Origin of the sequence: Halocynthiibacter sp. C4, assembly GCF_028823805.1 — a bacterium.
GTDB lineage: Bacteria > Pseudomonadota > Alphaproteobacteria > Rhodobacterales > Rhodobacteraceae > Falsihalocynthiibacter > Falsihalocynthiibacter halioticoli.
Map to the genome: position 1 here is coordinate 1190218 of NZ_JAPEIE010000001.1, position 57671 is coordinate 1247888.

52 protein-coding genes (2 of these 52 only partly in view) are annotated in these 57671 nt (G+C 53.2%); 17 read left to right on the forward strand and 35 right to left on the reverse strand.

The features are described from left to right. The 4 genes from bhcD to bhcA form a co-directional block, all read right to left on the reverse strand. Positions 1 to 173: the beginning of an iminosuccinate reductase BhcD gene (gene bhcD / locus OU789_RS05820; RefSeq protein ID WP_274654054.1), read on the reverse strand. 793 nt of this gene lie to the left of the window's left edge; only the first 173 of its 966 coding nucleotides appear in the window; its start codon is at positions 171 to 173; its stop codon lies off the left edge, out of view. 84 nt (positions 174 to 257) lie between these two features. Further along, positions 258 to 1421 carry a 3-hydroxy-D-aspartate aldolase BhcC gene (gene bhcC / locus OU789_RS05825; protein ID WP_274654056.1) on the reverse strand — a complete coding sequence of 388 codons (1164 nt, stop codon included), beginning with the start codon at positions 1419 to 1421 and terminating at the stop codon, positions 258 to 260. A gap of 21 nt (positions 1422 to 1442) precedes the next feature. Then, positions 1443 to 2411, reverse strand: coding sequence for a beta-hydroxyaspartate dehydratase BhcB (bhcB, locus tag OU789_RS05830; protein WP_274654058.1), 969 nt, complete (start codon positions 2409 to 2411; stop codon positions 1443 to 1445). Next, complete coding sequence (gene bhcA, locus OU789_RS05835; protein ID WP_274654059.1) at positions 2411 to 3601, reverse strand: L-aspartate--glyoxylate aminotransferase BhcA; 1191 nt, start codon at positions 3599 to 3601, stop codon at positions 2411 to 2413. The genes bhcB and bhcA overlap by 1 nt, the downstream gene beginning before the upstream one ends. Positions 3602 to 3769: 168 nt before the next feature. Between bhcA and bhcR the strand changes: the two genes are divergently transcribed. Continuing rightward, entirely contained in the window at positions 3770 to 4600 is an 831-nt protein-coding gene (gene bhcR, locus OU789_RS05840) for an HTH-type transcriptional regulator BhcR (protein ID WP_274654061.1), read from the forward strand. Between the two features lie 13 nt (positions 4601 to 4613). On the opposite strand, the gene OU789_RS05845 is transcribed toward bhcR, so the two are convergent. Both OU789_RS05845 and OU789_RS05850 read right to left on the reverse strand, forming a co-directional pair. Then, positions 4614 to 5432, reverse strand: a complete 819-nt coding sequence (locus OU789_RS05845; protein ID WP_263953386.1) for a bifunctional allantoicase/(S)-ureidoglycine aminohydrolase — start codon at positions 5430 to 5432, stop codon at positions 4614 to 4616. 157 nt (positions 5433 to 5589) lie between these two features. Then, a complete protein-coding gene (locus OU789_RS05850; protein WP_274654064.1) occupies positions 5590 to 7254 on the reverse strand; it encodes a BCCT family transporter in 1665 nt (554 codons plus the stop codon). Positions 7255 to 7793: 539 nt separating this feature from the next. Between OU789_RS05850 and OU789_RS05855 the strand changes: the two genes are divergently transcribed. From OU789_RS05855 to fahA, 9 genes are all read left to right on the forward strand, one after another. Then, positions 7794 to 9386, forward strand: a complete 1593-nt coding sequence (locus OU789_RS05855) for an arylsulfatase (RefSeq protein ID WP_446719158.1) — start codon at positions 7794 to 7796, stop codon at positions 9384 to 9386. 216 nt (positions 9387 to 9602) lie between these two features. Then, the gene (locus OU789_RS05860) at positions 9603 to 10592 is read left to right on the forward strand and encodes an AAA family ATPase (RefSeq protein WP_274654066.1); all 990 of its coding nucleotides are present in this window, start codon (positions 9603 to 9605) and stop codon (positions 10590 to 10592) included. Between the two features lie 9 nt (positions 10593 to 10601). Next, a complete protein-coding gene (locus OU789_RS05865) occupies positions 10602 to 11585 on the forward strand; it encodes a DUF58 domain-containing protein (protein ID WP_274654068.1) in 984 nt (327 codons plus the stop codon). Next, complete coding sequence (locus OU789_RS05870) at positions 11582 to 12094, forward strand: DUF4381 domain-containing protein (RefSeq protein WP_274654070.1); 513 nt, start codon at positions 11582 to 11584, stop codon at positions 12092 to 12094. The genes OU789_RS05865 and OU789_RS05870 overlap by 4 nt, the downstream gene beginning before the upstream one ends. Continuing rightward, complete coding sequence (locus OU789_RS05875; protein WP_274654072.1) at positions 12091 to 13089, forward strand: VWA domain-containing protein; 999 nt, start codon at positions 12091 to 12093, stop codon at positions 13087 to 13089. Before OU789_RS05870 ends, OU789_RS05875 begins: the two co-directional genes overlap by 4 nt. Further along, on the forward strand, positions 13086 to 14717 hold the full coding sequence (locus tag OU789_RS05880; RefSeq protein ID WP_274654074.1) for a VWA domain-containing protein: 1632 nt from the start codon (positions 13086 to 13088) through the stop codon (positions 14715 to 14717). Before OU789_RS05875 ends, OU789_RS05880 begins: the two co-directional genes overlap by 4 nt. Continuing rightward, a complete protein-coding gene (locus OU789_RS05885) occupies positions 14714 to 16201 on the forward strand; it encodes a hypothetical protein (RefSeq protein WP_274654076.1) in 1488 nt (495 codons plus the stop codon). Before OU789_RS05880 ends, OU789_RS05885 begins: the two co-directional genes overlap by 4 nt. Positions 16202 to 16317: 116 nt before the next feature. Next, entirely contained in the window at positions 16318 to 17673 is a 1356-nt protein-coding gene (gene hmgA, locus OU789_RS05890) for a homogentisate 1,2-dioxygenase (RefSeq protein WP_274654078.1), read from the forward strand. A 6-nt stretch (positions 17674 to 17679) separates the two neighbouring features. Next, the gene (fahA, locus tag OU789_RS05895; protein WP_274654080.1) at positions 17680 to 18921 is read left to right on the forward strand and encodes a fumarylacetoacetase; all 1242 of its coding nucleotides are present in this window, start codon (positions 17680 to 17682) and stop codon (positions 18919 to 18921) included. Here the strand turns inward: fahA and OU789_RS05900 are convergent. The 6 genes from OU789_RS05900 to OU789_RS05925 all read right to left on the reverse strand — a co-directional run bounded on the left by OU789_RS05900 (position 18904) and on the right by OU789_RS05925 (position 24568). Beyond that, entirely contained in the window at positions 18904 to 19701 is a 798-nt protein-coding gene (locus OU789_RS05900) for a glutathione S-transferase family protein (RefSeq protein ID WP_274654082.1), read from the reverse strand. The genes fahA and OU789_RS05900 overlap by 18 nt on opposite strands. Positions 19702 to 19727: 26 nt before the next feature. After that, positions 19728 to 20021: a putative quinol monooxygenase gene (locus OU789_RS05905; RefSeq protein ID WP_274654084.1), complete on the reverse strand. Its 294-nt coding sequence runs from the start codon at positions 20019 to 20021 to the stop codon at positions 19728 to 19730. Positions 20022 to 20090: 69 nt separating this feature from the next. Further along, entirely contained in the window at positions 20091 to 21365 is a 1275-nt protein-coding gene (gene arsJ / locus OU789_RS05910) for an organoarsenical effux MFS transporter ArsJ (RefSeq protein ID WP_274654086.1), read from the reverse strand. Beyond that, complete coding sequence (locus tag OU789_RS05915; protein WP_274654088.1) at positions 21362 to 22360, reverse strand: ArsJ-associated glyceraldehyde-3-phosphate dehydrogenase; 999 nt, start codon at positions 22358 to 22360, stop codon at positions 21362 to 21364. Before OU789_RS05915 ends, arsJ begins: the two co-directional genes overlap by 4 nt. Further along, positions 22357 to 23187 carry an arsenate reductase/protein-tyrosine-phosphatase family protein gene (locus tag OU789_RS05920; RefSeq protein ID WP_274654090.1) on the reverse strand — a complete coding sequence of 277 codons (831 nt, stop codon included), beginning with the start codon at positions 23185 to 23187 and terminating at the stop codon, positions 22357 to 22359. Before OU789_RS05920 ends, OU789_RS05915 begins: the two co-directional genes overlap by 4 nt. 166 nt (positions 23188 to 23353) lie before the next feature. After that, the gene (locus OU789_RS05925; protein WP_274654092.1) at positions 23354 to 24568 is read right to left on the reverse strand and encodes a glycosyltransferase family 4 protein; all 1215 of its coding nucleotides are present in this window, start codon (positions 24566 to 24568) and stop codon (positions 23354 to 23356) included. A 264-nt stretch (positions 24569 to 24832) separates the two neighbouring features. Here OU789_RS05925 and OU789_RS05930 point away from each other — a divergent pair, with 264 nt between their 5' ends. After that, the gene (locus tag OU789_RS05930) at positions 24833 to 26008 is read left to right on the forward strand and encodes a glycosyltransferase family 4 protein (RefSeq protein WP_274654094.1); all 1176 of its coding nucleotides are present in this window, start codon (positions 24833 to 24835) and stop codon (positions 26006 to 26008) included. Positions 26009 to 26108: 100 nt separating this feature from the next. On the opposite strand, the gene OU789_RS05935 is transcribed toward OU789_RS05930, so the two are convergent. Both OU789_RS05935 and OU789_RS05940 read right to left on the reverse strand, forming a co-directional pair. Further along, positions 26109 to 27443 (reverse strand): lipopolysaccharide biosynthesis protein, encoded by a 1335-nt coding sequence (locus OU789_RS05935; protein ID WP_274654096.1) that lies wholly within the window; start codon positions 27441 to 27443, stop codon positions 26109 to 26111. A gap of 36 nt (positions 27444 to 27479) precedes the next feature. After that, positions 27480 to 29561, reverse strand: a complete 2082-nt coding sequence (locus OU789_RS05940; protein WP_274654098.1) for a polysaccharide biosynthesis tyrosine autokinase — start codon at positions 29559 to 29561, stop codon at positions 27480 to 27482. A gap of 223 nt (positions 29562 to 29784) precedes the next feature. On the opposite strand from OU789_RS05940, the gene OU789_RS05945 reads away from it, so the two are divergent. Beyond that, a complete protein-coding gene (locus OU789_RS05945; RefSeq protein ID WP_274654100.1) occupies positions 29785 to 31038 on the forward strand; it encodes an O-antigen ligase family protein in 1254 nt (417 codons plus the stop codon). 58 nt (positions 31039 to 31096) lie between these two features. Here OU789_RS05945 and OU789_RS05950 read toward each other — a convergent pair whose 3' ends face one another. The 6 genes from OU789_RS05950 to OU789_RS05975 all read right to left on the reverse strand — a co-directional run bounded on the left by OU789_RS05950 (position 31097) and on the right by OU789_RS05975 (position 37426). Next, positions 31097 to 32005, reverse strand: coding sequence for a methionyl-tRNA formyltransferase (locus tag OU789_RS05950; protein WP_274654102.1), 909 nt, complete (start codon positions 32003 to 32005; stop codon positions 31097 to 31099). 297 nt (positions 32006 to 32302) lie between these two features. After that, complete coding sequence (locus OU789_RS05955; protein ID WP_274654104.1) at positions 32303 to 33382, reverse strand: glycosyltransferase family 4 protein; 1080 nt, start codon at positions 33380 to 33382, stop codon at positions 32303 to 32305. Continuing rightward, complete coding sequence (locus tag OU789_RS05960; RefSeq protein ID WP_274654106.1) at positions 33379 to 34539, reverse strand: DegT/DnrJ/EryC1/StrS family aminotransferase; 1161 nt, start codon at positions 34537 to 34539, stop codon at positions 33379 to 33381. The genes OU789_RS05955 and OU789_RS05960 overlap by 4 nt, the downstream gene beginning before the upstream one ends. A gap of 1 nt (position 34540) precedes the next feature. Then, the gene (locus tag OU789_RS05965; RefSeq protein ID WP_274654108.1) at positions 34541 to 35236 is read right to left on the reverse strand and encodes a PIG-L deacetylase family protein; all 696 of its coding nucleotides are present in this window, start codon (positions 35234 to 35236) and stop codon (positions 34541 to 34543) included. Between the two features lie 3 nt (positions 35237 to 35239). Next, positions 35240 to 35866: a sugar transferase gene (locus OU789_RS05970; RefSeq protein WP_274654110.1), complete on the reverse strand. Its 627-nt coding sequence runs from the start codon at positions 35864 to 35866 to the stop codon at positions 35240 to 35242. A gap of 135 nt (positions 35867 to 36001) precedes the next feature. After that, positions 36002 to 37426 (reverse strand): pectate lyase family protein, encoded by a 1425-nt coding sequence (locus OU789_RS05975; RefSeq protein ID WP_274654112.1) that lies wholly within the window; start codon positions 37424 to 37426, stop codon positions 36002 to 36004. An 89-nt stretch (positions 37427 to 37515) separates the two neighbouring features. On the opposite strand from OU789_RS05975, the gene OU789_RS05980 reads away from it, so the two are divergent. Both OU789_RS05980 and OU789_RS05985 read left to right on the forward strand, forming a co-directional pair. Then, positions 37516 to 38781: a polysaccharide biosynthesis/export family protein gene (locus tag OU789_RS05980; RefSeq protein ID WP_274654114.1), complete on the forward strand. Its 1266-nt coding sequence runs from the start codon at positions 37516 to 37518 to the stop codon at positions 38779 to 38781. 497 nt (positions 38782 to 39278) lie between these two features. Continuing rightward, positions 39279 to 39455 (forward strand): hypothetical protein, encoded by a 177-nt coding sequence (locus OU789_RS05985; RefSeq protein WP_274654116.1) that lies wholly within the window; start codon positions 39279 to 39281, stop codon positions 39453 to 39455. Positions 39456 to 39606: 151 nt separating this feature from the next. On the opposite strand, the gene OU789_RS05990 is transcribed toward OU789_RS05985, so the two are convergent. Further along, a complete protein-coding gene (locus OU789_RS05990; protein ID WP_274654118.1) occupies positions 39607 to 40908 on the reverse strand; it encodes a UDP-glucose dehydrogenase family protein in 1302 nt (433 codons plus the stop codon). 137 nt (positions 40909 to 41045) lie between these two features. Next, positions 41046 to 42917 carry a polysaccharide biosynthesis protein gene (locus OU789_RS05995; RefSeq protein WP_274654120.1) on the reverse strand — a complete coding sequence of 624 codons (1872 nt, stop codon included), beginning with the start codon at positions 42915 to 42917 and terminating at the stop codon, positions 41046 to 41048. Positions 42918 to 43374: 457 nt separating this feature from the next. Here OU789_RS05995 and OU789_RS06000 point away from each other — a divergent pair, with 457 nt between their 5' ends. After that, a complete protein-coding gene (locus tag OU789_RS06000) occupies positions 43375 to 44508 on the forward strand; it encodes a glycosyltransferase (RefSeq protein ID WP_274654122.1) in 1134 nt (377 codons plus the stop codon). A gap of 753 nt (positions 44509 to 45261) precedes the next feature. Here the strand turns inward: OU789_RS06000 and larB are convergent. From larB to OU789_RS06025, 5 genes are read right to left on the reverse strand one after another with little or no spacing between them, the layout of a single operon-like run. After that, complete coding sequence (larB, locus tag OU789_RS06005; protein ID WP_274654124.1) at positions 45262 to 45918, reverse strand: nickel pincer cofactor biosynthesis protein LarB; 657 nt, start codon at positions 45916 to 45918, stop codon at positions 45262 to 45264. Then, a complete protein-coding gene (locus OU789_RS06010; RefSeq protein WP_274654126.1) occupies positions 45915 to 46691 on the reverse strand; it encodes an adenine nucleotide alpha hydrolase in 777 nt (258 codons plus the stop codon). Before OU789_RS06010 ends, larB begins: the two co-directional genes overlap by 4 nt. Next, positions 46684 to 47847 (reverse strand): nickel pincer cofactor biosynthesis protein LarC, encoded by a 1164-nt coding sequence (larC, locus tag OU789_RS06015; RefSeq protein WP_274654128.1) that lies wholly within the window; start codon positions 47845 to 47847, stop codon positions 46684 to 46686. The genes OU789_RS06010 and larC overlap by 8 nt, the downstream gene beginning before the upstream one ends. Next, complete coding sequence (gene larA, locus OU789_RS06020) at positions 47844 to 49133, reverse strand: nickel-dependent lactate racemase (protein ID WP_274654130.1); 1290 nt, start codon at positions 49131 to 49133, stop codon at positions 47844 to 47846. The genes larC and larA overlap by 4 nt, the downstream gene beginning before the upstream one ends. Then, positions 49123 to 50388 (reverse strand): glycerate kinase type-2 family protein, encoded by a 1266-nt coding sequence (locus tag OU789_RS06025; RefSeq protein ID WP_274654132.1) that lies wholly within the window; start codon positions 50386 to 50388, stop codon positions 49123 to 49125. Before OU789_RS06025 ends, larA begins: the two co-directional genes overlap by 11 nt. Before the next feature lie 91 nt (positions 50389 to 50479). Between OU789_RS06025 and OU789_RS06030 the strand changes: the two genes are divergently transcribed. Together OU789_RS06030 and OU789_RS06035 are read left to right on the forward strand one after the other, a co-directional pair. Continuing rightward, positions 50480 to 51253, forward strand: coding sequence for a FadR/GntR family transcriptional regulator (locus OU789_RS06030; RefSeq protein WP_274654134.1), 774 nt, complete (start codon positions 50480 to 50482; stop codon positions 51251 to 51253). A gap of 289 nt (positions 51254 to 51542) precedes the next feature. Continuing rightward, the gene (locus OU789_RS06035; protein WP_274654136.1) at positions 51543 to 51917 is read left to right on the forward strand and encodes a chemotaxis protein CheD; all 375 of its coding nucleotides are present in this window, start codon (positions 51543 to 51545) and stop codon (positions 51915 to 51917) included. Positions 51918 to 51954: 37 nt separating this feature from the next. Here the strand turns inward: OU789_RS06035 and OU789_RS06040 are convergent, their stop codons facing one another. The 8 genes from OU789_RS06040 to OU789_RS06075 form a co-directional block, all read right to left on the reverse strand. Further along, positions 51955 to 52317, reverse strand: a complete 363-nt coding sequence (locus tag OU789_RS06040; RefSeq protein ID WP_274654138.1) for a hypothetical protein — start codon at positions 52315 to 52317, stop codon at positions 51955 to 51957. Between the two features lie 9 nt (positions 52318 to 52326). After that, entirely contained in the window at positions 52327 to 52713 is a 387-nt protein-coding gene (locus OU789_RS06045; protein WP_263953346.1) for a response regulator, read from the reverse strand. Then, the gene (locus OU789_RS06050) at positions 52704 to 53618 is read right to left on the reverse strand and encodes a CheR family methyltransferase (protein WP_274654141.1); all 915 of its coding nucleotides are present in this window, start codon (positions 53616 to 53618) and stop codon (positions 52704 to 52706) included. The genes OU789_RS06045 and OU789_RS06050 overlap by 10 nt, the downstream gene beginning before the upstream one ends. Then, positions 53615 to 54082, reverse strand: a complete 468-nt coding sequence (locus OU789_RS06055) for a chemotaxis protein CheW (protein WP_274654143.1) — start codon at positions 54080 to 54082, stop codon at positions 53615 to 53617. The genes OU789_RS06050 and OU789_RS06055 overlap by 4 nt, the downstream gene beginning before the upstream one ends. A 3-nt stretch (positions 54083 to 54085) precedes the next feature. Further along, on the reverse strand, positions 54086 to 56341 hold the full coding sequence (locus OU789_RS06060) for a chemotaxis protein CheA (protein ID WP_274654145.1): 2256 nt from the start codon (positions 56339 to 56341) through the stop codon (positions 54086 to 54088). 8 nt (positions 56342 to 56349) lie between these two features. Then, positions 56350 to 56715: a response regulator gene (locus OU789_RS06065; protein ID WP_263953342.1), complete on the reverse strand. Its 366-nt coding sequence runs from the start codon at positions 56713 to 56715 to the stop codon at positions 56350 to 56352. Further along, entirely contained in the window at positions 56712 to 56987 is a 276-nt protein-coding gene (locus OU789_RS06070; protein WP_263953341.1) for an STAS domain-containing protein, read from the reverse strand. Before OU789_RS06070 ends, OU789_RS06065 begins: the two co-directional genes overlap by 4 nt. Positions 56988 to 57100: 113 nt before the next feature. Continuing rightward, positions 57101 to 57671: the 3' portion of a glucokinase gene (locus OU789_RS06075; RefSeq protein ID WP_274654148.1), read on the reverse strand. 413 nt of this gene lie beyond the right edge of the window; 571 of the gene's 984 nt are visible here — the last part of the coding sequence; its start codon lies off the right edge, out of view; the stop codon is at positions 57101 to 57103.

Here is a 57671-nt window from a genome sequence, read left to right on the forward strand (position 1 = left end):
TCAAACCCGCCCTTGAACCCGTAAAGCGCATCTTCATGGCCGATTGCTTCGCGCACAACGGGAAAGTTATATGCGTCGCCCGTGGCCATGGCGGCAAAGACCTTTTCAACCGCGTCAAAGGCGGCTTCGCGGGTCATGAGATTGGCGATTTCGCGCTCTGGAACAATATACATCAACGTGCCTCGTTTCGTGAGTTTTAAACCGCCTCGCGCAATTGGGTGGGCCAGCAAGCGCGGGGCGGGGTGGTTGTGTTGGGATTAGTATGCGCGACCGCGGGCCGATACCGGCCAAACGACCTCGACCTTTCCGTTGCGCACACCTACGTACCAGTCATGAACGTTCGCAGTCGGATCACAGTGGCCCGGCACGAGGCGAAGCTTGTCGTTCACCTTAAGGGCGCCGTTCGGATCAGCAACAACGCCGTGCTCATCGGAGCATTTGACATATTCCACGTCATCGCGGCCATAGATCACAGGCAACCCGCTATCGACGGATTGCGCCTTAAGGCCGGCATCAACGATGGCTTTGTCTGCCTTCGCATGGGACATGACCGAGGTGAGAATGAAGAATGCGTTCTCCCATTCGCCTTGGTCGATCCGCTTGCCGTCTTTATCGAGGATGCGGCCATAATCGGCGTCCATGAAGGCATAGGAGCCGCATTGTAGCTCGTTATATACGCCGGAGTTGGACTCGAAATAATAGGAACCAGTGCCGCCGCCGGATACGAGATCACATTCGATACCCTCGGCCTTGAGCCCGTCCACGGCGTCTTGAACCATCGCAATTGCGGCGTCGAGTTTTTCCTTGCGGGCCTCATAGCTATCTAGATGCTGCATCGCGCCCTGGTAGGCCTGAATCCCGGAGAACTTGAGGTTGTCGGCGGCTACAACAGCTTTGGCAATTTCGACAACCGCGTGCGTTGTTGTGACGCCGCAGCGGCCCGCGCCACAGTCGATTTCAACAAATACCTCAAGCTCGGTGCCGTGCTGCTTTGCTGCCGCTGAAAGATCGGCAACGTTCTCGATATCATCGACACAAACAATCGTGCGTGCGCCCAAAAGTGGCAGGCGGGCGAGGCGGTCGATCTTGGCGGGGTCGCGGACTTGGTTAGACACAAGAATATCCTTGATGCCACCACGGGCGAACACCTCGGCCTCTGATACCTTTTGACAGCATACACCAACTGCGCCGCCCAACTCTTCCTGAAGCTTTGCCACATCTACGGATTTGTGCATTTTCCCGTGAACGCGGTGGCGCATGCCGTGGGCCTTCGCGTAGTCGCCCATCTTCTTGATGTTGCGCTCCAGAGCGTCGAGGTCCAGTACAAGCGCGGGTGTCTGGATGTCACTTTCGGCCATTCCCGGTTTCGCCGGAATGTCATAGCCAACTTCATATGCGTCCAAAGTGTTCATATCTTTCATTCCCATTGTCCTCTTGTGGGTCTAGCCGTTTACCCATGGCAGGCGGTCGAGATCGACATTGCCGCCGGTGATGATAATGCCAACGCGCTTGCCTTTAAACGCATCGGGGTTCTTCAGGATGGTAGCAAGCGGAACGGCGCTTGACGGTTCCATCACGATCCGCAGGTGCTTCCAGATGAGCTTCATCGCGTCGATGATCTCTTGCTCGCTCGCGGTGTAAATCTCACTGACGTGGTTTGAAACGAAATGCCACGTTAAATCCTTGAGCGGCACAAGCAGCCCGTCGGCAATGGTTTTGGGCGCGTCATCAGCGATGATGTGCCCTGCCTTGAAGCTGCGATAGGCGTCGTCAGCCTGTTCCGGCTCTGCGGCGATGACCTGTGTTTCTGGAGCCAATGTTGCCAGCGTCAGGCATGTGCCGGAGATCATGCCGCCACCGCCGATCGGCGCGACGACTGCATCTAGCCCGTCTGTTTGCTCCATGAATTCACGTGCACAGGTGCCTTGCCCTGCGATCACTCGGGGATCGTTGTAGGGGTGGACGAAATCACCGCCAGTTTTGGCCTGCACCTCGGCAAATGTCGCCTCTCGCGAGGATGTCGACGGTTCGCATTCGGTAATCACACCACCATAGCGGCGCACGGTGTCTTTCTTTGCCTGTGGGGCGGTGCGCGGCATTACAACGTTGCAGGGAATGCCGCGTTTCATGGCCGCATAGCTCAGGCAAGACGCGTGGTTGCCCGACGAGTGGGTCGCTACACCTTTTTCAGCCTGTGCATCACTAAGCCCGAACACAGCATTGCTCGCGCCACGGACCTTAAAGGCACCCGGTTCCTGAAAGTTCTCGCACTTAAAGAATAGATCTGCGCCACTCAATTCGTTGAGGTAATCCGATGTCCGCACAGGTGTGCGGCGGATATAGGGCGCGATCCGTTCATGCGCAGCGAGCATATCCTCATAGGTTGGGATCATGGTTGCTGTGTCCTTCATCACGCGGCATCTTTTTGAGAAGCGAGCGCGTGACCACGGTAATAGTCCTGCGCGGCCGCAACGCCAGAGCCAAGTTGGATATCAAGGCCGAGGTCGGCCATGCACATTTCGGCGGTCGCGATACCAGAAAGTGCCATCACATCTGTTAGGCTGCCAAGGTGGCCAATGCGGAACACTTTGCCCGCAACTTCACCCAGACCAACGCCAAAGGCGACACCGTATTTGTCGGCAGCATGGGTAACGATATCTGTGGCATTGAAGCCTTCGGGCGTGCGGATGGCGCTTACAGTGTCGGAGTAAACATCAGTGCTTGTGGCGCAGAGGTCCAGCCCCCAAGCGCCCACAGCGGCGCGAACACCCTCGGCAATACGTGTGTGGCGGGCAAAGACGTTTTCAAGCCCCTCATCCAACAGCATTTTGCAAGATTCATTCAGGCCATTGAGCAAACCAACTGCAGGCGTATAGGGGTAGGCATTGTTCGCGTAGCCCTTTGCCATGTCATGCACATCAAAGAATGTACGGGGCAGGGAGCCGGTTTGGGTTGCTTCCATTGCCTTGGCGCTAAAGCCGACAATTGCGAGCCCAGCAGAGAGCATGAACCCTTTTTGCGAGCCGGTAACCGCAACGTCCACGCCCCATTCGTCAAAGCGGAAGTCCATCGAGGCAATCGAGGATACCCCGTCGACAAAAAGCAGCGCCGGATGACCCGCCGCATCAAGCGCGCGACGTACGGCGGCAATGTCGGATTTTACGCCAGTTGCGGTTTCATTGTGGGTGGCAAGAACAGCCTTGATCTCATGGCTTTTGTCCGCTGTCAGGATTTCTTCGTAGCGATCAGCGGGCAGCCCGTCGCCCCACGGGGTTTCGACAATCTCAACGTTCAACTCATGGCGCTGGCACATGTCGATCCAGCGATGGCTGAACATGCCGTTGCGTGCCGCGAGTATTTTGTCGCCCGCAGAAAGCGTGTTGGTAAGAGCGGTTTCCCAACCACCCGTTCCAGTGGCCGGAAAGATAAAAACTTCCGCGCTATCGCTTTTCAAAATCTTGCGCACACCTTCGCGCGCCGGATGCAATATTTGCCCGAATAATGGTGAACGGTGGTCGATTGTCGGCATATCGCAGGCTTTGCGTAGATGCTCGGGGATATTGGTTGGCCCCGGAATGAAAACAGGATTTTGAAAGCTCATGGCGTATCTCCTTCGGTCGTTGGGTCCACCTTAAGGGCAGGGCCGCGCGGATGAAATTTTTTTGAAAAATGATTTCAAAATCTTCGAAGGGAGAAAAATTGAATATTGTTAATGGGTTATATTTTTCATATAGTGAATTAGGATTTCACATCAAATTTGAGGCTTCTTATGGAAAATCATGAAAATGAGCCTTCTGGCCGAAAATCCAGAGGACGCCCACGCGATTGGAACGACAAAACCGCTCAGAACACGATCAAGTCTCTGGATCGCGCCATGGCGGTGTTTGAGTATCTGAGTGAAACACAGGGCGAGCCTCTTTCAGTGATCGCCAGTGAGACGGATCAATCCCCTGCAACGGTTTATCGTATTCTTGTTACGCTGGAGGGGCGGGGCCTTGTGGAATTTGATGCAGGAGAGCAAATCTGGCGGATCGGAGCGCGCGCCTTTGTGATCGGTGCGCGGTTTCTGCGGCAAACCAGCCTTGTGGAACGGGCGCGCCCGATCTTGCGGCGTTTGATGGAAGCTACGGGCGAGACGGCCAACCTCGGGGCAGAGAAAAACGGCGCGGTTCTATTCCTCAGTCAGATAGAGACGCATGCAAGTATTCGTGCATTCTTTCCGCCAGGGACGTTATCGCCGATGCATTCGTCGGGTATTGGCAAGGTTCTGCTCGCGCAGATGGATGAGGAGCGCCTTGCGCGGTTCTTGTCCCGAGAAGAGCTCACTGCATTCACCAAGCATTCAATCACAGAAGAAGCCGCCCTTCGCCAAAACCTCGAGCGAATTCGTGCACGGGGATTTTCCTTTGATAACGAAGAGAAAAACATCGGAATGCGCTGTATCGCAGCGCCCGTTTTCGACGCCAATGAGGAAGCAATCGCGGGCGTTTCGGTGTCGGGGCCGACCAGCCGGATAACCCTTAATGATATTGAAGAGTTGTCGGTCGCGGTTACGGGTGCAGCGCGCGACCTAACCAAGGCTATTGGTGGAACAGTTTAAGGGGAGCGTGCTCTTAGCCAAGCTTCATATGGCGGTTCACATCTTTGTAGAGCAGATAGCGGAACTTACCCGGACCGCCCGCGTAGCACGCTTGAGGGCAAAATGCGCGTAGCCACATGTAATCCCCAGCCTCGACCTCGACCCAATCGTTGTTGAGGCGGTAGACAGCCTTGCCCTCAAGTACATAAAGCCCGTGCTCCATAACATGGGTCTCAAGGAAGGGGATCACCGCGCCCGGCTCAAAAGTTACGACGGTCACGTGCATGTCGTGGCGCAGGTCGTTTGGATCAACGAAGCGGGTCGTGGCCCATTTCCCGTCTGTTCCGGGCATCGGGGTTGGCGCGATGTCGTTTTCGTTGAGAATTAGCGGCTCAGGCGCATCAAGGCCCGGTACCGCTTCATAGGCCTTGCGGATCCAGTGAAAGCGCAAGGTTTCCTTGCTTGTGTTAAACAGAGTCCAATCCGTTGACGGCGGGAGATACGCATAACCACCCGGCACTAGGGTGTGAACCTCCCCGTCAATTGTCAGCGTCGCTTCGCCCTCGACCACAAACAGAACGCCCTCGGCTTTGGCATCAGTTTCCGGTGTTTTGGAGCCGCCACCGGGCTGCACTTCCATGATATATTGCGAGAAAGTTTCGGCAAAGCCACTAAGCGGACGGGACAGAACCCAAAGCCGCGTGTCTTCCCAGAACGGCAGGAAGCTTGTCACGATATCGCGCATGGTCCCTTTGGGAATAACCGCATAGGCCTCGGTAAATACGGCTCGGTCCGTCAGAAGCTGATCCTGACCGGGATGACCGCCGGTTGGGGCGAAATACGTGCTGCTCATGAAATGCTCCTGACGCGAAAATTTGTTCTGAAATAATGCGATGTGTCGATTGTGGGGACCACCCAAAAAGATCGAACAGCACTATTTTGGAGAATTTGATAATTTCACATGGGAAGCGTTGATGCGGCAGGCCTGTGACGGCCTGCCACTTTTGTTCTTAACCGCGTTTCATAGCGCGGCGTTCGTTGTTGAGGCCTTTCATAATCGCGATGCACATGAGGAGCAGCACAATCGTGAACGGCAGTCCGGTCGAGATCACCATCGATTGCAGCGATTGCAATCCGCCGACACTCAGCAACAACACAATCGCAACGGCACCCTCAAACACACACCAGAACGCACGCTGTGGTACTGGGGCGTCGATCTTGCCGCCTGCTGTGATGGTATCGATCACCAGTGAGCCGGAGTCCGAGGAAGTCACGAAGAACACCACAACCAGAACAATGCCGATGAGGGAGGTGATGCCTGCAAGAGGTAGCACATCCAGCATCTTGAACAGCTTGAGTTCAAGTGGAGCTTCCTGAGCGGTGGTGTAGCCGTCGTTCACGACCTGGTACAAGGCTGTGCCGCCAAACACCGTCATCCAAAGCACACAGACAAGCGATGGGATCAGCAATACGCAGATCACAAATTCCCGTACCGTCCGACCGCGGCTAACGCGCGCGATAAACATGCCCACGAAAGGTGACCAGCTGATCCACCATGCCCAATAGAAGGATGTCCAGCCTTGGCTGAAGTTCACATCTTCACGCCCGATAGGATTAGCTAGGGCAGGGAGATATGTAAGATAGGCGCCAAGCGAGCTGAAGAAGAGTTTGATCAGGTAGATTGTTGGCCCAACCAACAGCACAAAGCCAAGAAGCAGGAACGCAAGCCCCATGTTCCATTCCGACAGAACCTTAACACCGCCATCAAGCCCACGAAGCACTGATATCAGCGCAATCGCAGTAATGAGCGAAATCAACATAACTTCGGTGGTTGGTCCGATGGGAAGCCCGAACAGATCGTTCAAGCCAGCGTTGGCCTGTGTCGCGCCGAATCCGAGCGAGGTAGCAAGGCCAAACAGCGTTGCAAACACCGCAAGGATATCAATGCAGTGTCCGACCCAGCCCCAAACAGCATCACCGAAAATCGGATAGAACGCAGAGCGAATAGTAAGCGGTAAGCCCTTGTTATAAGAAAACAAAGCCAGCGCGAGCGCCACAACTGCATAGATCGCCCATGGGTGTAGGCCCCAGTGAAAGATCGTTGCCGCCATGCCAAGACGAATGGACTCTGCGGAATCGCCCGCTGCGGCACCAAGCGGTGCCCAATCGGTGCGCACACCGTTTTCGACCGTTGTGCCCCCCATAGAAGAGGAATAATGGCTCATCGGCTCAGATACGCCATAGAACATCAGCCCGATGCCCATACCCGCGGCAAACAGCATCGCGAACCAGCCGATATAGCTATAATCAGGCGTTGCATCCACGCCGCCAAGTCGCACGCTGCCCCACGGGGTTACGATGAGGACAAAGCAGAAGATGACAAACAGGTTTGCCGATCCGATAAAGAACCAGTCGAACCCTTTTGTAACTGTACTGAAGAGCCAACTGAACAGCGCTCCAGACTGTTCGGGCAGCGCCAGCGTGTAGAATACAAACGCAACAACGGCGATGCCGGAGATCAGGAAAACCGGATTGTGAATGTCAAATCCAAATGGCCCTACGGCCCCTTCGACATTGTCCTGTCCGATTTCATATTCCGTCTCGATAATATGGGTCGCACCTTCAGGGCTCGGGATGCCCTCGGGTGATACACCTTCTGGTGTTTCCTCTGTCATATCGCCTCCTTTTGTTTCTGTCGTTTCTGTTGGGTCGAAGCCCTTTGGTCAGGCTTTTCGTATTTTAACCGCCGGAAAATACGGCCAAAAATCGTAAGTTGTGCGCACCTTAATGTGGTGCTTTATCGTGGCGTAGCGCTTGACGCGCGACGTCTACCGAAGGGGCCCTAAAATTGTCTGGCCACGTGTTTCCCTAATTGTCAGCTTTACACTTTTAAGGGCTTCGCGCAAATCCGGTCTCGTATCTCATGGTCCTGTGCCGCGCGCGAAAAGGTCTTGTCCGTTTACGCCGCTTTATATCCTTCAGCGTCAGAGGTAGGTCAGCTTTCCTGATGTACCGGTCTTGCTGGGGAGGCGAGGCTCATGCGCACACTCAGAGCAAGCTATACAATGGGCGTTCTGGCCGAATATCCTTATTTATATGGTTTTTTCGCGCTTCGGAGCGCTGACAAAACTTTGATAATACAACGTTTGACATGGGGTCGCCTAAAGTTACGATGGAGGCATTCGTACCGACCATTTTATAAAAGGAGAAATGTATGGACCCGCGAAATCTTTATAGAAAGAGGGTCGTGCAGGTGGCTGCCACGATGCTCTACGCATCGGTCGCATTTGGCCCCGCATACGCCCAAGACACGGCCTCCGACGACACAAAGCCGAATATTCTCGTCATCTGGGGTGACGATATCGGCCAGGCTAATATTTCCGCATATACGAAAGGGTTGATGGGCTATACCACGCCGAACATCGACAGTATCGCCAACGAAGGTGTGATTTTCACAGATTACTATGCAGAGCAATCGTGTACAGCGGGCCGCTCGACCTTCATTACGGGTCAGTCAACACTCCGCACCGGCCTTTCCAAGGTTGGTCTTCCGGGTGCGAAAGCAGGGATGCAAGACGTTGACGTAACCATCGCGTCGGCGCTCAAGGATCACGGCTATGCCACAGGCCAGTTCGGCAAGAACCACCTTGGTGACCGCGACGAACACCTGCCAACGGCACATGGTTTCGACGAATTCTTTGGCAACCTCTACCATCTGAATGCAGAGGAAGAACCAGAGAACTTCAACTATCCAAAGGACCCCGAATTCCGCGAAAAATTCGGCCCACGCGGGGTAATCCGCGCCACGGCTGACGGCGAAATCGAAGACACTGGCCCGCTGACCAAAAAGCGCATGGAAACAGTTGACGAAGAAACGTCCGCTGCGGCTATCGACTTCATGCAGCGTCAAGTGGAGCAAGGCAAACCGTTTTTCGTTTGGCTTAACACCACGCGCATGCACTTCCGTACACACGTCAAAGACGAGAACCGTTCAGAGCCTGGTCTGACGGCGCTGACCGAATATGCCGACGGCATGATCGAGCATGACAAAATCGTTGGACAGGTTCTTGACGCCGTTGACGAGATGGGCGTCGCAGACAACACAATCGTGATGTACACGACCGATAACGGGCCGCACCAGAACTCATGGCCTGATGCCGGTACAACACCGTTCCGCAGCGAGAAAAACACCAACTGGGAAGGTGCGTTCCGCGTTCCTGCCATGCTCAAGTGGCCTGGTCACATTGAGCCGGGCTCCATCGCGAACGAAATGTTCTCGGGTCTCGATTGGTTCCCGACACTGATGGCCGCCGTTGGCGACACCGACATCAAGGAACGTCTGCTTGAGGGTACAACCATCAATGGCAAGGAATACAAGAATCACCTCGATGGTTATAACCAGCTTCCTTACCTGACTGGTGAAACAGATGAAGGCGCACGTGATCGCTTCTTCTACTTCAACGATGACGGTGAAGTTGTTGCTCTGCGCTACGAAAACTGGAAGTTCGTTTTCAAAGAGCAGCGCCAGAACGGAACACTTCAAATCTGGGCAGAGCCGTTTACATCACTGCGTCTTCCAAAGATCTTCGACCTGCGGGCCGACCCTTACGAGCGGGCTGACGTGACATCCAACACCTATTGGGATTGGATGCTGGACCGCGCATATCTTCTTGCTCCGGCACAGGCCGTTGTTGGTGAGTTCCTCGCAACATTTGAGGAATACCCGCCTGCGCAGCGTCCGGACAGCTTCTCGATTGATCAGATTCAGGAAGAGTTGAACAATACACTCAACGGTATCGTTCAATAAAAGCGCCAAGACAGTGCGCCGCATTTCGCGGTGGCGCACTATCGCGCTCTCCCGAACAGGGTAAAAGACATTCCGGTGGGCCATTGGCCCGCCGGAGCTTTGTTTGACAGATATTTGTTGGTTTGGCGCAAATACGCGCGTGGCTGAGATTTTCGATAGCCATGAGCGTGCCGCCAGTAACCGACCCGAACATACTCAATTCATGAGGTTTTCCAGATGGATACAGCGCAGGTCCGATCCGAAATTCTAGAGCTTGTCGCACGGATGGAGCAAACGATCATTGGTCAGAAAGACGTGATCGAACGGTTGGTCATCGGGCTTTTGGCCAACGGCAACCTCTTGGTCGAGGGTTTGCCCGGACTTGCCAAGACCCGCGCGATCAAGGGGCTTGCCAAAAACCTCGAATGCGATTTCTCGCGTATCCAGTTCACGCCCGATCTCCTCCCGTCCGATGTGACAGGGACGGAAGTTTACTATCAAAGCGATAAGGGCTCTGAATTCCGTTTCGAAGCGGGGCCAATCTTTGCGAATATCGTGTTGGCCGACGAGATCAACCGCGCGCCCGCCAAAGTACAGGCTGCCTTGCTTGAGGCGATGGAGGAGCGGCAGGTGACTGTCGCGGGCAAAACCCACAAAATGCCGCCGCTCTTTATGGTCATGGCCACACAGAACCCGATCGAGCAAGAAGGGACATATCCGCTGCCTGAAGCGCAGATGGACCGTTTTCTCATGCATGTGTTGATCACCTATCCGCCTGTTGAAGACGAGGTAAAGGTAATCCGCCTTGTGCGCGATGAGGAGGCCAGTGCCAATGAGGCAAAGCCAGCCAAAGACGCGCTTCCGGCGATCCCGCAAGCGGCCGTGTTCGCCGCGCGACGCGAAATTGTGAATATCCATGTCTCTGATGCGATCGAACGTTATTTCGCGGATCTCGTGCAAGCCACCCGCACGCCAGAGGCTTTTGGCGATGATCTGAAGCGGTGGATCGAGGTTGGCGCTAGCCCGCGTGCATCGCTTGCGCTGGATAAATGCAGCCGCACTCATGCTTGGCTTAAGGGGCGCGACTATGTGGACCCGCAAGATGTTCACGCCATTGCGGCGAATGTCTTCCGCCACCGTCTTGGGCTAAGCTATGAAGCCATGGGCGAGGGGATTACCCCTGATGCAGTCGTGGCAGAGATTTTGGCTCAAGTTGCCCTGACTTAAGGGGGACATATGTTCGACAAAGCCGCCCTCATACGCACGGGATTGGCCCCCCAAAAGCCTGCGCCGGATAAATCACTTGATCCGCGCGTGTCGGTTGATCTTGCCCATTTGCGAAAGCTTGAACCCCGCGCAAAAACGCTGAGTTTCCTTCCGCGTCAGCCCGCCAATAGTGCGCTCAATGGTCGGCATGCCTCGCGGATGCGGGGGCGGGGGCTCAACTTCGAGGAGTTGCGTGATTACCTGCCGAACGACGATATCCGCGCGATTGACTGGAAAGTTACCGCGCGAACCGGCAAGCCCCATGTGCGCGTCTTTACCGAAGAACGCGACCGTCCGACGCTTATTGTTGTCGATCAGCGGATGTCGATGTTTTTCGGTTCTGTCCTTAATATGAAATCGGTCACAGCAGCAGAATGCGCGGCCCTTGCGGCCTTTCGTATTCTTGATCAGGGAGACCGCGTGGGCGGCATAGTCTTTGGCGACGAGACTATTGCAGAAATTCGCCCGCAGCGCAGCCGCCGCGCTCTTGACCGCTTCCTCGCAAGCCTTGCGGCCGCAAATGCCCAGCTTCACGCCGAAGCGCCGAATGTAACACCTGTTTCGCTGGATGACGTTTTGACCGCGGTCGCGCGGATCGCGCCGCGTAACCACCTCATTCTGATCTTCTCGGATTTCGACGTCATCAGCGAAACAACCCGCAAGCGTATCCGCGGTATCTCGCAGCATAATGATTTGGTGTTGGGGCTGGTGTCTGATCCGATGGCCGATGACATGCCACCAGACCTTCGTCTTGCGATCTCAGACGGTCGTTTGCAGGCCGAAATCGATACGGGCGATCAAACCGTTCAGCGCAGCCTGCGCGACATGGCGAAGGGACGGCTCGCTGATGTTCTTGATTGGAAGCGAAGCCTTGGTGTTCCCATACTACCGCTAAGCGCAGGCGAGGATAGCCTTAGTCAAATGCGTCGATTGATGGGGCTTGGACCACGATGAACGAAGAGGCCACATCCCTCATAGAATTGCTGGATCAGCTTGTGCCACCGCAAGAGCCACCGCCCATTTCAATGGCGCCGCAAACAGCGGGCTGGGCTGTTTTGGCGGCGGCTATTTTGCTTGGTGTGGCCGTCGCGCTTTGGCGCTGGTTCAAGCATTATCGCGCCAATGCCTATCGCCGCGCAGCCATTGCGGCCATTGAACAGGCTAATGGTGATGCCGCAGAAATTGCCTTGGTTGTTCGTAGATGTGCTCTTGCGGCGTTCCCACGTACCGATGTGGCGCAGCTTACGGGCGAGAGCTGGGTTCTTTTCCTCGAGGCAACGGGCAAAGGTGTTGAATTTGATGCCGCAACCGCTGCGACCCTAACCGAGGCGCCGTACCGGCAAGAGAGCGCGGCGTCGCCCGCGTTTGTGAATACGGTAAAGCGTTGGATCAAAACGCATAAAGCAGATCGCGCGACAGAAGCGCGCCATCCGATTTCTGAAGGAACGGAGGCCCGCGCATGATCTCGCTTGCCTTCCCATGGGCTTTATTGGCCTTACCGCTGCCGTTTCTTGTTGTGAAACTGTCTCCACCCCACCGCGAAAAAACGCCGGCCCTGCGCGTTCCATTCTTTCGGCGGGTGGTTTCTGCTGCCGACAGCGAGGCCGCCGCTGGCGCCGTGATCTTGCGCCGCACACGGGTTCAAATGGTTGCGGCTGTTCTAGTTTGGGGCCTGCTTGTTCTTGCGATTGCGCAGCCCGAACGCCTGGGGGCGCCCGTTATCGTTGAAAAATCGGCACGGGATGTTGTGCTTGCGCTCGATATTTCCGGTTCCATGGACGAGGTCGATTTTGAAACGCCAGACGGGGAGAAGGTACAGCGTCTGGCGGCTGTTCAGGATGTTGTGGAGGAGTTCATCGCCGCCCGAGAGGGCGACCGGATCGGACTGATCGTCTTTGGCTCGCGGGCTTTCCTTCAAGCACCATTGACCGATGACCTTAAAACAATCTCTGATCTCGTGGCACAAACCGAGGTTGGCATGGCAGGGCCGCATACAGTAATCGGCGACGCCATTGGCCTTGCGATCCGCACGTTTGAAACAAGTGATGTGGAGCAGCGCCTGTTGATCCTTCTCTCCGATGGCTCCGACACAGCCAGCAGTATGAGTCCGATCAATGCTGCCGAAATTGCCAATTCGCGCGGCGTAGAAATCCACACCATCGGTGTAGGTGACCCTGATGCCCAAGGCGAAAACCGCGTCGACCTTGCCACATTGGACGAGATCGCGACCCGCACAGGCGGCAACAGCTATTTTGCGTCGGACCAAGAAGCACTGACCGAAGTCTATGCGCGGATTGATGAATTGGCCCCACGCCTTGTGGAGCGCCAGACCCACCGTCCGCGACAGGCGCTCGCCGGTTATGCTCTTGCGCTTGCAGCACTCATCGGCCTTGCGACCTTGCTTTATCTGATCGTTGCTCAGACGAATGGACGCCGAAAAGCGAGGGCAAGCGCATGATAAGTTTGATCCTTGATGAATTCGCACTAGCGCTTGAGGCCTTCCATTTTCTGCGGCCCATGGTGTTGTTGGCGTTGCTACCGGTTTTGGCCGTTTGGTGGATCATCCGCCGCCGTGCAACACGCCCACAGATGCCGCGCGAAGGGTTGGCGCCGCATCTTCGGGATGCGCTGACGGTCGGAGCCGAACGGCGCGGGCGCGTGTTGCCGATCGACACCTCGGCACTTGTTATTGCCTTTGCGATCCTTGGCGCATCGGGGCCAAGCTGGACACGGCAGGTTGATCCGTTCTTTACCCAAACTGGGCCGCTTGTTGTCGTTCTCAAAGTCACGCCGTCGATGGAGCAAAAAGATGTCGCGCCAACGCGCCTTGACCGCGCCAAATTCAAAATTCGCGATTTGCTTGATTTGCGGGCTGGGGCGCGGACGGCGCTCGTTGCTTATGCGGGGTCGGCTCACCGCGTTATGCCCTTTACCGAGGATCCGTCGGTTATGCTGCCCTATCTTGAGGGGCTTTCTCCCGATGTGATGCCCCAAGAGGGCGCAGACCTCGGCGCGGCGCTTGAAATCGCAAGTTCAATCCTTGGAGACGAAGAAGCACCGGGAAGTATCCTTGTTGTCTCGGATGAGATGAACGCTGGAGAGGCGAGCGCAGTTTCTGATTTTGACACCGCTCCAATCACCGTTTTGTCGGTGTTGCCGGACGGGCAGTCAGCCTTTTCAGGAAGCACTCCCTCTGGTGTACAATCGGTCACGCTGACCGCCGACAACGCCGATGTTGCCCAGATTGATCGTATAACAGCCATTGCCTATCGGCGCGCCCTGTTGGAAGACACAAGCCAACCATGGGAAGATCGCGGTTGGTGGTTTGCCATACCTGCCGCTTTGGTTGCGCTGTTCTGGTTTCGATTGGGCTGGACCATGCGCTGGACGGCTGTGGTGCTGGCGATTGCGGCGATTGCGCCGCCACAAACCGCGCGTGCGGATGGAATTGCGGATTGGTTCTTTACGCCGGATCAACAAGGATACCGCGCTTACCAGAACAAAGATTTTGCCGCCGCCGCCGAGGCTTTCGCTGATCCTTATTGGCAGGGATATGCGCTCTTTCGATCCGGCCAATATCCAGAAGCCATTGCGGTTTTGGAAACTCTCGATACACCAGAAGCGGCGTTTACACTTGGTCATGCCTATATCCGCAATCGCCAGTATCGCGATGGCGTGCGCGCGTTTGAAACGGTCTTGGAGCGTGATCCAGATTTTCCAGACGCGCAGCATAACCTTGATGTTTCAAAACAGATTGTCACCTATGTCGAGGAAACTCGCGCGGCCTCTGATACGGGCGAAGAAACTGGTATCGGCGCGGATGAGGTTGTTTTCGATAACGAAGCGAACGTTGGCACCGACACAGAGATCGACGCCCAACCCGAAGGTGATGGCGCTCCGATGACGGCGGATCAATGGATGAATACCGTCGACACAAACACCGCCGATTTCCTCAGAACCCGCTTCCAGATGGACCTTGTGAGCGCGGAGAATTCTTCGTCAAATGGCGCAGACGGGCCAAGCGCGACTGAAGAAAGCGATGAGGCCTCGGAGCCACCCGCAGAGACAGAGGAGGCGGCGGAATGATCCGGTTTCTCGCCATACTCACTACGCTTACGGTGGTGCTCTCTGCGCAAGTTCTTGCGCAGGAGTCGTCAGACTTTACCGATCCCCCAAACGAAAATGGGCAGGCGACAGAGAATTCGACTGACGCGGTTCAATCGGATACCGCATCCGACACAACGAGCGCGCAGCAGACCGATGCGCAACCTGATGCGGCCGATCCCGAGCCACGGCAAAGCGAACCCTCTTCAGAAACGGAATCGGCCGATCAAACTTCGGCCGAGCAGAGTGACGCGGAACAAGAGCCAGCCTCGATCTCACCTGAGCTGAGGGTCGAGTTTGAAGAAACACTGGCAATTGTTGGGCAGCCACTGAGCCTGCGCGTCACTATTCTGGTGCCAACTTGGATGGTGGACCCTGTGGTCTTTCCATCACTGGAAATGCCCGATGTGATGGTGCGTTTGCCAGAGCGTTCGACCTCGCCGGTGAGCGAGCGGGTTGACGGTGAAACATGGTCTGGCGTGACCCGCCATTATCGGATCATACCGCTTGCTCCGGGTACATTTACGCTGCCGCCACAGGAGCTTGTTATCTCATGGGCCGACCCCGATACCAATGCGCCGCGCGAGGATCGCATCACGATGGAGGGTGTTGAGTTTGCCGGAACAATACCTCAAGGCGCTGAAGGGCTGTCTCCCTTCATTGCAGCAGAGAGCCTCGAGCTAACACAAGAGTATACCGGTCCAGATGCACCGCTTGCAGCAGGAGACAGCGTTGAGCGCAAAGTGACTGCCAAGGTAACAGGAACGCCACCGATGGTCTTGCCGACGCTCATTCCAGACGAGCAAATCGTTGGGATCGCACAGTATCCGAATGAGCCTGTACTGACTGAACATGAAGACCGCGGCGAGCTTTCGGGCACGCGCGTTGAAACAACAACCTATCTTGCGCAAAGTGGTGGCGAGGGCGGCGCTCCTGAGATTTCGATATCTTGGTACAACCTCTCGACCGAGGCTGTGGAAACCGCAACGCTTGAGGGGCGTTCCCTTGCTGTGGATGCTCCAATTGCCAGCACAGAGCCCGCGAGAACGCCCCAACAGACGATCGGCCTTGTGGCGATGATCGGTGCGGCTTTGGTCCTTGTGGTGATGACTGTCGTTGTTGGTTGGCAAAGATACAAACGGCACCGCACGGCACGACGAGCGCGTTATCTTGCGTCGGAAGATTACGCCAAAGATCAAGTGTTGCAGGCGATCAAACATCGCAACTATTCCGAGGTGTCAAAGGCACTTTGGCTCTGGTCCGAGCGAAGCGATGGCCAGTCAGTGATGCGTGATCCGCAAATCAACAGCGCGCTCATAACACTTGGGAATGCGCGTTATGGCGGCGGCCAGGAAAGTGATGCTGCGGCATGGCAATCTTTACAGAAGGCGGTACAGCACCATGCAAAACAGCACGGGCGCGTTGAAAAAACTGATGCATTGCCTCCGCTTAATCCGGTTGGATAGGTCGTTGGTTTCGGCTTGATTGACAATCGTTTCATTTGCAACGATATTTGGGGGAAGTTGTAGACACCGCTGATTGCGGGGCAAATCCGCTGTCATCACCCAAGAGGAGCCGTGCAATGTCAAAAGCCGCGCAACGCGAATACACCCAAGAAAAGAACGGCGGCACAACGCCCGGATATATGCCCGGTTTTGGCAATGATTATGAAACAGAAGCGCTCAAGGGCGCATTGCCGCAAGGGATGAATAGCCCGCAAAAATGCGCTTATGGTCTCTATGCAGAGCAGCTTTCCGGAACAGCGTTCACCGCGCCAAGCCATCAAAACGAGCGCACGTGGTGCTATCGTATCCGCCCGTCGGTCAAACATTCCGCGCGCTACTCTAAGATTGATGTGCCGCATTGGAAAACAGCGCCGCACATCAAAGAAGACGTGGTCTCTCTTGGCCAATACCGCTGGAATCCGGTGCCCCATACAGAGCGCGACCTCACGTGGATTACCGGCATGCACACGATGACGACTGCGGGGGATGTGAACACGCAGGTCGGTATGGCGAGCCACATTTACCTTGTGACCAAATCCATGGAAGACGCGTATTTTTACTCGGCTGACAGCGAATTGCTTGTCGTTCCACAGGAGGGGCGACTTCGGTTCTATACGGAGCTCGGCATCATTGATCTTGAACCGATGGAGATCGCAATTTTACCGCGCGGTTTGGTCTATCGGGTTGAAGTGGTCGAAGGGCCAGCGCGAGGATTTGTCTGCGAGAACTATGGCCAGAAATTCGAGCTTCCGGGGCGGGGGCCAATTGGCGCGAACTGCATGGCAAACCGTCGCGATTTCAAAGCCCCCGTTGCCGCTTTTGAAGATCGTGAAACTCCGTCAACACTGACCGTTAAATGGTGCGGCCAATTCCACAAAACTGCGATTAACCAGTCGCCGCTTGATGTGGTTGCGTGGCACGGGAATTACGCGCCGGTCAAATACGATCTTCGGACGTATTGTCCCGTTGGCGCGGTGTTGTTTGATCACCCCGATCCCTCGATCTTTACCGTGCTTACCGCGCCCTCTGGTCAGGCGGGAACCGCGAATATCGATTTCGTGCTGTTCCGCGAGCGCTGGATGGTCGCCGAAGATACCTTCCGCCCGCCGTGGTATCATAAGAATGTTATGTCCGAACTGATGGGGAATATTTACGGCATCTACGACGCCAAGCCCGAGGGTTTCATTCCTGGCGGGATGAGCCTGCACAACATGATGCTCCCACATGGCCCTGATAAGCAAGCGTTTGAAGGCGCGAGTAACGCGGACCTAAAGGCCGAGAAGCTCGACAACACCATGTCGTTCATGTTCGAAACCCGTTTCCCCCAGCACCTTACCGAATTCGCCGCCAAAGAGGCGCCGCTTCAGGAGGATTACATCGATTGCTGGAGCGACCTTGAGAAGCACTTTGACGGTACAATCGAAGGGAAATAGGCATCGATGAGCGGGCTTCTTAGATCATGGGTTGAGAGCGCAAATGCGCCAGATGCGGACTTTCCGCTTAACAATCTGCCCTATGGGGTGTTTTCGCTCGAAGACGAGACGCATCGATGCGGCGTAGCACTTGGCGCGTTTGTGATTGATGTTGCGGGCTTGGAACGGGCAGGGCATTTGGCGTTCCAAGGAACGTTGCAGACCGGTGTTTGGAACGACTTTATTGCGCTTGGTTGCGATGCGTGGCATGACCTGCGCGTGGCGCTGACCGCTTTGTTTGCCGAAGGCGCAGAAGAGGGCACGCTCCAGAGTTTCCTCATTCCATTGGCCGACGTACGCTTGCATTTGCCATTTCGCGTATCCGAATTCACCGATTTCTACGCCAGCCGCCATCACGCAACCAACGTCGGCACTATGTTTCGGGGCGCAGAGAACGCGCTACCGCCCAACTGGCTGCACATTCCAATCGGCTACAATGGTCGTGCCTCTTCTGTTGTTGTAAGCGGCACGGATGTGCGCCGCCCTTGGGGGCAGGTGAAAAGTCTAGAGGATGATGCGCCGCGATTTGCGCCGTCCGCTAAGTTCGACATTGAGCTTGAACTGGGTGCGGTGGTTGGCCAGCCTTCGGACGGGCCGCTTTCAGTAACCGAAGCTTTCGCGAATATTTTCGGCTATGTGCTGCTCAACGATTGGTCCGCGCGCGATATTCAAGCATGGGAATACCAACCCCTCGGACCATTTCAGAGCAAAGCCACCGCGACCAGCATCAGCCCGTGGATCATCCCGTCGGCTGCATTGGAGCCATTCCGCTGCGCTCCTCCCGCACGAGAGGTGCCGCTCTTGCCGCATCTTCAGGATGATGGACCAATGACCTACGACATCGCGCTTGAAGTTGCGCTGCAGGCTGAAGGGGGCACAGAGACGATCATCGCAAACACCAACGCCTGCGAGCTTTACTATTCCGCCGCACAGCAGCTCGCGCACCATAGTGCCTGTGGATGTCCGATGCGTGCGGGGGATTTGCTTGGATCGGGGACGATCTCGGGGCCGACGAAAAGCGCGCGCGGCTCAATGCTCGAACTCAGTTGGAACGGGGCCGAACCCTTTTCGATCAATGGCGGTACCCGTAGTTTTATCGAAGATGGCGATACGCTCACGCTGCGCGGGCATGCAAAAGGGCGGGGGTATCGGATCGGCTTTGGCGAATGTCGGGGAAAAGTGCTTCCCGCGTTACCCCAAAAGGCCTAGCTCCGCATCGCTTGGTCGGGCGGTGTATTTATCTTGTGGCGGCCATGGGCGCTCCGGCCAATCCGGCTCAAAAACAAAACTCGAAACTGTCCGTCCTTCTGGCAGCGCCCCGTTGCCATAGCCAAGTGCATAATCAAAATAGAGCTTTACGATTTCTTCTTTGCTGACCTGCTGTGCGGCCGGATGCGCAAGGCAGGCGTTACGCCACGCAGCCACGCGGGCAAAGTCCGGCCCATCGGGCAGCGCAAAATCCTCATAATACTCAAGAAACCAAAACCGCATAAACATCGGGGTAAATACCGCTTCGGCCAATCCGAAGTCCTCAAACAGGAACGGCCCTTCAGGCGCGTGCCGGTTGAGGAAGGTGTTGATATCGCGATAGAGGCCAAGAAGTTTGTCGAGATGCGCTTGCCGCTCCGATTTGTTTTGGTTCATCACAAAGAGGTAACCTGCCATTGTGAACGGCCCTTCTTTTGCAATGAGCATGTTCTCGACGGCGTGGGCGAGCGGATCTTTCTGGCGAATGGACGCACCAAACATTTCGTCGATATACTGAAGGATAACGAGGCTTTCCTTGAGTATATCGCCATCAGTTGTTTCCAACACCGGCAGCGCGGTTGTGCCATCGGTTTTGGCAAGGAGGCTTGCGTCGCGTGGCTTGGTGATATCGACCACGTGAAAGTTTACAGCGTCCTTCTGCCCTTTGAGTGAGAGCAGGATTTCAAGCCGTTGCGAAAACGGGCAAACAGGAATGTGGTAAACGTCAATTGGGGCGGACATTAAATGAGCCTTTCAGAAACGGAACATCACCCGTTGTGCGGAACCTTGGACAATTCAAAAACCGAAACTTCGCGCACTAGGCCTTCTGTTGCTGCTTTAAACGCGGCGATATGCGCCGAATTCATGTGATCCTGCCATAGATCGCGCGTTTCCCATGTTTCATAGAAAAAGAAATGTGTCGGATCGTCGTTATTTTGGTGCAGATCGTAAGCGATACAGCCCTTTTCCGCGAGCGTCGGTGCGACCATTTTCTGAAGCTCTGACTTCACTTGATCAACCGCATCCGTGTTGGCGTGAATGTGGGCGATGATTGTTAACATGACTATCCTGCTGTTTTAATTGGCGTCGTGGAAATACCCGTTTGGCCACAGCCTAGGGGGGCGATCCGGCTATGTAAATTCTTCTATTCCATTCTCGCTTGGCTCTGGCCGGAGTCGACCCGCCATTATCGCACTTAGCCCAACCATAGCCGCTGCAGTTCCTAGGCAAAGTGCAAGTCCGCCAAATTGATAAGATAGCCCCGACAGAATTGTTCCTGTCAGCCGTCCTGCTGCGTTCGCCATGTAGTAAAACCCGATATCAAGGCTCACGCGGTCTGACTTTGTGAATGCAAGGATCAAGTAGGAATGCAGCGAAGAATTCACCGCAAATATTGCGCCAAAAACCAAGAGCCCAATGACCAAAAGCATGGTGAGCCACGGTGCAGGTGTTGGCGATAGATAGGCCGCAATCGCCAGAACCAAAGGCACGAAAAAGAGCCGCGTGGCCCAAACGCGCGCTTCTGGAACAAGCTCTTCGGGAGGGCGGGTTCTGGCGCGGAGCAATTTGGGGGCAAAGGCCTGAACACCGCCATAAAGGATGATCCAAAGCGCCATAAAGCTGCCAATCAGGAAGAATGTCGCACGATTGCCGTCTTCGGTTCCGTCTGAAAGCACAGCGTAAAAATAGATCGGTATACCCACCACAAACCAGACATCCCGCGCACCGAACAGAAAAAGCCGTGCGCCGGAAAGCCAGTTAACATTCGGGTTACGCGAAAAGACCTCGGAGAACTTCGCGCTCTTGCGCCCTCTGGGGAGCCCCGAAGGCATAAAGAGCAGAACCGCCAAGAGGATCACGCCAAGAACCGCCGCCATAAACCAGACAGAGGCCGTAAAGCCGATCAGCCCCAAGAGGCTCGCGCCGAGCAGAAACCCAAGCCCCTTCACCGCGTTTTTTGACCCCGTGAGGTAAGCCACCCAGCGGAACAAGCCGCCATCCGCTTCTGGTGCAAGGAGTTTGACCGCCGATTTCGACGACATCTTGGAAAGGTCTTTGGCGACACCCGATAGCCCTTGAACCGCAACCACATAGGCAACGGAGAACCCCGCGCTCCAACTTGGATCAAGCTGCGCAAGGGCAATCAATGCAATGATCTGAAATGAAAGCCCCGCATAGAGCGTTGACGTTAACCCGAAGCGTGCCGCAATCCAGCCCGCCGAAAGGTTGGTGATGATCCCTGCAATTTCATAGAGAACAAAGAGCCACGCGAGCTGGATCGGCGAGAAGCCGAGCGTATGGAAATGCAATAATACCAGCATCCGCAGGGCGCCATCCGTCAGCATAAACGCCCAGTAAGAGGCGGTTACAGCGACATAGGCCTTGGCTCCATTCGGCGTGCTCATAGCGATTTACCAACCATCTCGGCCACATCCACGAAGCGATGCGCATAGCCCATTTCGTTGTCGTACCAGACGTAGACCTTAACCTGTGTGCCATTAACCACCATCGTCGAGGGCGCATCCACGATACCGGACCGACGATCATTGGTGAAATCCGCAGACACAAGCGGGCGGGTCTCATATCCCAAGATCCCTTCGAGCGGACCATGTGCGGCCTTTTCAAATAGGGCGTTCACTTCCTCGGTTGTGGTTTCTCGTTTGAGCTCAAACACACAATCGGTGAGGGATGCGTTGAGCAACGGAACCCGCACCGCGTGGCCGTTGAGCTTCCCCTTGAGGTCTGGGTAGATCAGCGTGATTGCAGTGGCGCTGCCGGTCGTGGTCGGGATGAGCGAGTTAAGGGCCGAGCGCGCGCGGCGCAGGTCTTTGGCTGGGCGGTCTACAATGGTTTGCGTGTTGGTCACATCATGGATGGTTGTGATGGAACCGTGATTGATGCCGATTGACTCATGCAGAACCTTAACCACAGGCGCGATGCAATTCGTAGTACAGCTTGCGGCTGTGATGATGTTGTGCTGCTGCGGATCATAGACATCGTTATTCACACCAAAGACAATATTGGCCGTTGGGCCATCTTTGACCGGGGCAGAGACAACGACCTTCTTCACGCCCGCATCAAAGTACGGGGCGAGCTTGCCCTCGGTTTTAAAGACGCCCGTGCAATCCAGAACAACATCAACCCCGTCAAGCGGCAGATCAGCAAGCTCTTTGGTGTTGTGTAGCGGAATTTCTTTGCTGTTGATCGATATGGCGCCGTCGCGCGCACCAATATTCGCGCCCCAGCGGCCATGTACCGTATCAAATTCAAGCAAGTGCGCATGCATCTCGGCATCACCAACCGCGTCGTTGATCCAAAGGGGCGTGATGCCCCGTTCGATGAGCGCCTGAAGTGCGAGTTTTCCGATGCGGCCAAGGCCATTTAGGGCGTATGTTGTCATTCGTCTTTGTCCGTTGAAATATCTGCAATCCGATCGACCGCATTCTGAAGCGAGATGCGATCAAGCGAGGTGAGCGGGAGTTGTGTGAAGGCTCGGAGTCGGTTGAGAATTCGGTTGTAAGCGGTTTGAAACGCGAGCGTTTTTTCTGCGTCTGTACCATCCGTGTGAACCGGATCAGGAATGCCCCAATGCGCGCTGATGGGTTGCCCTTCCCAAACCGGACACTCTTCGTTTGCGGCTTTGTCACAGACGGTAAACACGAAATCCATTACGGGTGCATCGTTGGTTTGAAACTCGGCGAGGGACTTTGAACGATGGCTTGCAACGCTATGGCCGTTGTGAACAAGGGTTTGGATGGATTCACGTGGGAGATCGCCGCTCGGTTGCGTGCCGGCTGAATAGACGTTGAACCTGTCGGCGGCGAGTTTTGTTAGAATCGCCTCGGCAAAGATCGAGCGCGCGGAATTGCGGGTGCAGAGAAACAGAACGTTAAATTTATCTTTTTGTTCAGTATGTTCACTGCCGAAATTTATGCAAATATCCGGCCGCCCACGGCAACAATCCAATGCCAGAAAATCGATCATCGCGCGTGCCCGATCTATCGCAACCGTATAGCGCAGCGAAGTTCCTGCGCGACGCTGGCTCACTAGCCCGCAAGCGTGAAGGCTGGCAAGATAGGTTGAGAGCGTGCTTGGCTTTAGCTCGAGCGCGTCACCGATCTCTCCTGCCGGAACCCGATCAGGATACCGCCGCATGAGGAGCCTAAAGATCGACAGGCGTTGCGGATGACCAAGCGTTGTAAGCTGTTGTGCAATATCTATTTCCATATTTCATGAATATAGGAAATAGTATGATACTCAAGTGAAGTTTTTGTAAATCATCTATGACAGTCAAAGCTCGGGCGCAGAAATACCGCAGCATATAGAGTTCGAAGACCGTCGTAGCGCGCCTAACTGCCCCATAGACGCCAGCAGATGTTTCGAATGAAACCCCTCAGGGCTGTAGTTTCTTACCTGCCTTCGGCAATCGTTTGTAAGCGGCGAGGACGCCATTTAAGTGCGTTTCCATCGTATATTCGCGAAGCGCCCGTTCGCGGGCGGCTTCGGTAATGCGCGTGAACTTTGCGTTGTTTGTCAGAAGCTTGCGGATCGGCTCTACAAATGCCTCGGGCTTGAAAGGATCAACAAGATAACCGGTTTCGCCGTGCGTAATTGCCTCGGGGTTACCACCATGGTCGGTTGCCACAACGGCAGTGCCGAGATGCATGGACTCGCAAAGCGTTCGTCCAAAGGGTTCGTTTAAGGCCGAGACAATGAGGATATCTGTAGCGGCCATGATGGGCTCAATAGGGCTACGGAAGCCAAGTTCGATGATCTTGTCGGAGATCCCCAATTCTTCAGCCCGCGCTCGCATTTCTTGATCTAGCTTGCGTGCGCCCGTTGGTACGGCCCCGGCAACGATGCCAACCACCGGATCATCAGGATAGGCTTTGGCGTATTCTGCAACGATTTCAACAAAGTAAACGGGGCGCTTGCGTTCGATTAACTCGCCGAAATAGCCCAAAATACGCGTGCCAGCGGGAAGGCCGAGTTCGCTTAAAAGAGCGGCCTTTGCGGCGTCGCGATCCACGGTTTCGGGAATGGAAAAGGGCGAGTGTACCACGCTCCATTTGTGATCGATGTTGCGAATTGGACGGCTTGGCTTGGCAAATTGCGAGACCGTGATGATCTCGTTGGCAAAGAGCGGGGCAAGGAGGTTGGTGGCTTTCGCTGTTGGATCTCCACGATGATGCCAAACAAACTCGGCGCGCGACAATTTGGTCGGAATGCACCAATTCAGGTGCATCCGGCCGTCATTCGTGTGAACGATATCGATTGAATTATTATTTATGTATTTTCGCATCTTAGATGCGGATTTTAATGTGAAATCCGCAACATTTCGAGGTTTTGATTTACTGGTTTTTGCTTGTGGTTCAATCAGATCGGGAAAAGGCAATTCGGTGAACGGAACACCTTGATCTGCGAGAAAATCGGGGAACTTCCCCGTTGGGCGATGTAGACCGACAATAGCGTTGAATGTGCCGCTGTCATTGAGCATCTCCACAAGTTTCAATGAGGAAATATGGCTGCCCCCAAAATCGTCGCCTCCCACATAGGGAAACAAAACGTTGATCTTGTTAGGGTCGGAAATTGGCGGTCCCACGGGCATACAATAATCCTGGCTGGTCGCGAAACGCGGGCAAAAACAATAACGTTACAAATATGAACCGGAGCTTAAAATGCCGCCGATTGCTTGGGCAGATTGTGCGAACTCGGGCGACAAATCAAGCTAAGGCTTTGTCATAAAAATCTTTTGCGTGCATCGTGGTTTTGCTAATACAGATCAAGTTGGTCGGGCCGTATTGGGGGCTGGTCATAGTTTTGATGTATTCGCGCAGTAACCAGTTGGCAGAGATGCCAGACGAAAGAATTTATGAAACAAGATTATTCAGGTCGGAAAATCGCAGTAATTGCGAGTTTGGGGACATCGCTGGTTAATTTCCGGCTTGAGCTTTTGAAGCGCATGGTGGCCAACGGCCACGAAGTGCTCGCTCTCGCGCCGGAATTTGAACCCGAGACAATAGAGACACTCGCGGCATATGGAATTCAGACGAAGCGTTTTGCGATGGATCGCGCAGGGCTGAACCCTGTGAAGGACTTGCAGACGATTCACGAATTGCGGAGTATTTTCAAAGCGTTCAAGCCAGATGTTATTGTTCCATATACCGCGAAGCCCATCGTTTACGCGAACTTGGCGGCACGCATGGCAGGTGTTCCACGCCGGTTCGGGCTGTTTACCGGGTTGGGCTATGCGTTCTTGAACGAACAGCCGCGCGGCAAGCAATGGCTGGTGCGCCAGATCGCGATTTACCTCTATCGTTTGTCATCCAAGGGAATGATACGCGCCTTCACCTACAATCCAAAAGAAACCGAGGATTTGCGAGATTTCCGATTGGTTCCGCCCTCTACGCCAGTGCAAGAGGTACCTGGGTCGGGCGTTGATGTAGCGCTTTACAAGGATACGGTGCCATCTGTCGCGCCGATCAAGTTTTTGATGATTGCGCGTTTGCTTAAGAGCAAAGGCGTGCGTGTGTTCGTTGCTGCCGCGGCGCGGCTCAAGGCGAAGGGGCTGGAATTTGAAGCGAACCTGCTTGGCCCGATGGACCCCAACCCTGACGGGATTACTCAAGAACAGCTAGACGGTTGGATCAGGGAAGGGACGATCAACTACCTTGGTGCAACGAAGGATGTCAAGCCATATCTTGCGGATTGTTCCGTGATGGTGCTGCCTTCGATGTATCGAGAGGGAATCCCGCGGTCGATATTGGAGGCAATGTCCTCTGGGAGGGCTGTGATTACGTCGGATATGCCTGGGTGCGCTCATAGCATCACCGATCAAGAAGACGGTTTTATCGTTCCGACAGGAGATGATGCAGCTTTAGCAGATGCAATGGAGAAATTCATCAGCGCGCCGGATCTAGCAATTCAAATGGGCGCTTCGGGACGTGCGCATGCAGAGAGAACCTTTGACGTTCACAAGGTGAACCGAATTTTGCTGACAGAGATGGGCCTTGAGGATCCGGACAATCCCCCAACGTTGTTGGAGTAGATCTGGCGGATAGGCGTATAGGTCGAATTGCTTTTGCCTCTTTTCACAAAGCGTCAAAAGCAATGCGGGGCGCTTTGCCTTCAGCAACAACACTTCAGAGCTATAAGGCGCGTGTGCTATCTCGCATTCTTTTGATGAAGAAGAAGTAGCACCCCGCAGACCAGATCACGTTCATAACCAACGTAAGCCAGCTTGCAGCAATTATTCCGAAGCTCGGAACAAAGAGAAACAGCCCACCGAGGAATACCAGTGAGGATGTAAGTGTGACCATGAGTAGCTGCCTGTCTTGATCGATACCTAGGAGGGCTGAGTTAAAGACGGACGATGCCATGAATACGGTTGATGCGGCGAGTTGGATTGTCAGGAGCGGTGTTGCGTCGGAGAATTCTGCACCAAATATCGTTGGAATGATCTTCTCGCCCCAGAAAAAGAACACAAGAACAACGGGCGCACCAAGGCATAAGAGCAGCGTATGAAAGCGAAACACAAGCCGCTGAAGGCGGGTACGTTCGCCTTGTTCCCATAACTGTGCCAACTTGGGGAAAATCACGGTTTGTATCGGCTTTGAGACCCGCAGCGCGGATAGCGCAACGCGTTTTGCTATCTGGTAAAGGCCGATATCTCGCGGACTAACCAGACCACCCAATATGATGATATCAAGTTGTTTCGTCGAATTGCGGGACAGCACGTTGGCATTTGCGTTGAAGATATATCGCAGAATACCGGGGTTTTCAGCTAGGACTCCGCTCATGCTCACGCTGTGTACGGGACGATCGATCCGCTTTTTGATGAGAGACCATCCGATGATCAAGGGCAAGATATGCTGCAAAAGTGCATCGACGACGACCAGCCAGAAAAACGCAATAAACGGGGCGTCTAGGAGCCAAAGCACGACAGCCAAGAGAAAGCGGGCGAAGGCGGTTATTACGAGAACCTTGGCATAGAGATCAAAGCGCGAGAATAGCCGTAGCACCGCAACACTTGTTGTCGACGCATAACCAAAAAGCGTTGCAGCGAAGATATAGGCCAACATGAGTTGATCTTGCGGGAGGTCGATCCAGTGATTTGCGATTGAGAGGGTCGAAAGGGCGATAACAGCTGCAAACGCTGCGCCACAAAAATCAAGCAGGGTTCCCCATTTGATTAGCCTGAGCAGGGCTGTTTCGTCGTTCCTCTCTAACGCCTTGGTGCCATAGCGGATCACGGCTTGCAGCGGCTCAAAACGGAAGATCAGGTCAACGGCACGGGGATAGGCTTCGATCAAGGCGAGAAGGCCAAGGCCAACAACTCCGAGCGAGCGTGTCATAACCACAAGCGTACAAAGCCCGAGCAATGCAACAATCGCATTGGCCGAAATCAGGATTCCAATGTGCTTAAGAACCCCCTCAAAGCTGCCCGAGCGGGAATGGATAAATTTACGGATCGAAAATTCCAAAGGGATCAGCCTTGTCTGAAGAGGGGGGCAATGGGATCAGGTATAGCCGTCCGGCCCTTTGTAGTATTGCATATACTCACCCAAGCCATAGAGCTTCTGTTTGCTTGGGTCGATACCGTTAAGGATCGAGCCAATGACTTTGACCTTGGCCATATCCAGAGCCCGTTTAAGGTCGAGCAGAACGCGGTCTGTGACCTTTTCCCACGCCACAATAACGATAAACCCGTCGAGCTCGCTCGTGATTACGGTGGTCTCGCTGACCAAAAGGAAAGGCGCGGTATCAACAAGGATCAAGTCATATTCCGCGCGCAGGCGGCGGAACAGGTTCTTCACCTTGGCCTCATCTATATCAACAAACCCTTCTTCATGACGCACCACCCATGGATAGATATCCACGTTTTCGAATTGAGAGGCGCTAATGCGGATTTCATCAAGCGCCGCGCCCTTTGTGAACCAATCTTCGAGCGAGGCGGGTTCAATCGCCGACGCGTCTTCGATTGGGCCTCGAATATCAAAGCTCTCGCGTGGTTTGCTCGGTTGCTTGTCTGTTCCAGTGAGGGATTCAACACCGTGGTGCCACATATCGAAATCGACAATCGCAATGCGCTGTTTTTTCACCGTAGCGGCGAAGGCCAAGCATGTTGAGACAGTTGATTTACCTTCGTTTGGCAAACACGAAGTTATGCCAAGCGTAGAGGTCTTGTTCCGCGGAAGCTGCGTGTGGAGGTTGAAATAGATTTTGCGGATTGCCGTTGCAAATATTGAACGATGACCGTGCTGCATTTGGCTTAGGAGGAAATGCTTGTCCATCGCCTTGTCGACTTCGGATTTCTCACCGCGCCGCAGAGCGCGGGCTTTCGCCTTTAGCTCTTTAACCGTTTGCCTTCCTTTTTCCTTGGCCGATTTCAGCGACTGGTAAAGCGTAATTGCATCACCTTCTTTCTGAAGCGGAACAGTTCCGAAACAGGGGGCCTGAAGAATGGACTCGACCTGTTCGGTGGTGCGGATGCGGCGGTCAAAAGCCGCGAGGAAGACGGTTACCAAAATAGAGAAGAAACTGGTGGATACAAATCCAAGAGCCGCAGCAGTTTTCGGGCTAAGTCCCGTCGGCGACGTTGGCGGATGAGCGGCGGATACCATAATCGCACCAGGGCTCATGATGATGTTTTCCGCTTCTACACGAAGCAACTGCTCGAATAGCTGGTCGTGATGCTGTCGATTGCTGTCGATTTCTCGTGTCAGTTCTTCTTGCTGGATCGTCGCAATGGTGCGCTCGATCAACTGATTTTCGAGGGTATCGATTTCGGTGTTTATCTGGTCAAGACGGGTCTGGTCTGCGTCGCTGCGTACATTGAAGTTATCACGCTGCGCCGTTAGCTGGGCAACCCGCGCCCGCAATTTGCGCTCAAGCTCCGTATCATTCAGTCGCTTACTATGTACAAGTTCAGCAAGCTCTTTTTCGTTTTCGGCGAGTTGCTGTCCTGTCTCTGTCGTCCGTTTCCGCAGAATATCAGTAGCCATCGATATTTCGCTGGTTTTCTGGTCAATGCGGCGGTCGATATATGTTTGGCCAATTTCATTTGCCAAATCCGCAGCAAGTACGGGATCGGGCGCGCGAACTTCAATGCGCAACGCAAGGCTCTCACCTTTGCGGCCAACGCTCATGGCATTGGCCAACCACTTAACCTGCTCACCGCGCGGTACGTCGGGAATAGGCGGTACACCGGCGCTTCCATCTGCGAGGGCGGCGGAGTATTTCGTTAGTGTCCGATCCACAACCTCGCCAAGCAATTCGGTAGAGCGAAACACATCAAGTTGGGTCTCGACGGTGGAGCGGTTGGTGCTCAAACCTTCGGAGATGTCTAAAATATCCAGTGCGGAATTGTCTGGCTGTAGAACCACAACAGCTTCGGCCTCATAGGAAGGCCCGCGCTCTTCGACGAAAACATAGCCGAGAATCGCGCCTACTAAACTGAGAAACAGAATATATTTCAGATTTCGGTGGAGCGCTGCAACGACATTGGAAAGTCCGAGGCCGGAACTCTGTTCATCGTTCTGTAGAAAGTAAGGTGAAGAGAATGCGTCATCACCGTTAGCGTCCGACCTTTTGTTGGGCACTTTCTTTCCGAATGAATGTTTCAAGGTACGTCCAGTCAATAATTACGAGTACAAGCTTTTGGATCAATTCACTTAACAAACTGGTTTTATTATTTCGAAGTCTATTGAATCCATGTTTAATTTGAAACAAACATTAAAATATTGTTCAAAAGTTGGCCAAAAGTTAAGTTTTTTTATCTAAATTCTCGTTTTGGTATCACAGTTCTCAGAGGAAAGGCAATTTGTGCAGCAGAACCGATCTTCGCGGCTAGACAAGATCGAGCTGTTTCTGGCGGCTTGTACAGCGTTTTTCGCGCCCATAAATGCGGCGCGCGTGCCAGGTGTTTATTTTACACTCGCAGATTTTTGCGCTCTTCTTTGCTTGGTTGTGATGCTCGCAAACCACGGCATCCCGCGGAGATTGTTCGGATCATTGTCCGAATTATATTACATTGCACTTGCCATGTTTTGCGGTGCGCTGCTGTTCAGTTCTGTCATCAATGGTGACAGTATAAGCGGGCTGATTGGCGTGGGGCAGTATGTCTTTTCGTTTGTGATTTTCCCTATTGTTCTTTTGAGACGGAACCATCGCGAGGCCTGGATTGTCGGGCTGTCATTTCTTGCGGCGATCGTCGTTATTTGCCTTCACGGAATATCTCTCATCGTTTTCGAAATCGAAGTAAGCGAACGCTTTGTTGCCGTGAATGGGCGGCTTCGCGGTCTTGTTGAGCGGACTAATGAACTCGGGGCCTTGTTGGCAATGACGGTGCCGCTTGTGGTTGTTTTGACTCGTGTTGGATGGTTTCCCAAATGGTTGGCTTGGAGCATCCTTGCGATCATCTTTTACACCGTGATGTTAACTGGCTCCAACACGGGTATGGGGAGCTACATGTTTGCTTTTCTGGGCATGATGGTTATCGGCAAAGATGCCCCGCGCAACTTCCTCATTCTAGCTGTGTTGGTCGCTATTATGGTCGGGGTTGTTATGGTGTTTGGCACTGAAATCCTGCCTGAAATCTTCCAAAAACGTGTGGTTGCTGGCTTTACTGCCGGCGACATTCGCGAATTTGGGACGCTGGATGGGCGCTTGGTGCTGACATACGAGGCCTTTGATTTGGCGGAAGAGTACCTCTTTATCGGAATGGGATTTGATCAGTTCCGCGAGTTGAGCTCTCACAACGCGCCGGTTCACAACGCCTATCTGTTGTTTTTGACCGAAGGTGGAATTGTTGCTCTATTCGGGTTCTTACTGTTGCTTGTTGTGATCTTTGCGCGGTCTAGCTCGGTGATCCTTAACACGGGCAGCCTGAACGGCGGTCTGTATCTGATGGTAACGATTTTGACCTATTGCATCGTTCTTACGGCACTGCCGCATGTTTATGGTCGTTTCCTGATAATGCCTTGGGTCGTCGCGATGGGGATCACAACGACCATCCCTACAGATCCAAATCGCCAGGCTTCAAAATATGGAAAGCTTCGCTTTGCGAAAGCCAACTGAAGCGGATTTCGGGTAACTTCAAAGCGTGCCATGTAAGCGTGGCTGGTCGTAGCGAACTCTAACGCCCCAAGACCTCATGCTGGCGTGGTGGTTTTCCGCTTTTGCTGCGCCACTCCAGAACCTCAATACATTTGCGGTCTCCGCAGAGGATCAGAAACCCTCCGTCGGTTTTAGCCTGAATTTGCCCAGTAATCCCAATGTACTCAGGTGTCGGTGCTGCAAGGCGCGCGCTGTCGATCCAAAGTCGGTCGTCTTCGCCAAAATCACAAAAAGCGCCGGGGTAGGGTGCGCCAACAGCGCGAATAAAGCGCTCGATGTTCGCGGCGGTATCGGTCCAATCAATGCGCCCGTCTTCCGGCGTACGCTTGGCGCAGTAGCTTGCTTGGCTGTGGTCCTGTGGTTGGGGCTTGAGCGTGCCGTCCAAGGAGGATTTTACTACTTCGGGTAGCATTTCGGCGAGCGCGCTTGTCTGTTTGTCATAAAGGCTACGGGCCGTTTCATCAGGTGACAAACGGACAATTCGTTGTCCGATAATATCGCCTGAATCCATCCCTGCGTCGATCCAGAACAGCGTCGCGGCGGTTTCTTTCACATCTTCAAGTATGGTCCAGGGTATGACTGCTCGTCCGCGCATTTTCGGTAGCGGGGCAGGGTGAAAACCGATGGAGCCGAGGCGGGGAATGCTGCGGAACTCTTCGCGACAGATCTGTGACCAGCCCAGAACGAGGCAGAGATCAGGCTCGATTGCCTTTAGGTCCGCAAGGGTTTCAGCATCGTTAATATTGTTGCAATGGATCACCTCTGTGCCCGCAGATGCCGCAAGCGCATTCAGATCGACAAAATCAGAATGCCGCGAAGCCAACCTTGGATGTAGCGTCACGAGATGTGATGGTGTGAGGCCAGCGTCAACCAGTGCTTCAAAGGACAACTTGGTTGATTCAACTGCTCCGATCAGAATGATTTTCATGTGAACGTGTATACCCTGCTACTTAAACAAATCGTTTTTGGAATGTTGCCAATTTCCAGTTGGTTATAGGCTTTCATAGCCGCAATTTCAAAGCAAGCGCTACAGGAAATGCGTTCGGCAAGCCAATGGTCCTTCCGACGTCATATTAACCAACGAGTTTCTTTTCGATGGCCCTGAAATTCAGCATTTTGGCTTCAATATTCGTAATTTCTTTCGATTAAGGGGCGGCTTCATACCGCGACCGGCATGGATTTTGCAGGTTCGAAAATGACGGCTCTTTTAAAGACAGTTTCATGTTCAGGGGCGGTCTAAAACTTGGTCCCATTGGTTTAAAATTGTCTCTAGCTCGAATTTCGACGCAGTTTTCGCGGCTTCTCTGCCGAAACTGGTTTGCAATTCGGGTTTATCTAGTAAGCGCGTGATTGCACGGCTCAGGGCGGCGCTATCTCCGACGGGAACGAGCAGGCCATTTACGCTGTCAGATACCAGATCAGATGGCCCCCATGGACAGTCCGTGGCAATAACCGCCATTCCCGCGCTCATCGCCTCGGCCAGTACATTTGGAAAACCCTCGTAGTGCGAGGACAGAACCAACGTCGGCGCGGTTTTCACCCATTCCATTGGAGCTTCGGTGTTTCCCGGAAGCGAAACAACCGCCGAAAGGCCGAGTTCTTCAATTTGTTTCGTCAAGTTCTCGCGCTCTTCGCCTTCGCCCCAGATTGTAAGTTTGGCGTCGGGATGGTGTGTGTTAACTTTGGCAAAAGCCTTTATCAGAACTTCAAACCCTTTTTGCGCGGTAAGTCTGCCAACGGCGACAATATGCTTTTTGTCGCGCTTCTTCGAGGTCCGGTGGCCCGCAATGAAACACGGGTTTGGGATAACCGTCGCTTTTGCATATTGGTTTTGCTCGAGGAGTTCGAACGATCCTTTTGTTTGCAAGACGATGTGGTCGGCACGGGCGAACATACGTTTGATCAGGGTGCGCCAAACTCTTCCGTTGCGTTGTTTGTTGGGGTTGTTCCGTTCTGAAACCGTCAGCGGAATCGACATACCCTGCATCGCGAGCGATGAAATAACATTAACGCGCGTCAGGAACGATAGAACGGCATCGGGTGCTATTGATTTGATTTGTTTCCGTAGCCAGAGCGCCTGCGTGAGCGCGCCGCGAATGCCTGGTTTTGCGCGTTGTCCATCGCCTTCCATCGTCTTGAGCGTAATTCCGGGCGGGTAGGGGAAATAGCTTTCCTCCGGTGAGCCATAGAGCGCCAGAACAGTGACCTCGTCGCCGCGCTCATGTCGGTGCCGTGCGATGAGGTTGATGATTTTTTCGGCTCCGCCTGCGCCAAACCCCGCTTGAACAAAAACCAGTTTTTTCATGCGGTTGCCTTGGTGCATACGTCGGTCAGGCACTCAGCGAGGGCGTCGGCGGCGTCTTCGGTAACAGTCGGATCGACGAGGAACGCAAGGCTCGTTTCGCCAAGTTCGCGCGCCACAGGGAGCGGCTCTTTCGGCGCAAAACCTCGGTCGCGGAACATTTTTTCGCGATAGATTTCAGAGCAACTGCCAGAAAAGATCGGGAAGCCTTTGTCAGATACTTCTTTGATGATCCTGTCACGCGACCAACCTGTTGCCAGTGCTTCAGGGCGCACGAATGTATAGAAGCGGTAGAACGCGTGCGTCATGGATTTGGTTGGCAGAGGTGTTCGAAGGACGTCGAGGTTTTGTGTGGCATCGGCAAGGATCATGGAAATTTTGGTCCGATGCGCGACCCAATCACCGAGCTTCTTCAACTGTGCTGAACCGATGGCCGCCGCAATGCCGGGCATCCGGTAGTTGGTGCCGAGGTTTTCGTGCAGCCAGCGGAATCCCGGCGGATGGTTGGTATTGAATACCGTATCGTAATTCTTGCCGTGGTCTTTGTAGCTCCACGCCGATTTCCAGAGCTTTTCATCCTGACAGACAAGCATCCCGCCTTCGCCGCCTGTTGTCATGATCTTGTCCTGACAGAAGGAAAACGACCCGAAATTGCCAAAGCTTCCCACATGAGCATCACCGATCTGAGCGCCATGCGCTTGTGCGCAGTCCTCGATCACCCAAAGGTTGTGCTCTTTGGCCAATTCCATGAAGCCAGCCATATCGCAAGGCCATCCGGCGAGGTGAACAGGGATGATGCCTTTGGTTTTGTCGGTTATGAGCGGCGCAACAGTTTCGGGGGTGATGTTTTGACTGTCGGCATCTACATCAGCAAACACAGGTACTGCACCAAAAAGCAGGAGGCAGGAGGCCGAAGCTACGAAACTGCGCGGTGTCACGATCACTTCGTCACCGGGCTGGATGCCGAGCGTACGCAACGCGAGGTTGAGCGTTACCGATCCGTTCATCGCGGCAATCGCGTGGTTCACGCCGAAATGAGCGGCAAAGGCGTTTTCGAAATCCTTCACATAAGGGCCGGTCCAGGCGTTAACCTTGCCGGAGGCCAGCACCTTGGTCACTGCGTCGATTTCGTCTTGGGCAAAATGAGGCCATTTCTGCATATTAGCCTCCAACGTGACGGATCAGGATGAAAGCTTCTGCGGCGTGGCGATGCACCGTTGCGCCGCGCAGCGTCGCGAGCGCGCGAAGACTTGGCACAGACCGTTCATGCGGCGCGCCTCGGTCTTGGCTTCCGAACATGGCGAAAGCGGTCAGTTTGTCTTCTAACGTGTCGGTAATATCGACGAAGACATTCGGAATGAATGGTGCTGTTGCCCCTGGCGTGTTCCAGTTGGTTTCAGACAGCGTTTCATACGCGAGTATCATAGGAGGAAAGGCTTCTTGATGCGGGCGGGCAGAGACCATCGCAGCCAGATGAACAAGCTGGTGGTCGATATGGATGTCTCCCACATGTGGGATAAGAAGCGCCGAGGGGGCGAGTTCCGCAACGAGTTTACCGAGCGTGCCATTCAACTCCCGCGTCGGAACTTCTGTCAACTCCGCTGCAGGTAGGCCAAGCCAGTGCGTTTGCTTTACGCCGAGGCCTTTATGCGCCGCGGTCGTCTCCTCGCGCACGCGCTGTGTTTGCTCGGGCGAAAAAAGTGGCGGGCGACCAGAAGTTACCACACAAACATGAACCTCGCGTCCTGCTTTGCAAAGCTTCGCGATCGTGCCGCCAGCTCCGAGAATTTCATCGTCAGGATGCGGCGCAATGACCAAAACAGGGCCGGTGGAAGACGCAAAAATATCTAAACTCATATCTTAAACAAACTCTTTATTTTCAAATTGTTCGGCAAGGCCAACTTCGCGAAGCCAGCTCTCCGCAGTGGTGATCCTGTCGTCGTTTACATTTTCTCCGAAGAGTACCACGCCAATTGTTGCGACGATAATCTTAAAATCCAGCAGAAGTGACCTGTGATAAACATACCAGAGGTCAAGCTTGAGCTTCTGCGCGTTGGTTAGATTGACGTTGCCATTGACTTGTGACCAGCCCGTCAGGCCGGGGCGCACCTTGCAGCGCTCTATGCCTAGTTCGCCGAAGGACTCAATCGTTTGCGGCAAAAGAGGGCGTGGGCCGACGAGAGCCATGTCTCCTTTAGCGATCGCGAGAATTTGGGGGAGTTCGTCAAGCCGTACGCGGCGAATGAATTTGCTAAACCGTGTTTGGCGCATCTCGTCCGGCAGCAACTTGCCGTTTTCGTCAACGTCATTGGTCATTGTGCGGTATTTCAGAATATCAAATACACGGAAGTCTTTGCCCACGCGCGTTTGTCGGAAAAAGACTGGAGAGCCGAGCGCCAAATAGAGCGCAGCGCCGGTTACGGCAATAGGGATGATCAGAAACAGCAGCGCTGTGAAAACAATCAGAAGTTCGACAATACGGGGCATCAATTGGCGCTTTCGCAGGTTATGACTTGGGTTAAAGCGAGGATGAACCAGCTTCGTCAAGAAATTCGTGTTGCATGGGTGTGATAGGTTGGAAATAGGGCACTTAAATGGTGAAAATGCGAGAAATTCGCGCAGCTAGATGCGGTCTTCGGCAAGAAACGACAGATACTCCTCAATGTTTGACCATCCGTCGCCGTCGCGGTCCTCCCAAGTTTGGTTCGGGGCCCTCGGGTCTAGGCCATCTTTTTCTGCTTCCCAATCATCGGGCAAACCGTCCTCGTCTGTATCGACAAGCGCAGTTTTTTCCTCCGGTAGGTCTGGCCAGCCGTCAACGTCCTCTGGCGTATCGATAATCTTTCCTTTGCAGGTGATGAAGTCATCAATGGCGCGCTGATCTAGGTTATCCGGTCCGCCCCAACCTGCCCGCGCGGCGCCAACTTTGGCAAGCACGGCTTCTTCAACCTCAGCCGCAGGGAGAGGAGGGAAGGTGAGCGGTGTGCTTGGCGCATCTATTCGGTGTTTTTCGGCTTCCTCGTCCAAAATGGCGCGACCTGCCTTGTTGCCACATCCTTTCCGCTCATAATTTATGTTGTCGGCCTCATAGATTTTCATGCCGCGCTGCTCATCCCAATCAAACGCCTCAACAGCGGGGAGCGGCTGGCGTCGATTTGAGCTAGGGCCAGTTTTTACGATATTCCCCACATAGTTGATCGTAACGTCGCCCATCAGGTCATAAAACTCGCCGAACTGGCTGATCGCGTTGTAGAAAATGTTATTCACAATCTCAATGGGGCCGATATCTGTACCTTTGACATCGGGGTTTCGGTCGCGATTATGGGCAAAGAGATTGCCAGCCAAAGTAATTGCGCCACAGGGCGTTGGCTGCTCCAGCGATCCTTCATTTGAGCAAATCAGCGCGCCCTTAGAATGCCGCCCTTTTGGGTGCACTGAGCGGTCCAGCGAATGGGAGAGGATCGAACGCGCAAGGGTGATCTTATGTGTCGGATTATTATTGGTATGAATGTTGAACGTTTCATCCGAGGCAAATTGCATCGACAAAGCATCGAGATAGATGTTGCTGCTGCTCTCGACTGTAACTGCGTCGATATTCGCACTCTCACGCGTTCCTGCACCGGGGCGAATTTTGAGATAACGCACCAGAACATGGCCTGAGTTCTTGATTATTATTGGCGTGTGGTCTCCGCCGCGGAGCTTTATCTGGATGCCCTGACCGGGAGCAGTTTGACCTGCGACATAGAGGTTCGAACGCAAACGAATAGGTGTATCCAGCGAAATTGTGCCACTGACCTGAAATACACAGATGCGGGGCATGCGCAGTTCTTCCGCACATTCTCGTAGTGAGCCTTTGCCCCGATCCTGCAGGTTGGTAACGGCAATAATTTGCCCGCCGCGCCAGCCGGTTGTATCCTTGCCGTAACCTATCGCGCCGGGAAAGGCGGATTGTTCTGCGTGCAGTGAAACAGCGGACGTAGAAGCGACAATAAACGTAAAGAAAACCCGCCAAAGGTTTCGAAAACGTTTCTTTTCAAGGCGTTTCATGTGTATACCTTAATGGCGTTTTGAATTATTTTTTTATAACAAACAGCAATATGCTCCCAGAGTAACGCCATTAGAAAGAGTTGCAAGTGATGTCCTTAGTCCGCATTGGTCGAACCGCCGTTCGAAGTCTCGCCGTTGTTCTGGCGCTCGCAACTTCGGGCGCGCCGCTTTTGGCGCAAGACAACGGGGCCTATCCGATCAACGTACAGGATGTTTTGCGCATTCGGGTTGGGAACTGGGATTTCACCAATAACAATTACGAAGAATGGCAAGGGCTGAGCGGGGAATATACGGTTGGTCCCGATGGGCGGATATCCTATCCCTACGTTGGTTCTGTCGAAGTTGGTGGTTTGCCTTTGGATGTCATTTCCGAGACCATTGCCCGCGAATTGGAAGTGGCGATCGGCTTGCCAAACCGCCCTGCGGTTGCGATTGAAATTGCTTCCTACAACCCGATTTTCGTAACCGGCGATGTCTACCGCCCGGGCCAGTATGAATTTCGCCCCGGCATGTCTGTTCGGCAGGCGATGGCTATGGCTGGTGGCGTTGGGCGTTCTGGGTCTTCGGGGCGCGAGTTGGAGCGTGATATCCTTAGAGCCTATGGGCAGCGGCGATTGCTGGTGCAAAACCAACAGCAACTCCTTTTGAAAATAGCGCGCATCGAAGCAGAGATTAACAATGCCGAGAAATTTGAAACGCCGGATGAGATCCGCCGACAGTTGCTCGACAGCGGGATAATCAACATCGAAGAAAGCATCTTTGAAAACAACATGGAGGCGCTTTCCGAGAGGATCGAGTCCGTTGATGAGTTGGTTGGGTTGCTCACGAATGTGATTGAAAAACTCGAAACACAGCTTGCGTTGAACAGTGCCGAAATCGAACGCACCGAAGAAGATTTGGCCAATAAGCAAGAGTTGCTCGCTAAGGGTAATATTCGCGCCAATGATGTTACGACGCTCACGCGCACATTGACCAATTTGCAAATTCGGGACGTGGAATTGACCGTCGAAAAGCTACGTGCGGAGCAATCTCTGAATGAAGCGCAGCGAGATATTATCGACATCAAAAAGCAAAACCGCGCGTCATTGCTCGAACAACTTGACGAGGCGCGCAGACGCCTGACATCCATGACGCTTGGGATCGACCTTCAAACGGATCTTTATACAAGCGCGTTGATAACAGATGCAGAAAGCTCAAAGATCGACCCGAACGAGCCGCTTGTTATATCGGTTGTGTCTCACGGCAGAGGGGGCGATGCGCCTGAAATCGCCAGTGAAACGACATTACTTCGGCCTGGCGATACGGTGATTATCCGTGTGCCGCAGTCGCCAGAAGAGAGCAATCCGACACAATAAATCCATCTTAAGACCGCTACGTCCTTAATGCCTTGCGCGAGATAATGTCGTGTACGGCGTCGGTGTTGCTGAGAGAAAATTGTGGTTTCATAACCGTTTTCTCGATTTTGCCCTATTTGCGCCCAGATTTCTGTTCAGAGTGATTTAGAACAGCGGGAAAAGGACTTTATTTTCTGCTTTTGGGTAAACTATGGTGGAGTAAATACTGCTTTGGGTTGAGTGTCGTGTTGGTTTGATAAGCGAAAATCTCTTTTGCTAATCAATTATTAATGCTTCGCAGCAACATTGGGTAAGCGCAATTCTGCTTAGTCAATTTGACGATATCTGATGTCATGTAATATTAATGTGACAAGGTATTGGGGACAAAGTACCACTCTCTAGGGCAAAGAGGTAACCAGATGGTAATCGGGCTAAACAAATTTCGGGGTACAGTAGCGGAACGTCCGCAGACTGACGAAGTTCGTGACAATGTAACTCACTTCAAAGCGAGAACACGCATGCCGGCGATGCCGGTCGTGGAGACACCCGACGATTACCAAAGCGCGATCGAGAAATATCAGGACATCTGTAAATCTATTGAGATGAGCGATTTCAACGGAATGAAGTCTGCTTGGGCAGATGAGCTCTGCCTGCGTCTCGTAGATTACGAACTGCAGCACGGAATAGACGCCTAAGCTGGCCGCGGCTCTAACAGAGCACCAAATTATAGAAGATGGGGAAGGGCGCTTTCAGGCGCCCTATTTTTTCGGCTGATAGATGCTTGGGTGTTAAAAAGCCTCGTGCCTTCAATCAAGGCGCGCAACACCCTTCCTCCCGAACGGGCTTTTAGCGCCCGATAGAAGTATAGGTGAACCCAGCGGTTTTTGCTTCATCTGGGTCATAGATATTACGGAAGTCAGCCATTTTTGCATCCTGCATCTCGCCAGCCAAACGCGCGAGGTCCAATCCGCGGAATTCGTTCCATTCCGTGAGAACAACGATTGCGTCTGCATCCTTGGCCGCCTCGTATGGATCAGCTTCCCATACTACAGAAGGCAAAAGCTCCTCACCCTCTTTGCGGCCTTGTGGGTCGACCACATGAACTTTGGCTCCAGCACCGACAAGCGCAGGAACGATCGTCAGCGATGGGCTGTCTCGCATGTCGTCGGTGTTTGGTTTGAACGTAACGCCGAGCACGACGATCTTCTTGCCCGCGACCTTGTCGTCGCAGAGATAGAGGATCTTGTCGGTCATCTTGCGTTTTCGCTCGTCATTGATGTCGATGACCTGCTCGACAATCTTGATCGGGCTGGCGTGTTCTTGGCCGATGCGCGCGAGCGCCTTGGTGTCTTTCGGGAAGCATGAGCCGCCATAACCAGGTCCGGCATGAAGGAATTTGTTGCCGATGCGGTTGTCCATGCCCATGCCTTTAGACACGGATTTGATGTCGGCTCCGACCTTTTCACAAAGATCGGCGATCTCATTGATAAAGGTGATCTTGGTAGCAAGAAATGCGTTGGCCGCATATTTGATCATCTCGGCACTCTCAAGATCGGTGTAGACAATCGGCGCCTCACGAAGCGCGAGCGGGCGATAGATCCGCGCCATCACGTCTTGTGCGCGTTCGCTTTCGACTCCAACAACCACACGGTCTGGTCGCATGAAATCCTCGATCGCAGCGCCTTCACGCAGGAACTCTGGGTTGGAGGAAACGTCAAACTCTGCGCTTGGGTTTTCTTCGCGAATGATCTCTTCGACTTTGCGGTTTGTGCCGAGCGGAACAGTCGATTTCGTGACGATGACAGTATAGCCCTTCAGCGAACGCGCAATCTCGCGGGCGGCATCGAATACATAGGTTAAGTCAGCGTGGCCGTCCCCTCGGCGGGTCGGGGTGCCAACTGCGATGAAGACTGCATCTGCTTCAGCAACCGCTTCCGGCAAATCGAGCGTAAAGGACAGGCGGCCATTGGCTACGCTGCGCGCCATAATTTCTTCAAGGCCCGGTTCAAAGATAGGAACCTCACCGGCTTTGAGCGCATCGATCTTTGCTGGCATCTTGTCGACGCAAACAACATCGTGACCGAAATCCGAAAAACATACCCCAGACACAAGCCCAACATAGCCTGTGCCGATCATTGTTAGCTTCATTTATTGTCTCGCTTTTCGGTCTTAGAAAATATCGCGTTGAAAATCAGAGACAGGCCCAAGTGAGTCTGTCTCCTCATATGTATTGTTGAACTATGGGAAAATTTTGACAACGCCAAAATTCCTGCGCTGCGGTCGTGTTAACCTGATTGTTTGGCTTCTTGCGGTTGATGATAGTCTTCGATCCAGTGATTAAGGATTGAACGACATCGTGCCGTCTCACCGCTCTCGATAGCTTGGTTCAAATCGCGGATTGCGCTTTGAACTTCAAGTTCAGAAAGGCAGCCTTCCTGCGCACGCATGATCTTTGGATGCGGCGTGTTGAGGATGTTTTCGCCAATGAGCAGCTCTTCATAAAGCTTTTCACCTGGACGCAAGCCAGTGACGACGATTTCGATATCACCGTCTGGGGTTTGTGGGCATTTCAGCGTTTTACCAGAGAGGCGGATCATGCGTTTGGCAAGGTCGAGGATCGCGACCGCTTTGCCCATATCCAAAACAAACACGTCACCACCGCGCGCAAAGGTTCCCGCAATCAGCACAAGCCGCGCGGCTTCTGGGATGGTCATAAAATAGCGTGTCACTTCGGCATGCGTAACAGTGACAGGGCCGCCACGCGCGATTTGCTCGCGGAACAGCGGGATAACAGAGCCAGAAGAGCCAAGCACATTACCAAAGCGCACCATGGAGAAGAGCGTTTTGGGGCTGCGGCTGTCGATGTCTTGTACGATCAACTCGGCGAGGCGCTTCGATGCGCCCATTACGTTGGTCGGGCGAACGGCCTTGTCGGTCGAGATCAGGATGAAGCGCTCGATTTCGAGCTCGCGCGCTGCATTTGCCAAGACACGTGTGCCAAGCACATTGTTGCGCAACCCTTCAAGCTCGTTGCTTTCAACCAGAGGCACGTGTTTGTAAGCCGCAGCGTGCAGGACGATATCGGTTTGATGGATTTGCATTGTCCGAACAACGCGGCGCTTGTCGCAGACGGAGCCGAGCGTTGCGACAATCTCGACGCCAGCAGCTTCGGCGAGTGGGCGCAACTCTTGATCGATGGAGTAGAGTGCAAATTCGGAATGTTCGAACAAAACGATCTTTCGCGGATTATGCTTTAGAACCTGACGGCACAGTTCCGATCCAATCGAACCACCAGCACCCGATACAAACACCGACTTGTCAGCATAGACATCCGAGACACCGGGGAGGTTCAGATCGACTTTATCGCGGCCGAGAAGCTCATCAGGGGAAACCTGACGGAGGCTTTCTACCAGACCTCTACCGGCGATGATCTCGTTATAGGAGGGCAGCGACAGCACCTCGGCTCCGAGATCGGCAAGCTTGAGTGAAATCCGGCGTTTCTGTTCTTCGGTGGCCGAAGGTGTTGCCAGAATTACAGATTCAATTTTGCCCTTTTCAATGAGGCTCTTTAGCTTTTCCGGATCGCAAACAGGCAAACCACCCATGATCACGCCATGGAGCGAGGGGTTGTCATCCACAAAAACAATGGGTTTGATCTTGGAGCGGCCAAGCGCAGAAGCAAGCTGGTTACCAGCAGAGCCAGCGCCATAAATCGCAACAGGGCGGCGTTCGTGGCCGTGATCATAGAGCACTTGAAGAAGTGCGCGACCGGTAAGGCGAGACCCCATAGTTCCAAGGAACAGCAGAATCCCGAAAATCAGAGGAACAGAGCGCGGCGTCGCAAGGTCAAGAATATAGCACGTACAAATCGAAACAACTGTCATCGTGATTGCAATTAACGCGGCTTTGCCGATGTCTCGAACTCCGAAAGTCGAGAGCTTGACCCGTGAAAAACCGAGCAAAATATTCGCGGCCATTCCAAAGCAAAGAACAGTGGGGAAGAGTATCCAAGACTCCGAAACTTGTTCCCAAGGTGTAAATTCACCATAGCGGAGCGCAAACGCTGCAAACAGCGCGACAGGCAAGAGCACCGCATCTACCGAGAGGTAGATCAAGCGTTTGACCGAACGAGGGACAGTATCAATGAAATTGTGCATGGTAAAAATAACCAACTACCTACAGTACTAATTAAGAAACAAAGCCGTCACACAATCGGCAGTTTCCTTACTATCAACTTGAGTGCTTCAAGTAAAACTTATTTAAAAAAAGATACTTAATTTCAGGGAGTTTCCTTTACGTAAACTAGGTAGTTAGCCCAGTTTTCAAGTTTTGTTGCGACATTCGAAACAATCGAGATGGGGAGCGCTTTACGGGCTCGTAAACCTTGTGCGGGATGCTCAAAATTGCGGCTCATTCAAAAAACTGAATGAACTGGCTGGCTTGGATGAATTGGGAGGACTCTTGCTTGCGGCAAGGGCGCTAAGAATCACGGAACTGATGATTCTTTTCGATTTTGTACCACGCAGCTCGTGGACTTCATGGAGGAGTTTCATAAAGTAGCGGAACGTTGCGGTCGTTACGTTCCGCAAGATTTGTAAGTTTAGGATTGTTGAATTGAGAGTATTGCATTGCATTACGGGCCTCGGGTTTGGTGGCGCACAGGTCATGCTATTCCGGTATTTGAAGGGTTTGGGCGAGGCGCGCAGCAATCACGAGGTGGTGTCGCTCCTTCCGCCTGCACATTTCTCGCATGAAATCGAGAACCTTGGTGTACGCGTTACAAGCGCGGAACTGCCGCAAGGCAAATTCAATCTCAAGGGACTGAAAAAGATCCGGAGCCACATCAAGGACTTCTCTCCCGACGTAATCCACGGTTGGATGTATCATGGGAACTTCGCGGCAAGCGTGGCCAATTTCGGGCTTGGTTCATCAAAGCGGATGGTCTGGTCGGTTCATCACTCTCTACATGACATCAAAGCCGAGTCCCGCAGTACGCAAATGCTCATAAAGCTCTCCGCCCCTATGACGAGGCGGCTTGGCGCCGTTACATACTGTTCAAAGCAATCCCAGATGCAGCACGAGGCGTTCGGCTTTTCTCCAGACAAATCTGTGTTGATTCCGAACGGCACAAATATGGAGGAATATCACGCTCGCCCCGCAGCGCGTTCGTTCCTCTGTTCGCTTGGAGGCATACCGGAGAGCCGTTTTTTAATTGGCAATATCAACCGAAACCATCCGATGAAAGACCAGCTAACGCTAGTGAAGGCGGCCAAGCAGCTCATTGACCGTGGTCGCGATATCCATCTGATTTTTGTTGGAGAGGGGCATGAAGGAGGTGAAGCGGCACAGGCTGCAGCGGCATTCGGGATGCAAGATCGGTTTACGATTATTCCCGCACGCAATGATATCCCCGAGATCGTTCCGGGCCTTGATGTCTTCGTTTTGTCCTCGGCTTGGGGCGAGGCATTTTCATTGGCAACCGGCGAAGCAATGGCAAGTGAAGTCCCGGCGGTTGTAACAGATGTGGGTGATAGCGCGTGGTTGGCTGGTGATACGGGTGCGGTGGTGCCGCCATCAAATCCCGACGCGCTTGCCGATGGGATTGACCAGATTATCGCGTTGCCAGAGCCGGAACGGAAAGCGCTTGGCCAGCGCGCGAGGGCGAGAATTGATGAGAAATTTTCGTTGGATCGCTACATCAAAGCGCATGATGACCTTTACCATCGTGTGGCGGAGTCATCCCAATAGCGTCGTGACAATGGCGCGCACATAATTCATTGCCACAAGAAATATCCATTTCGAGCGCAGCTAAAATTTTCATTCTGACAAGGGCTATGAAAAGGGAGCCGAACGGGCAGGGCGATCAATGTCGCATGTTCGGCTCCCCTTATGAAACGCGTTAAGCCGGCACGAAGCCTTTCAATAAGAAAACAGAAATCAATAAATCAGCCGTGATGGGGTGGCGGATCCGATCGTTCTGTTGCCGTAACGCGCCTCACACTCCCCGGAAATTCCGGCGCACTGGTTAAAGTACTGCGAGACTAATTAACAAACACACAAATTCACTCGATACGCACAGGCACACACACACATGCCACGTCCAACTCGATTGCCCACAATTCAAATAGAGGTTTTAACACATTCTTTTTATGGAAAGTGTTCTAACGCCGCTGCTGCGATTGTGTCAAGACAATGGCAAGAATTCGCCTAAAAAAGACAACGACCGGAGAGGGTGGAGCGTTTCTGATTAGTGTGGTTGGGTAAGTGATTAAAAATATTGAAAAAATTAATGCGTACGCCGGGAGATGCCTTGATAGATGTGCCTTGGATTGTGCTTGTATTGGGGGTTGCGTCACATTTATGACATAAAGTGCGCGGCGAAATTAGGCATTTGTTTAGATTTTAGATTAACCCTTGCGCTGTGCTGAAACTCGTGGCGCACGGGCTCTGAATTTTTTGTTTCGGGCCGCGCAACAATTTTTGTTGAATTGGGCTTATGTCTCAATCTTCATTCGATTTGGCGTGAAGCAATATCTTGGCCGCCGCGGCGCTGGCGCCAAATCCATTGTCGATATTTACCGTAAGTACGCCCGGTGCACAGCTTGCTAGTGCGGATGAAAGCGCTGCTTCTCCACCTTGCGAAACGCCGTACCCGACCGAAGTTGGAACCGCGATAATTGGTGCATGTAGTAGCCCGCCGAGCACTGAAAATAGCGCGCCTTCCATTCCGGCAACCGCGATCACCAGTGGCATTTCCTGTAAAGTTGGTAAATGTTTCTCGAGCCGCCAAAGCCCTGCAACGCCGACATCCTGTATGAGGAACGCATCGAGCCCAAAGAAGCGTGCGCAAACATAGGCCTCTCGCGCAATCGGCGCATCCGAAGTCCCGGCAGACACAATCGCGAGTTTCGGCGCGTTTACTGGGTCCTCTGCCAAATAGGAGGCAGTACGAGCGAGCGTGTCGATATTCACCGGGAGGTCTTCGAGCGCATTGATTTGCTTTGGTGATAGGCGCGTCACAAGAAGTGGTTTGGCTTCTTCGATATGGCTGTTGATTATGTCGAGCAGCATGTCGAGAGGCTTGTGCTCTGCAAAGACGACCTCGGGAATGCCTGTCCGTGCGGCACGGGACCAATCAAAAATCGTGTGGCTTTTCATACTGCTTCACCCTGAAGAAACGCGCTCCCACGGCGATAAGGATAGGCCCCGTCAAAGACGCGATTATGTGCCTGACAAAAGGCATTGATGTGCGCAATCGTGTCCGAGTCCGCTGGCGCATTTGTTTCGAGACGAATGCCGGTTTTGGTAACCCTGCATCGAATATCGGCTGACGAGAGCCGCTCTGCGGCCAGTTTTTCAACTGCATGAACAAAAGCCAGATCCGCAGCGTCGATAGCAATTCCGGTTTCGATACGGCTCGCTAAACAGGGCTGTGCAGGGAGCGCGGCGATTCCAGAAAGTCCAAGTCCGCTCGCAAGATCGCGTAATTCGCGTTTAGAGATGTCGGCCATAACGTAGGGATGCACCACATCTTGCTCTTTCGCCGCAATAAGGCCAGGGCGATATTCGCCCAGATCATCGGTGTTTGTACCAGAAGCAATAGGCCCAGAGCAGCTTTCTGCAATGCGGGAATAAAGGTTCGACTTACAAAAATAGCATCGGTTTGTCGGATTGCTCAGATAGTTAGGGTCGGAGAATTCACGCGCGTTGATGACCCGCAAGTCCCAACCTTCGGAATTGGCAAAATGGCGCACGCGGTCCGTTGCTTCGTCTGGAACAGCTGGCGAAATGGCATGTGCGATTGTTGTGTCTTTGAGTTGGCGCGCCGCAATCGTCGCCAGAGTGAGGCTATCCACGCCTCCGGAAACCGCGAGTGTCAGGCGCGGAAACTGTGAAAGGACATTAGACAATCGCTGATATGCATCACTCATCGCTGTCTCCTTTCGTCGCATTCGCGGCCAATGCACGACGCTGTTCCAAGCCCGAAAATGGCGCAAGATCATCGCTTTCGGCCTTGGCGCTCGGGCCACTTGGACGCTCGACAACCTTGATCGCGATGTTGCCGCTTTGGCCGTGCTGACGCGAAAGGATGCGTCGCGCGACGGTTTCTATGCGCAACCCAATCGTAGACGTTTCGTTAAAGCAGAGCGTCGCAACCTCTTCGCCCGCATCTGGCGTGGTAAGTACACGAAACGCGTAGTTCGGGCGGGATTTTTTGCCAAAGCCTTGCGTGAAGCCAACATCGATTACACTATGATGCGCGCGGATATGGTCGACCGATGTGGCGATCTCTTCTGGCGTCATATCGTCAATCTCAAATGAGATTTGCGTCACCCAATCGGTTGTTGTTTCATTTGTTTCGCTGCGCTCAAGTACAAGCACGCGCAAGATATTGGGGATGTTCTCAAAGGATTTTTGCCCTGCACCCGTTCCGATGCGGGTCAGTTTGCCGCTGCTTTTCTGGTGTGCTGGTTTCAAGAATTTTAGGATCGCCGCACCCGTTGGCGTTATGCGTTCGCCCAACGCGCCATCGTCAAAGCAGTCGAACCCCTTCAGGAGATGTGCGGTTGCGGGGGCGGGGACCGGAATTTTTCCGTGTTGGGATTGTACCAGCCCTGAACCAATCGGCAATGAGGAGCACGACCAGGTTGCGGTGCCAATTCTGGTAAGGAGTGCGGCAGCGCCGATTATGTCCGCCAAAGAGTCCCAGTCCGCAACCTCGTGAAAATGCACGTCCTCAACCGAGACGCCGTGGCAAATCGCTTCGGCTTCGGCCAGTTGCGCGAATATCTCGATTGCTGTGCGTTTCGTCTCTTCGGAGAGGGCGCAGGCTTTAATGAAGCCTTTGATGTTCCGCCAATGACGCGTTGCAGGCGCGGTTTCGGTAATTTCGAATGTGACTTGCGTCGCAGCAAATCCGGATTTCTTGACCGTATCCCTCTTTAGGGTGACATGTTCCAACAGTCCGGCAGCTGCCAAGTCCTCGCTCAAACCTGTTTCGTGTTCGGGAAAGGCTGAAAGCATCGCCGCGAGGAACATATCGCCCGAGATGCCCCCGACAACATCAAGATGGATATGAGCCGTCATGCCGCCGAACGCGCTTGCGGAACGACATAGGGACCTTCCGGAATAACCGCGATTTCAGGGTCGGCATGCATCGCGATACTGTCCGCGATTGCTTGCTTCAAGTCGGTCGCGCGCTCAACGCCTGTGACGGCAAAATCGCTCTCTGGTAACCCTTCGGAATACAGAACAACCTTGCCAGCACGCATTGGCTTAAGCTGCATTTCTGTCTGCCATTCGTCAACATCGGCAAAGGATTTCGCCAGCAGGGATTTCAAAAAGGCGTCGGGCCCCATGGAAACCAGTCGTTCTTGCGCGGCTCTGAAATGATCGGAGCCGACCCCTTCACCACAGTGCGAGGCAATGATCAATGTGCCACCTGGCGCGAGAATGTCGAGCGGCGTCACCATGCCCTTAACTGTTTGATAGTAGGTTTGATCAAGCGGATAACCCGCCGCAGAAGTCACAACGGTTTTGAATTTGCGACCAACAGGAATTTCGGTAAAGGCCCGCACAAACTCAACCGCCGCGAGATGGCTTTCGATAATTTCGCCAAAGCTTGTGAACACAAGGTTACGATCTTCGTCAATCACGGTGTTCAAGGCGTAAATTTCGCCAAGCATCCGCACGATTTCGAGTTGCTCTTCGTGTAGTGGGTTATCGACCAAATTGCACTCTATTGCGGCGGGGTCTTCCATGAACCGCGCGGAATGAAAGGTGCGAATGGTTTCGTGATGAGCAACACCGGGAGCAACAACTTTTCGTCCACCAGAGTAGCCGGCCATGAAATGCGGCTCCACAAGTCCAGTCGCAATCCGCAGGTCTGCGTCCACGAGGCGACGGTCGAGCTTGACAGGAACGCCGCGGCCTTTGGTTGTGCCGAGGTCGATATGATCCTCGTCATTCAGGGCATAGTGGTTTTCAACGGCAACATTCTCGAGAACCCAAGGGTCGCCGACAAGCTCGGCAAGCTCTTCACCGAGGTTTGGCCGATGCAACCCTGTAGCAATCAAAACCGTGATTTCAGATTTAGGAATCCCTGCGTCAATCATTCCTTCGATCATGGGCCGCAAGAACAAGTGGTTCGGGACGGGGCGGGTAATATCGCAAATCAGAATGCAAGCCGAAGAGCGGTTTTGGCACAGAGACTTAAAGTCTGCGCCCGCGACAGGATTTGTCAAAGCGGTGGCAATTTGTTCGGTCGCATCAGGGCAGGGCGGGAATGCAGGCTTGTTGATAACAGTGGGTTCTGCCGCTTCGGGAAGGTTAACCGAGATGCCGTTGCGGCCGTATAATAGATCAATCTTCATCGGATGCCTCCACGTATATCGCTCTGAAATCATTTACGTTTGTATGGGTCGGGCCAGTATTAACCAAACCATCGACACTCTCAAAGAAGCTATAAGCGTCGTGACGAGACAGAGCGCTTAAGGCTTTGTCCCTGTCGGCTTGCGCAAACTGGTTCGCTCCCCAGATCGCGCCTGCGTTATGCTCCGACCCATCGCGTCCATCGGTGTCACAGGCCAGTGCCGAGATGCCGTCTTCGCCCCAGACACCTAGAGCAAATCCTAGCAGAAATTCGCTGCAACGTCCGCCTTTTCCTGCTTCTCCAGTGACGGTTACCGTTGTCTCCCCGCCGGAAATTAGCACCGCAGGCGCCCTTGCCGGTTGGCCGTGACGCTTAATTTGCGCTGCCATGCCAGCCATAACCTTTCCTGCCTCACGCGCTTCACCTTCGATTGCGTCACCTAAAATTAGTGGGGTCACGCCGTATTTTTCCGCAATCTTTGATGCCGCCTCAAGAGAGGCCTGAGGCGCCGCGACGATATGTGTTTCGGCTCGTTTGAAGGCGGGGTGGTCGGGCTTTGGCGTCTCTCCATCAGGGCCGTTTAGAACAGCAAGAATATGGTCGGGTAGATCGATGCCGAAGCGTTCGATGATCTTTAAAGCGTCCGAAGCCGTAGAGGTATCCGGCACGGTCGGGCCGGACGCAATGATTGACGGGTCATCGCCCGGTACATCGCTTATGGTTAATGTCACAACGCGCGCCGGAGCCGCCGCGACCGCCAATCGACCGCCCTTCGTTGCGGACAAATGCTTGCGTAGAACGTTCATGTCCGAAATCGCGGCACCACTCGCCAACAGTTTCTTATTCACGAGAATTTTGTCTTCAAGGCTCAGGCCAGGGGCGGGCGCAGACATCAGCGAGGACCCACCACCAGAAATCAGGCATAGCGCAAGATCGTTTTCAGTAAGTGTTTCGAGCAGTTCTACAATACGTTTGGCGGCGGCTTCGCCTGCGGCATCCGGGACCGGATGGCTGGCTTGAACGATCTCAATACCCTTTGTCGGCAGGTCCGCGCCATGTGGAACGATCACAATTCCTTCGCATGGGCCCCATTCGGCTTCTACGGCTTGTGCCATTCTGGCCGACGCCTTACCCGCGCCGATAACTACGACGCGGCCGCTTGGTTTTTCGGGTAAATATGTGGGTACGGCTTTGAATGGGTCAGCGGCATCAAGTGCTGCATCAAACATTTCGCGAAGGAGTTTTTCGGGTGTCATGATCGGCAATCCGTTTGAAATTTCTTGAGTTATGCAGGATTGTCAGGCAATCTGTCAATCTCTGACAAAATGTAATTTGGTTGTCCACCTCATGTTTAAACCGGTTGAACAAATCCCAAGGTATCGACTCGTCGCTCAACAAATCGCTGAGCGTATTCTTGAGGGAGACCTGAAAGCCGGACAGAAAATGCCGGCCGAACGCGAGCTTGTTGAGCAGCTTTCCGTTTCCCGTGCGACGGTGCGTGAAGCGTTGATTGCACTTGAGATCAGCGGTTTTGTCGAGAACCGTTTTGGCGCTGGCATGCAGGTTTCAACTCATCCACCCTCGACCAATACGTTAAGCGCGTTGGTCACGCCCGGCCCGTTTGAATTGCTGGAGGCACGGTTGCTTGTTGAGGGAGAAACAGCTGCACTCGCCGCTGATCTTATAACTGATGCGGAGCTGGAAAAGCTCGAAGAGCTCACAGAGCAGATGAGCGGGGAGCATGAGAACGAATTTTGGGGCGACAATGCTGACGAGTTGTTTCACCTCACGATTGCACGCGCGACTCGAAATTTGGCGCTGGAGAATACTGTTCTTGGATTTTGGCGGCAGCGCGTCCAGCTTCCAATGTGGGTAAAGATGCATGGTCGGGTAAATGTTGCTCGGATGAAGCCATCGCTTGTTCAGGAACACCGCGCGATCATAGAAGCTCTAAGAAAACGGTCCGCGGAAGAAGCGCGTCTGGCAATGCGTCACCATATTTCGCAATTCGGCATTCAACTCCTTGAGGGTTGGAAAGAGCATGACGAAACAAGCGAAAATTCGGTTTCGCCCGCCTTAAAAAGGTTAGCGCATACAATAGAGAGTTACCGATACTCTTGATCCAAAGCGGCGCTCATTCTGCCGATAGTCTTAAGACTATGTTGATGTCTGTCGCTGTAACGTCGGAAGGGATACTGAAATCTCTCGGGTGTTTCCCGACTGAATGATTGTTCTTCGGAGGCGCATGACCAAACATTCCCCTAACCGACGAAACGGCTTGCCCAAGAAACGGATATCAATCTGTCAGGGCGAACATGCTGTTGAAAATTCTCCTGATGTTGTGATTTCAACAACTCTTGGGTCTTGCGTTGCGACTTGTTTGTGGGACAAAACCGCAAAAGTCGGGGGTATGAACCATATTCTTTTGCCAGACAGTATCTCGAACTCGGGCATTGAAAATTTGCACGGTGCGGCGGCGATGGAAGTACTCATCAATGCTCTACTTAAGCGTGGCGCCTCAAAGTCACGATTGCGCGGGAAAATTTTTGGTGGTGCGCAAATGGTTTCTGGTCTTTCAAGCATTGGAAAGGCGAATGGAACATTTGTGCGCAATTTTTTGCGCCAAGAAGGTATTCCGATCGATGCTGAATGTTTGGGTGGTGTTTCTGCACGCCGTGTGGAGTTTTCACCCGTTTCCGGCCATGCGCGACAGAAACTTATGAAAGCCCAAGTCGAAGAGCAGGCTGTAGTGCGGGTACAAATTAATGACGTTGAGCTATTTTAGTTATTCACACTCTTTGAATGTCAGCGCGGTAGCGTTTTCAGAATAGTGTGACGCTCCCTTTGGTGCTGTGAGAGTGTTCCATGCAGGTTTCAGCACAAAGCCTGCTGGAAAGGCTGTCCAGTTTTACAAAACTTTTTAGCAACTCAATATTGATTGATGTGTTATTGACTGGCCCAGTTTCGTTTCGCAACATTTGTAGCGCGCGCGAGATTCCCGATAGCTTTTGAGCAATTTCATCAAGGCTCTGCAAAGAACTAATCGGCTCTGTCTGTAGTATGTCCAATCCCTCAGTCAATTCAGATAACGTCGACTGCAATTCGAGCACTTGTGAAGACATCTCAGAGACTTCAGCATCGACACACTCGAGAACTTTTTCCAGCGAAACAGAAGAGTTGCTCATTGCTCGACCCTAAAGACGGCCCACAACGGCTTCGATACAAGCCTTGAGTTGAGCAGGGTCAAAAGGCTTCTTCAGAAAATTATTCATGCCCAGCTGTTTCCCTTTTTCGATTATCTCACGGTCAGCTCGGCCAGTGATAAGAATGAAACCAACCCCTTTCGTTTTCGGATTTTGGCGGAGAGCATGTAAGAGATGCAACCCATCCATCTCCGGCATGTTGTAATCCGAGATAACAAGGTGGACTGGCGTGCGCTCCAACGTAGAAAGTGCAGTTCGGCCATCCGCTACACTCCCAACATTTCGTATGCCAAATGCGTCGAGTGCTTGAGTGATTAAGCCTCGGCTTGTTGACATATCATCAACAACAAGGATGCGGAGTTGATCTCTTAAAGACATTGGCTTTCCTCGGTGCTGCGCGGCCGTAGTTGTTTCTCGCCGGTTTCGCTTGATTTTTGATAGATTGTCATGCCTCGCGATTTAAGCAGTGGTGCTGAATTTTCCTGAACGCGCTCGGAATGACCAACAAAGAGCCATCCGCCTTCATGTAGGATGTTTTGAAATCGAGACCAAAGTTTTTTTTGCGTCCCCTCGTCGAAATAAATGACGGTATTTCGGCAGAAAATGATATCAAATTGACCTTTTATCGGCCAGTTCTCGATAAGGTTAAGCTGTTTAAAACTAACAAGGTTTTGAATTTCAGAAACAACTCGAATAGAGTTCTTTGTCTCGGTTTGAGATGGTCTGAAATAGCGATCTCGGTATGCTTCAGAGACATTTGTTATGTCACCGACCTGATATTCACCAAGCCGAGCAATTTCCAAGACGTTTGGATCAATATCCGTTGCTAAAATTTTTACGTCATAGTTTCCAACTTCGGGAAACCCTTCGTGGATGGTCATTGCAATGCTATAAGCTTCCATACCAACAGAGCACCCGGCTGACCAAATGCGAATTTTTCCTCCCTTCGTCGCATGCTCAATGATGGTTGGAAGAATTTCTTTGCCCAAAGTTTCAAAGTGATGCTTCTCGCGGAAAAAACTGGAAATGTTAGTTGTGAGAGCTGCGACCATATTGTGAATTTCTTCCTCGGCATTATAGCCGCACAGCAAATCACAATACTGTTCAAAATTCTGTAGTTTTAGAATGCGCAATCGCTTGAGAAGTCTAGAAGAAACGAGTGAAGCCTTTGTGTCTGGAAACATGAGGCCGGCGTTCTGTTTTGCAAGCTTTGAGACGAGCAGAAACTGATCTTTGCTCATCGCGGTGTTTCCCGTAACAGGTTTAGAAAGAGTACGTGTCATGCTGCCTCCGACGAGGAAGAGAGAAGGGCGGCACGTAGATCTAGTACTCGTAGCATTCTGTCTTCGACAATCGTAAGGGATTCTACAAAAATGTTGTTTGTGTCCGCTGCCATTTCGGGAGGAGATTGAAGCTCCTCTGTTTTGATCGATAGGATGTCCGAAACTGCGTCAACCAACAGCCCCACGGTTTCCTCACCGGATTGCACGACTATAAAGACATTGCGCTCAGAGGGGTCAGTAGAATGTTGACCGAGTCGGGCGGCAAGATCGATTATGGGCAAAACCGTGCCCCGAAGGTTGATAACGCCCCGTACGAATGGAGGCGAGTGTGGAAGTGGTGTTGCACGAGTCCAGCCGCGGATTTCACGAACTGACATTATATCAAGTGCAAACTCCTGCTCGCCAACACGAAATGACAAGAGTTCGATTTCCGATGTTTTTGAATGCGATAATTGGTTTGACATTGGCTATCCCGCGAGAGCTGTTTCGGTTGAAAGTTTGGTGCGCCCACTGGCACCCGCAACGATGTCTACCGGGTCAAGAATGAGAGCGATTTGTCCGTCACCTAGGATTGTGGCAGCTGCAATTCCCGGGACGCGACCGTAGCTTTCTTGAAGCCCTTTTATGACAACTTGCCTCTGATCGTTTATCTCGTCGACAACGAGAGCCGCTCGGCTTCCATCTTCGTGCGCGATCAAAAGAACAATTGAATCGACATAGTCAGGCTTTGGTTTTCGGTAGCCAAGCTCGGTTCCGAGGTCGAGTAGTGGCACGAATCCGTTTCTTACCTTTAGAACAGATGTCTGCGGGCCGAGCGTGTTTAGATCACTTTTCCCGATCGTAAGCGTTTCTTCGATTGTATTGAGCGGAATTACTAAAGTTTGCCCAGCAACTTGGGTGACCATACCGTCAAGCACGGCGAGCGTCAGAGGTAGACTAATCGAGAAAGTTGTTCCTTTGCCTGGCGTTGAGTTAATTGAAACTCGCCCCCCTAGCGCTTGGATTGAGCTTCGAACAACGTCCATCCCGACGCCGCGACCAGAAAGATTCGAAATTTTGTCGGCTGTTGAGAAGCCGGGAAGGAACAAAAGATTGTCGATTTCTGAATCGGTTAGCTGGCCGTCTTTGGTGACGAGTTCTTTCTCTTGTGCCTTTTCCAGAACTTTCTTGCGGTCAATACCCGCGCCGTCATCCGAAATCTCGATCAGGACGCGGCCTGATCGGTGGCGCGCAGATAAAGTAATTTCTCCAGTTTCTGGTTTGCCGTTTGTGAGGCGCGTATTGCTATCCTCTAACCCATGGTCGACTGCATTTCGGATCATATGGGTGAGAGGATCTGCGAGCCTTTCGATCACGGTTTTATCGACTTCTGTAGCGTCACCGTCCGTTTTTAGTCGGACAGTTTTCCCGACATCGGCGGAAGCTTCGCGCACAATTCGAGCCATTCGCTGGAATAGTGATTTAACAGGTTGGGCACGGATCATCATAACGCTGTCTTGGATGTCGCGCGTTAGCTGTTGCAGCTCGTCGAGACCTGTGAAAACGGGTGTGTTTGAAGGCAATCCAATCTGCGCAACGCTTTGAGAAAGCATCGCCTGGTTGATGACCAGCTCTCCGACCAGGTTCACCAATCGATCAACACGTTCAAGATCAACGCGGACCGTCGCTCTTGGCTTAGTAGCAGGCGGTATCTGAGCAGGTTTCGGTGCGTCCTCTAAGGGGATTTCTGCTGCATTGTCAGAAGCATTTTCTACGGTTTGATCTTCTGAGGGAGTCAAATTATCGGTCTGAACAGGAGTTGCTATAGCGTTGCTCACTTCGCTTGAGCTTACAACTTGGTCTGTTGCGACTTCGTTTGGTAAGATGTGAGGCAGAGACGTAACTTCAGCATCCATGCCGTTAGATTTGATTTCCAAGTCGCAAATGTCTGAAACGAAATCAAAAACCTCTCTGATCTGGTTTTCATTTTCTTCAGTTTCAATTTTCAACTGCCATTCCAAATAGGAGTTTTCGGGCTCAAGTTTGGATAGTTCGGGCAAGCACTGAGTGTTGATATCGATCTTTACAACACCAATTTCTCGCAGTGTCTTAAAGAGATAGAGGGGCTCATTTCCCGTTGCGTAGAGCTCGCTAGTGGGCTTGAAGCGTATCGTGTATTTGGATGGTTCCGTCGCTATCGTATCTTCGCCAAATAAGCTGTCTGCAGACGTCAAAGGTGGTAAGTCTTCGGTGATATCCTCAAGAGCATCTAAATCCGCGAGATCAAGGTCCAATGTAAGGCCAGTGGCTTGAAATTCAGCGGGATCAATTTCGTCCTCCTCCGCGTCTGCTCCGGTTAAAGCAATCAGTTCGTCACAGACTGCCGAGATCGCGGATTGATCAGTTTCGAGTGCATCTCGAGAAGCGCGCACGATGTCGCTTAGAATGTCTGCAGCTCGAAAAAAAAGCTTCAATGCTTCGGTATCAACCGTGAGCTCGCCTGCGCGCACGGCGTCCATCGTGGTTTCGAAGCGGTGGGCGAATTGCACAAGTTCGTCCAGCCCGAAAGCGCCAGCGCCGCCTTTTATTGAGTGAACCGCGCGGAACACAACATTGATCGTTTCGGAGTCACCACTACCGTCTTCCATGGACGTAAGACCATCTTGAAGCGCCTCGAGCAGTTCCTCGCATTCTTGAAAGAATGCCACACGGATTTCGGCCATTGGATCATTGGGATCGCTCATAAATGCTCCTAACCAGTCACCATTTGAAGGGCGCGTACAAGTTTCTCGGGGTCAAAAGGTTTGACGATCCAGCCCGTTGCACCGGCACTTCTTGCGCGTGCTTTCAGTTCAGGTGCGCTTTCGGTTGTCAGCACTAGAATTGGGATAGCGCGATGTTCCGGCGTTTTGCGAACGGCATCAATAAATCCGAAGCCGTCGAGCCGTGGCATGTTTATATCCGTTATGATTGCATCGGGCATGAAGTCTTGCAGAACTTCTAGGCCGTGCTGTCCATCCTCAGCCAGGGTTGGTTCAAAACCAGCCTGTCGTAGGCTTAGGCTGATCATGTCGCGCATTGTGCGGCTGTCATCAACTGCGAGAATATTGAGCGTCATGCGACCTCTCCTTCAAAACTTTCCGGTGTGAGGCCGCAGAGGGCGAGGTCTTGAACGCAGGCATCGGTTGGATTGCACATACGAAAGGTGCGCTGATCTTCTTGCCACTCCTTTGCAGCAGCAAGCAGGACTTGCTGGCAGAGGCTCCCAATATGGGACACACGCGAGGCGTCGATCACAAGATCGGAGCCTTTCTCCGCAAGAATTTGGCGGGCGAGGGGCGCTGCATCGCTCAACCCCAAACGCTCGCGCAGTTGAATTTGCGCGCTCATTGCGGGTTTACCGCAGTTTCATTTGTAGGTGATGTCACAAGCGCCCCCTTTGATCCGGTTCCTTTGGATCGTTGTAGGGGGAAGAATCTTAAGAAGGCCTTACTGCAGGCAATTCAGTTTCCGTTCATGCGATCGTGCAAATGGTTGGCGCAACCGATCAACGCCGCATAGTCATCGGAAATGGCCGTAACTGCGAAAGTGTCTTGAAACTCCGCGAAGCGGCCTTTGTCACGGAAAGCATCTGCAAAGCCAAATTCGCCCATGAATGGGACCATGGCGCGCCCGACGCCTCCAATCAGAAAGATGCCGCCAAATGGAAGATGTACAAGCGCCAGATCGCCGATAACATCGCCAAGTTTACGGCAAAACGTTTCAACAGACCGCAGTGCTACATCGTCATCCCGAGCGGTTGCCGAGGTCATGATAGAGGCAGCGTCCTTGCGGGTTTCACTATTGTTTTCAGTGGCATGAAAGGCGTAGATCCGTTCGAGTCCGCGGCCAGACAACAGATCTTCTACACCGGGAAAGCCGTGGGCCTTCTCGACGAAAGCACTGAGGGCAAGATCTTCTTCAGAACGGACAGGGAGTGTTATGTGGCCACATTCCGAAGGCGCAACAAAGCGTCCTGCATGTGTTCGCCAAACGGGGGCTGCGTTAAAGCCGGTGCCGACGCCAACCACCAGT

Excerpts from the sequence above, each read along its gene's own strand:
- bhcC (WP_274654056.1), bottom strand. The coding sequence starts at position 1,421 with ATGAAAGATATGAACACTTTGGACGCATATGAAGTTGGCTATGACATT.
- bhcB (WP_274654058.1), bottom strand. The coding sequence starts at position 2,411 with ATGAAGGACACAGCAACCATGATCCCAACCTATGAGGATATGCTCGCT.
- bhcA (WP_274654059.1), bottom strand. The coding sequence starts at position 3,601 with ATGAGCTTTCAAAATCCTGTTTTCATTCCGGGGCCAACCAATATCCCC.
- bhcR (WP_274654061.1), top strand. The coding sequence starts at position 3,770 with ATGGAAAATCATGAAAATGAGCCTTCTGGCCGAAAATCCAGAGGACGC.
- OU789_RS05845 (WP_263953386.1), bottom strand. The coding sequence starts at position 5,432 with ATGAGCAGCACGTATTTCGCCCCAACCGGCGGTCATCCCGGTCAGGAT.
- OU789_RS05850 (WP_274654064.1), bottom strand. The coding sequence starts at position 7,254 with ATGACAGAGGAAACACCAGAAGGTGTATCACCCGAGGGCATCCCGAGC.
- OU789_RS05855 (WP_446719158.1), top strand. The coding sequence starts at position 7,794 with ATGGACCCGCGAAATCTTTATAGAAAGAGGGTCGTGCAGGTGGCTGCC.
- OU789_RS05860 (WP_274654066.1), top strand. The coding sequence starts at position 9,603 with ATGGATACAGCGCAGGTCCGATCCGAAATTCTAGAGCTTGTCGCACGG.
- OU789_RS05865 (WP_274654068.1), top strand. The coding sequence starts at position 10,602 with ATGTTCGACAAAGCCGCCCTCATACGCACGGGATTGGCCCCCCAAAAG.
- OU789_RS05870 (WP_274654070.1), top strand. The coding sequence starts at position 11,582 with ATGAACGAAGAGGCCACATCCCTCATAGAATTGCTGGATCAGCTTGTG.
- OU789_RS05875 (WP_274654072.1), top strand. The coding sequence starts at position 12,091 with ATGATCTCGCTTGCCTTCCCATGGGCTTTATTGGCCTTACCGCTGCCG.
- OU789_RS05880 (WP_274654074.1), top strand. The coding sequence starts at position 13,086 with ATGATAAGTTTGATCCTTGATGAATTCGCACTAGCGCTTGAGGCCTTC.
- OU789_RS05885 (WP_274654076.1), top strand. The coding sequence starts at position 14,714 with ATGATCCGGTTTCTCGCCATACTCACTACGCTTACGGTGGTGCTCTCT.
- hmgA (WP_274654078.1), top strand. The coding sequence starts at position 16,318 with ATGTCAAAAGCCGCGCAACGCGAATACACCCAAGAAAAGAACGGCGGC.
- fahA (WP_274654080.1), top strand. The coding sequence starts at position 17,680 with ATGAGCGGGCTTCTTAGATCATGGGTTGAGAGCGCAAATGCGCCAGAT.
- OU789_RS05900 (WP_274654082.1), bottom strand. The coding sequence starts at position 19,701 with ATGTCCGCCCCAATTGACGTTTACCACATTCCTGTTTGCCCGTTTTCG.
- OU789_RS05905 (WP_274654084.1), bottom strand. The coding sequence starts at position 20,021 with ATGTTAACAATCATCGCCCACATTCACGCCAACACGGATGCGGTTGAT.
- arsJ (WP_274654086.1), bottom strand. The coding sequence starts at position 21,365 with ATGAGCACGCCGAATGGAGCCAAGGCCTATGTCGCTGTAACCGCCTCT.
- OU789_RS05915 (WP_274654088.1), bottom strand. The coding sequence starts at position 22,360 with ATGACAACATACGCCCTAAATGGCCTTGGCCGCATCGGAAAACTCGCA.
- OU789_RS05920 (WP_274654090.1), bottom strand. The coding sequence starts at position 23,187 with ATGGAAATAGATATTGCACAACAGCTTACAACGCTTGGTCATCCGCAA.
- OU789_RS05925 (WP_274654092.1), bottom strand. The coding sequence starts at position 24,568 with ATGCCCGTGGGACCGCCAATTTCCGACCCTAACAAGATCAACGTTTTG.
- OU789_RS05930 (WP_274654094.1), top strand. The coding sequence starts at position 24,833 with ATGAAACAAGATTATTCAGGTCGGAAAATCGCAGTAATTGCGAGTTTG.
- OU789_RS05950 (WP_274654102.1), bottom strand. The coding sequence starts at position 32,005 with ATGAAAATCATTCTGATCGGAGCAGTTGAATCAACCAAGTTGTCCTTT.
- OU789_RS05955 (WP_274654104.1), bottom strand. The coding sequence starts at position 33,382 with ATGAAAAAACTGGTTTTTGTTCAAGCGGGGTTTGGCGCAGGCGGAGCC.
- OU789_RS05960 (WP_274654106.1), bottom strand. The coding sequence starts at position 34,539 with ATGCAGAAATGGCCTCATTTTGCCCAAGACGAAATCGACGCAGTGACC.
- OU789_RS05965 (WP_274654108.1), bottom strand. The coding sequence starts at position 35,236 with ATGAGTTTAGATATTTTTGCGTCTTCCACCGGCCCTGTTTTGGTCATT.
- OU789_RS05970 (WP_274654110.1), bottom strand. The coding sequence starts at position 35,866 with ATGCCCCGTATTGTCGAACTTCTGATTGTTTTCACAGCGCTGCTGTTT.
- OU789_RS05975 (WP_274654112.1), bottom strand. The coding sequence starts at position 37,426 with ATGAAACGCCTTGAAAAGAAACGTTTTCGAAACCTTTGGCGGGTTTTC.
- OU789_RS05980 (WP_274654114.1), top strand. The coding sequence starts at position 37,516 with ATGTCCTTAGTCCGCATTGGTCGAACCGCCGTTCGAAGTCTCGCCGTT.
- OU789_RS05985 (WP_274654116.1), top strand. The coding sequence starts at position 39,279 with ATGCCGGCGATGCCGGTCGTGGAGACACCCGACGATTACCAAAGCGCG.
- OU789_RS05990 (WP_274654118.1), bottom strand. The coding sequence starts at position 40,908 with ATGAAGCTAACAATGATCGGCACAGGCTATGTTGGGCTTGTGTCTGGG.
- OU789_RS05995 (WP_274654120.1), bottom strand. The coding sequence starts at position 42,917 with ATGCACAATTTCATTGATACTGTCCCTCGTTCGGTCAAACGCTTGATC.
- larB (WP_274654124.1), bottom strand. The coding sequence starts at position 45,918 with ATGAAAAGCCACACGATTTTTGATTGGTCCCGTGCCGCACGGACAGGC.
- OU789_RS06010 (WP_274654126.1), bottom strand. The coding sequence starts at position 46,691 with ATGAGTGATGCATATCAGCGATTGTCTAATGTCCTTTCACAGTTTCCG.
- larC (WP_274654128.1), bottom strand. The coding sequence starts at position 47,847 with ATGACGGCTCATATCCATCTTGATGTTGTCGGGGGCATCTCGGGCGAT.
- larA (WP_274654130.1), bottom strand. The coding sequence starts at position 49,133 with ATGAAGATTGATCTATTATACGGCCGCAACGGCATCTCGGTTAACCTT.
- OU789_RS06025 (WP_274654132.1), bottom strand. The coding sequence starts at position 50,388 with ATGACACCCGAAAAACTCCTTCGCGAAATGTTTGATGCAGCACTTGAT.
- OU789_RS06030 (WP_274654134.1), top strand. The coding sequence starts at position 50,480 with ATGTTTAAACCGGTTGAACAAATCCCAAGGTATCGACTCGTCGCTCAA.
- OU789_RS06035 (WP_274654136.1), top strand. The coding sequence starts at position 51,543 with ATGAACCATATTCTTTTGCCAGACAGTATCTCGAACTCGGGCATTGAA.
- OU789_RS06040 (WP_274654138.1), bottom strand. The coding sequence starts at position 52,317 with ATGAGCAACTCTTCTGTTTCGCTGGAAAAAGTTCTCGAGTGTGTCGAT.
- OU789_RS06045 (WP_263953346.1), bottom strand. The coding sequence starts at position 52,713 with ATGTCTTTAAGAGATCAACTCCGCATCCTTGTTGTTGATGATATGTCA.
- OU789_RS06050 (WP_274654141.1), bottom strand. The coding sequence starts at position 53,618 with ATGACACGTACTCTTTCTAAACCTGTTACGGGAAACACCGCGATGAGC.
- OU789_RS06055 (WP_274654143.1), bottom strand. The coding sequence starts at position 54,082 with ATGTCAAACCAATTATCGCATTCAAAAACATCGGAAATCGAACTCTTG.
- OU789_RS06060 (WP_274654145.1), bottom strand. The coding sequence starts at position 56,341 with ATGAGCGATCCCAATGATCCAATGGCCGAAATCCGTGTGGCATTCTTT.
- OU789_RS06065 (WP_263953342.1), bottom strand. The coding sequence starts at position 56,715 with ATGACGCTCAATATTCTCGCAGTTGATGACAGCCGCACAATGCGCGAC.
- OU789_RS06070 (WP_263953341.1), bottom strand. The coding sequence starts at position 56,987 with ATGAGCGCGCAAATTCAACTGCGCGAGCGTTTGGGGTTGAGCGATGCA.